Here is a 55,922-nt window from a genome sequence, read left to right on the forward strand (position 1 = left end):
AAGATGATCCCCTTCTTTTTGAGCTCAATATAAAACTCATTACCATAGATCGTCCGGGTTTTGGAGATTCTGATTCACTTCCCAATAGATCCATTTCTGAATTCAATACAGATGTAAAGGAATTGATAGATCAACTTGATCTGTCTGGATTTTCTCTATTCGGAATTTCAGGAGGAGGAGCTTATGCAGCGGCTTTCGCAGCTCAGGGGCATATCGGCCTTCAAAAAGTGGGTTTGGTCGCAAGTATAGGGCAGTTTAAAAGAGGCAAAGCCCCTAAAGAAATGTGCAGACCTAATAGAGTGGCATTTCGTTTGGCTCGAACATTCCCTTTCCTCATCCGCTTCATCTATCAACAACAAAAATCCCTGATAGACCATAAACCGGAGTCCTATAAAAAATCCTCCAGGCTAGGTATATCTCATCTATGCCCCTCAGATCAGGAAGTAATGCAAAAGACAGAAGTATTAGATGCGATGCTTTTGCAGATGAAAGAAGCCTTTAAGCAGGGGGTAAAGGAAGTTCCTATTGAGTTGAAACTCCTTGCCAGCCCCTGGGATTTTGAACTTCAGGAGATCAAAGTGCCTACTTTTATTTGGCACGGAACTGCGGATACCCTTTCTCCCATTTCATCAGCAATAGACCTGGCCCAAAAAATCCCCAATGCTCAAACTTTTTTTCAGGAAGGGAAAGGGCATTTTCTGGATGAAGATCCTAAGGTATGGAGACATATCCTTCAAAATCTTAGTGCCGGCTAAGATGCGAACCCATGGTCTGTTTTCCTTTCTGCTTATTTATCATTTTTCGCCCATTATAGTACAAACTGGGATAGAATATTATATTTTTTGGAGCACCCAGTAGTCTCTTTATGGGAAAGATTTAATGGAACTTTTGTAAGAAATGGATTGAAGTATAATTATTTGCATTTTTTCAACATTATTGCGAAATAGGGTATTTTGGTGCAGATTAACGTAAATCTGATAAGGCATGAATAAAGCCTGCCCGGTCCTGCTCCGGCATAAAGGGAAATACACGCAAATTCTTGCTTTCCGGCATCCGCGGGCTGGTATTCAATTGGTCAAGGGAAGCATTGAGGCCTGGGAAAACCTTCCCAGGGCCTGCGAACGCGAATTGTGGGAGGAATCTGGCATCAAGGCCGAAGCAAAAACCTTCCTGGGAGTTTGGGAGGCTGATTTTGAAGAACAAATCTGGGGCTTTTACCTGATGGATTATGAACGGGAAATTCCCGAGAGTTGGGAACACTATTGTGAAGATGGAGGAGGACATGTCTTTGAATTTTTCTGGCAGGATATCGGGGCTCCTTTGACAGGAGATTGGCATCCTTTGTTTCAGGGAGCCATAAGATTTTTGAGAAATAGGTGTTAAGCTTTTCCTATCTTGCTCCCGCAAAAGACTGAAGCGGTGAGAAAAACCATTGGACTAATTTCAGATACACATGGCTTGCTGAGACCCGAAGCAGTAGAGGCCCTGAAAGGCAGTGATATAATTATTCATGCAGGTGATATTGGGAAAGCTGAAATCCTGGAGGAATTGGCTAAAATAGCACCGGTATACAGTATCCGTGGAAATATCGATAAAGCCGATTGGTGTCAAGAATATCCGGAGACCGAAGTGGTCGAATACGAAGGCCTTTTCTGTTACGTGATCCATGACCTCAATGATTTAGACCTCGATCCCAAAGCTGCCGGTTTTCAAGTCGTTATCTCTGGTCATTCACACAAACCCAAAGAATTTATCAAGGAAGATGTCCTCTATATAAATCCCGGAAGCGCAGGCAAAAGGCGTTTCAAACTGCCCATTACCTGCGCTAAATTATATTGGGATGGAGAAGTGTTGGAAAGTGAAAGATTCGAATTAATTCAAATTCCTTCTTAGGCTTGCTCCGACTGAATTTCTTTCGCAATCTTCTGGCACTCATCTAGCACCCGCAATAGATTTCCACTCCATAATTGGGAAATTTCTTCTTCTGAATATCCTCGCCTTACCAGTTCCAGGGTAACATTAAAGGTCTCGCTGGCATCACTCCATCCGTCTATTCCACCGCCCCCGTCAAAATCCGAACTGATGCCTACATGGGCCAAGCCCATTTTCTTGACCAGATAATCAATATGATCCACAAAATCCTTGACATCTACCGGGTCGGCTTTGGCTTTTACTTCATCCATGCGAGGCTTGGCAAGCTCGCGGATTTTCATATACATCTCAAAGTATTTGCTTCTTTCCTCCGCATTCATCTTTCTGATCTCGCTTCTTTCTACCATCTCAAATCCTTGCTCCTCTGCAATCTCTTTATACAATTCATTGCGCTTTTCATTGAAAGCATTGTGTTTATCAGTATTGAGGTAGCTGCTGAAGGCAACGGTTTGAACTACTCCACCATTTTGCTTCAGTAGCTCCAATTGCTCATCATCCAGGTTTCGACTATGGTTGCAAAGTGCCCTTGCCGAACTATGAGAAGCAATGATAGGTGCTTTTGACAGTTCGATCATGTCTATCATGGACTTTTTAGAAGGATGAGAAACGTCTATCATCATCCCATATCTGTTCATCTCCTTGATGACTTCCTTCCCCAATTCACTAACTCCATTATGTAACCAAACACTATCGGCTTCTCCTGTATTGGAATCGCACAATTGACTATGTCCATTGTGAGAAAGAGACATGTATCGTGCACCGAGATCGTAAAACTTCTTCACATTTGAGATATCTGTTCCAATGGGATATCCATTTTCAATGCCGATCATGGCAACCTTTTTTCCAGCTTTGCTGATTCTCCTCACATCCTCCGAATTATAAGCCAATTCTATTCTGTCTGGAGCCATTTTTTCAGCCAACCAATGGATGGAGGTAAATTTATCCATGGCATTTTTGTAGGCTGCTGCGTATCCTTCTTCGTCCAACTCTCCCTGTCCGGTATAAACAATAAACCAGGCTACATCCAGCCCCCCTTCTTCCATTTTTGGAAGGGTTATCTGTGTGCTGAGGTCCTGGGTATAATTCTTTTCTTCGGTAAAATTGGAAACATTGATATCATCATGCGTATCCAGTGTGATCACTCTTTCGTGAACTCCCTGTGCATATGCGACCAATTCCTCTTCAGACATATCCGCGACATTGATCGCTTGCTCCTTTACGCCTCCCCCGCAGGAAGCCAGAAAAAGAAAGAGAGAGGATAGTAAAAAGTAAGTAAATAGTAAGCGTTTCATAATAGATCGAAATTTTGCGTGTAGAAACCCAAGTAAGTAAAATCAGGCTGCAATTCCGATCCATATCTGCAATATGATCGATTTAGGCGGCAATTCCTTTCTGATTTATTTTCTTTACCCATCAACTATCCTGAATTTAATCTGTCCTTCTTAAAAATAGCGAAGATGAAAAAACACTACTGCCTCATCCTATGCCTCATGATTCTTAGTTGTGAACCGACAGATATGATTCAGACCCTTACTAAACGGCAGCATAATTCCCGGGAACTTAGTTTGCAAATTCAAAAGATCCTGGAGAAGGCAGAGGTCGCAGGCCTTTCTGTTCAAATTTTCAATAATCATCAACGTGTCTATGAACAAGCCTTTGGTTTTGCAGATTTGGAAAAAGGGGATCGCCTGACTAATCAACATGGTTTTTATGGAGCTTCCTTCAGTAAGGCTGTTTTTGGATACATAGTGGCTGATTTGGTGGTGAATGGAGTTCTGGATTTGGACAAACCTTTACAATCCTATGTAGGACAGGCCTTTCCGGATATCCCTTTTGAGAAAGACTGGAAAGGATATGCAAACCTAAAAGGCGATTTGCGGTATGAAAAAATCACAGCCCGTATGTGCATGAATCACAGTACAGGTTTTCCCAATTGGAGATGGATTAGCAAGGAAGGAGAGTTTGACCGTGAAGGAAAAATTCAACTCCTTTTTGATCCCGGAAGCAGATATAGTTATTCGGGGGAAGGCATACATCTCCTGCAATTTGTGATCGAAAAGATTACAGGCAAAGGCTTGGAAGAAATTGCCCAGGAAAAGGTATTCAATCCCCTGAATATGAGCATGAGCAGTTATCTCTGGCAGGAGCGTTTTGAAGGGAAATTCTGCTTGGGGCATAAATCAGATGGCAGTACCTATCCCAAAGATAAAGAAGATGAAGCAGGGGCTGCAGGTTCTATGGAAACAACTCCTGAAGACTATGCCAAATTCTTTGAACATATCCTTCAATTGTACAAGGCAGATGATACTCGGGTAGAGCTCATGTTTACTCCAAGTATTAAAATTCACTCTGAGAAACAATTTGGTCCCCAATCCTGGATAGATTCAGGCAGGCATGATAATATTGAGCTGGGCTATGGAATCGGCTGGGGCCTTTTACAGAGCCCACATGGCATAGGAGCCTTTAAAGAAGGGCATAGCGATGGCTTTCAGCATTATAGCATTATGTTTCCGGAGAAGGGCATAGGGATTATACTCATGTCCAATAGCGATCGGGGAGAGAGTACATTTAAGGAATTGTTGGAACTGACGATAGGAGATACTTATACGCCATGGGAATGGGAATTTTACATTCCCTATGATCAGGAATAAGTGCAAATTCACGTATCAAGTTTGACTGCAAAGCCAGGACAAACGCATACTCAAACTGTCATCCCGGAATCTACCAGATGTCCGGGACCTCTAGCTACTTCCCCTTTACTAGAGATCCCGGCACTTTTAATAAGGCCGGGATGACATGCTTCTTTTAGGAAAACAATTAGAATTTGTATAGTTAGGAATCCTTACTATATTTGGTGCGTGCTTTCAAGAAGGAAGCATTTCTTTTAATCATTAAAAGTTAGGAATCCTAACATAAAATTTAAATCAAATGAAGAAATACTGTATTATCATTAGTTTATTTCTGGCCACTGCTTGCACGGCAGCAGCCTGTCCCGATTGCCCTGCGTATAAAAATGAGGATTTTCAGATCAGGTCCACCCGTATCATCCACAAAGCCGATTTGGGCTTGACAGTCTGGGAAATAGAGGTAGAAGGAAGGGCAGGGGAAACCACACCTACGCCAGTCGGGCAATTGGATGGAGCTCCTGTTTTAGGCTATGTTTTCCCCACTTCTTTGAAGTCTACGGATGTTGGATTTGGGGAAACGGAAGGAATAGTAGCATTGGCATTGACTTCACATCCTGATTTTGATGATACCCCATTATGGGATGAAAATGCGGATCGTGTTTTTGACAATGACGGCATTATCTGGCATCCACATTGGGTCGTGTTGACCCAGGATGATCGAGTAGCAGGCGGTCTCTCTGTCAAGCAATTTGACAAGGCCAATGATGCCGTTGTGCTGCCACCCACCAATCCAGGTATGCCTATGTACATGGATTCTCCTGGCTTTCCGGTACGGACTCAGGGCAATACCATACGAGTTGTAGTGCCTGAGTATCGAATGAATGGGAAAACAGATTTCAGCTTTGATGCGGTTAGTTGTTATATGCAAGTCAATACCAGTAAGGCAGATAAACCCATGTTGGGAGTTTATGAGGTATATGGAGTAGCGAGTGGTGATTTGTCTTTGCCTTATAAAGTCGAGAACCAAGAATAGGTTTTACCTCTACCGAAGGATGTGTAACTTGCCTGTCTGGATTTCCAGGCAGGCAATTCATGGATATGAGCAAAAGCAGTTTTGATATACGCTTTCAAGAGAAAAATACAGCAGCCAAGATTGTTGCTGGTTTGGAGAGAATTGCAGAAGCTTTTCGAGTTCTGATTTGGGAGCGGGCGAAAAAACTGGGACTTAGTCCTATACAAATACAGTTGTTGATATTTATCGCTCACCACGAACAGAAACTCTGTAATGTCAGCCACCTGGCACAGGAATTTAACCTGACCAAACCTACAATTAGTGATGCAATCCGGGTACTGGCTAAAAAAGGCCTGATTAAAAAAGAAGCATCAGCGGTAGATAAAAGAGCTTACTTCATTCTTTTAAGTGAGGAGGGGAAAAAAATTGTGGGTCAGACAGAAGGATTTGCACATTCAATCTATGAGGGAGTAGAAATGATGGAAGAAACGGTCCAGGAAAGCCTTTTTGGCCAAATCAGTGAGTTGATCCAAAAACTCAATCAACAAGGAATTCTCAGTGTACAGCGCAATTGCCAGAGTTGCAGGTTTTATAGCAAAAAAGCAGAAGGACATTATTGTCAATTGCTTAGCCTCGATTTGGCTGACACAGACCTTCGGATTGATTGTGCTGAACATGAATTATTTAAAGCAGAATAAATAAACAGACTAAATTTTCTTCTATGGGCGGAGATTGGAAAGAAATGTTGTTAGCAGCAGAAAAGGGCGATTTGGATCTGCTGACCTATCACATCAAAATGGGAGCCGATCCCAATTACCAGCATCCGGAGTTTTTGACTACTCCTTTGATTGAGAGCATCCGTTTTGGTCATCTGGATTGCGCCAAATATTTACTCGACAATGGAGCCGATCCCACGATTAAAGAGGCTTTTGGGCCACATACTCCCCTGGCACTTGCAAAATTTTTGAAAAATAAGGAAGCCGTCAAATTAGTTACTGACTATCTTCCTTAAACCTAATTCTCCTGGGATAGTTTGAAGTATAGTAGGGGATAAAATTTGGATGAATGAATGCGTCCAAAAATATTTATCTTTAATCCCCGGCATCTTTGAACACCTACAATATGAAAATACAATATTTGCTCTCCTGCTTCCTGGTCATTTGCCTGATGTTGGGTCTACTGTCTTGTGAAGAAGAGGTCCCCACAGCTGAAATCAGCTTTGACACATTACCAGCTATATTCGAAAACCTTGATGCCAACTATGCTGCGGATCTTTCCTACGGAGCTTTCCCTGAAAACACCTTCGACATTTTTTTGCCTAAGGTATCAGGACCTACTCCTCTGATCGTATTTATCCATGGAGGAGGCTTTACGGGAGGAGATAAAGATATCGTCTACAATGCAGCCTCTGCAAATGCAGCCAGAAATTTGCCTGAAGAAATCAGAAAGTACATTGATGCGGGTATCGCCTTTGCAACGATCAATTATCGATTGTTAGATGACAGAGATCAGGAGGGGGTCTTGAAACCCCTGGGGGATAGTCGAAGATGCCTTCAGTATATCAGATCGATTGCAGCTAGCCTCAATATTGACAAAGAAAAAATTGCCCTGACAGGGAATTCTGCGGGCGCAGGTACAGCTTTATGGCTTAGCTTTCATGATGACATGAAGGAAACAGGAAGCGATGATCCTGTTTTACGAGAATCTACTCGTGTTTTGGGAGCTGCTGTAACAGAAACCCAGGCAAGCTATGACCTCAAAAGCTGGGAAACCCATGTTTTTTCAGATTATGATCTGCAATTGGAGCCCCTCGTGAATTTCGACCAGGAATTGGAGCAAAGATTTAATTCTTTTTATGGGATTAGCGATTTCGCCGATTTTGAGTCTCCGGAAACCCAGGCTTACCGGGAAGAAGTAGATATGCTGGCTTGGATGACGGCAGATGATCCGGAATTTTGGGTGAGTAATACGCTACAGCCTCTGGATACACCCATAGATTTGGGACAGCTTCTTCATCATCCCTATCACGCTCGCGAACTCCTTCGCAAAGGCAATTCGATAGGCCTCCTAAGTTATGTTACCTACGGACCATTTGCTGATCCGGGAAGGGAATCCCTCTCTGATTACCTGATACGCATTTGCAGGGAGTAAAGTAATTTATGCTCATATATTCAGGTTAAGGGAATTATTCCTATCTTGAAAATATCATGGCAAAGAGCTTAGGCACAACTCAACCCGACGTTATCGTCGATGTCCTTTATGAAAAAGGCCTGCTTTACTTTGTCATTATCAATAACTCTGACCTGGTAGCGCGCAATGTCCGGGTTAAATTTGACAGGAAGATTGTTGGAGTGCAGGGGCGCGTCGTAATTTCAGACTTAAACATTTTTGATGCTTTGGATTTCCTTGCACCACGCAAGGAGATACGCGTATTTATTGATGTAGCTCATGGCTATTTTGCCCGTAAAGGAGCAGAGAAAATCAGGTTGGGCCTGGAATGGAGAAATGAAGGAAGAAAAAGATTTAGCAAGACGATATATCATAACCTTAGCATTTATAAGGATATGGGGTATCTGGGAAATATTGAATAATTTAATACTTAAGATATGGCACGTAATTATCCAATGGCAGGCTCGCACTTTCAAGTGGATTGGGGTGGAACATCGATTAGCTTTCAAAAAATATCTGGTTTGCGGATTACTCATGAAGTAGTTGAATATCGAGGGGGGGCAAGTCCTGAATACTCCAATATCAAAATGCCTATCGCTACAAAATATTCAGATATCACTCTGAAAAGAGGAATTTGTCAAGGAGATAATGAGTTTTTTGATTGGATGAATACCGTTGCTCTGAACACTATTGAAAGACGTGATATCACCATTAGTCTTTTAAATGAAAGTCACGTACCTGTGGTGGTATGGAAGGTGAAAAATGCATTTCCCAGGGAAGTTGCATATGGAGATCTTGATGCGATGAATGCCAACTTTGCTATAGAAGAATTGGTGATAAGCCATGAAGGGATGACTGTTCAGAATGATTAATTAAAAATGAAGCTTAGCTACACCCTTTCTGAAGAAGATTTTCTCCAACATCAATTATACCTCGCATCCAATTCCCAGCGCATCCGAAAAAAAGAACAGAGGGCCTGGAAGTTGATTTCTTTTATTTTTTCACTCATAGGAGTTATCCTTTATCTTACAGATACGGCCTTCCCCCTTGGCCCCTTTGCTATTTTATTTGGATTTATTACGGTCCTTTTCTACCCCCTTTATGTTAAAAAACACTATAAGGATCATTACAAAAACTTTATCCAGGAAAACTATCAAAATCGTATCGGATTCCCGACCGAGGTAGCTTTACATGAGGCCTTCCTTTTTATGAAAGATAAAAGCGGGGAAGGAAAAATCGACCTCTCTGAACTGGAATATCTGATCGAAATTCAACAAAACTTTTTCCTCAGATTAAAAAGCGGGCATTCCCTGATTTTCCCTAAAGCTCAAATACAGGATCTGCCGGCTTTTCGGAAAAGCTTTCAGGATATTGATGTACAAGTGGAGCCCGATTTAGATTGGGAAAGAAAGTTTTTGGGCCTCCCAAATTTATTCACCAAAGCCTCTCCAAAAATCCCGGTTTAGGTATTTATTCTCTGTTTGATCCACTATTCCTAAGGGGAGTTTTCCCTAATAATTTTTGCTTACTGTTGATTTGCCTTCATGATTCCCGACTAAGAGGATGTAGCAATTATATGGCTAGACGCGAAGCACAATGAAATAGATTATTATTCTTAGTATGAAAATGAATAATACCCAAAGCCCTGTTTTTTCTATGCACGTTCATCGCGATTGGAGGGAATTTATTCCTGCATCCTTATGCCGGAAAATAAAAACAGCACGAGATCATTTCGTATCAAAAAAATTGGCTAAGGTTCATCAATAGCATAATTTTAAGCTAATTGTTATTTCCCGGGATTCCCCTTTATGGGGAATCCTTTTCTTTTAACTTATCTCCTGAATTTTTGTATCTTTATTTCAGATCAGCGTAACCAGACACGACACCTCTTTTATACTCAACATTCATACATAATGCTGGTAAACCTAAATCAGGTCCTGCTTTGGGACCTGGAAAGCTATATGTTAGCATGAGAATCGTATCAAAATTTCATGACTATTATGACAGTGTCCAGGCAAGTGGTCAGGACCAAAGTTGTGTGTATGTAAGGAAGGAGGATAAAAGTCTGGTCCACAATACGGACACTCATTACCACAAAATATCCCAGTTGAAAAATCTGGGAGAAGCTGCATTGTTTAGTAAAGAAAGAGGTCCTGAGCATCAATCCATTCTTTTCTTTCGTGAATTAACCCTGGGCTATTGCGGGAAACTTTATCCCATATTTCAGTTTGTACATTTCGAAGGCAATAAGGCAAAGAAACTGCATCATTTCTATAAGCCTGAAGATGCGGAAGCCTATTTCCAGACGGTCATCGATGACTATCCCTATGATGGTCATTATTTGAATTATTGGGGGAATGGGAAGAAACTGGGACTTGATCATGCCTACAGCTATGAGAGTCGCTACGATATTGAAGTAGACGATCTCTTCCACTATTTCCAGGTTCCTCTTTTTATGTTACCTGATATGCCCTATGATTTTTCGGCTTTGGAGGAAGTTTGGGGCTATAATCACTTTCGCAGAGGGAAAGATGTAGTGAATATCCTGCTAAATCCTTGTTTACGCAGGCTTGAATTTTTTCGTATAAAAGATCCTTACAGCTGTTTTCAGGACATTTACCAATACATAAATGGGGTACTGGGAAATACAGAGAATATCGAAACCAAAATGAGCGATCAGGATAAAATTCAGCAACATGGCTTTGATCAGAAATACGGTTTCCGCAAAAGACCGGGTAATAAAAAACGCAGAAAAAATAAGAAATAAAGGCTAGGCTTTTTTACCCTTAATCTTATTCCTAACAGAACATGAATCTCAAACATATTTTTTCGAAAGGCCCTAAAAGCCCTGAAGATAAAGCAGAACGGTTTTGGAAATGGTTCGCAAAGAATCAGCAACAATTTCTCTTTATTACCTCAGTATCTGTAGAAGAAAAAGACCGTATGCTCAATGAGTTTCTGGAAGAACTTCACAAGTATGATGAGAATTTATACTTCGAAATGGGAGGGCATCCTGACGACCAAAAAGTAGAGCTTATTATTACGGCTGAAGGCAATATTGAGGCATTCCCTTCGGTAGAACTCCTGGTGGGAAAAGCGCCATCTTTTGAGTCCTGGGAAGTGATTGCATTTAAACCACCTATGGGTACAGGCTTTACTACCGAATATGGAGGCTACTCCTTTGATCCTGAAAAAATCCTGTTTATACCCTTGAAAAACCCTGATAATCCACAGGCCATAGGGCTAAAAGTGTGCTATCCGGATTACAGAGAAGAAGATAGAAATATCTTTATAAATGGAAGCTTTATCATGTTGGATGTGATATTGGGCGAAAAATCCTGTGTAGAGGATATCGACTATCTTGATGCTGCCCAAACACCTGAAAATATTGTTGATTACCCTTTTCGAAGCTTAAGTAACATCAAAAGCTACATTGACGAAGTGAAAGCTCGATAATCATCTGGTACATGTCTTTGAAGGGACAAGTAGGTTTTTAGGAATTCCTTTATTTTAGGCTCATCCTCAGAAGATATTGCGTTCTAAGTATTATGAAATGATTGCACCCACTATTCCGGATAATGAGGTTGACCGATTGGCTGCTCTTTATGCCCTAAATTTAAAAGAGCAGAGCAAAGAAGATCGTTTTGACAAAATGGTCAATCTGGCTTCAAGCTGTTTGAAAGTTCCTATAGCCTATGTCGCGACCGTTGATAAGAATCATCAATTGATCCATGCTTCCTGCGGATTGAATTTCGTTTCATCAGATCGAACGACTTCCTTCTGCGGCCATGCCATCCTTCAGGACGCCCCGCTCATCATTCCTGATACTCATGCAGACGATCGCTTTCATGACAATCCCCTGGTCGTCAATGATCCCTTTATTCGATTCTATGCAGGCTATCCCTTGACAAGTCCGGATGGATTTAAAATCGGAACCTTATGCATAGCAGATCATCAGCCTCGAGTTCTTACAAAAGCAGAACTGGAGATGTTCATGGATTTGGGCTTTATGCTAGAGCAGCAATTGCAATTGTTGCAATTAGGAGAAATCCAGCTACAATTGGTTCAGAGTCGAAATGAAACCTTGCGGATCAATAAGGAGCTTGACAATCACAATCAATTTTTTCAGCAAATCTTTGGGAGATATATGAGTCAGGAACTTCTTTCCTCGATTCTCAGCAATGAAAAAAACCTGGAACTAGGAGGGGAAGAGCGAGAAGCCACGGTAATGATGAGTGATTTGAGAGGATTTACCCCTATGGCTAAACGTTATGGCGCTCAACGGACCGTAGAAATCCTCAATATGTATTTGGAAGAAATGATTGATATTATCCAGCAACATGGAGGTTTTATCAATGAAATTTTGGGCGATGGGATATTGGTTGTCTTTGGAGTTCCACATTATAGAGATAATCCTTGTTACAGTGCCGTGATGTGTGCCAAAGCTATGCATGATGGCCTGGAGCGTGTAAATGAAAAATTGAAAGCCAAAGGTTACCAGCATTTGGAAATGGGAATAGGGATCAATTCTGGGAACTTAATAGCCGGCAATATTGGCTCCAGTCAACGGATGAAATATGGGGTAATCGGAGATACCGTGAATCTGGCTGCCAGAATAGAGTCCTTTACCGTAGGAGGGCAAACCCTTGTATCTGAACGAACCTATGAAAATGTGCAGGATAAGATAGAGGCAGAAGGAAATTTACGTGTCAAGATCAAAGGCTATAAGCAGGTCTTCAAAATCTTTGATCTGTCTAGTGCTAAATCAGCAACTCCCAGCAAGTAATTCTACAAGCTGAATTCGAAAAGAAAAATGAAGGTCTATACCTAACTTGCCTGCATGCAGGAAGAAATCTATGAACCTGGTTTCGTCGAGAAACTCTTTGACCAGATGAGCGATTCCTACGCTCGGATGAATTATATCACTTCTTTTGGTTTCAGTGAACGTTGGAGAAAGCAATGTGTAAAAGTCTTAGCCATAGAAAAGGGCGCCAAAGTTTATGACCTGATGACGGGTATGGGAGAATGTTGGAGTCAAATTCTGGAAAACACCGGAGCCGAAGGGGAATTGCATGCCCTGGATATCTCTACCAATATGCTGGCCAGAGCACACAAACGAAAACAAAAATTCAAGGATCATCAGATACGGATTTTAAAAGAAAATGTATTTGAAAACAGTTTTCCGGATGGGGAGGCAGATTTTATTGTATCAGGATTTGGAATAAAAACCTTTAATCCAGAACAGTTGGAAATTTTGGCGAAAGAGATGTTTCGACTCCTCAAGCCAGGAGGCAAACTTTCGCTGATAGAAGTGTCCATTCCACCCAATAGGCTCCTAAGGATATTTTATATGTTTTACCTCAAACAAATCATTCCTATTCTGGGCTGGATGTTTCTGGGGAGTCCGGAAACGTATAAAATGCTGGGTGTCTACACCGAGAAATTTGAAAATGCCAAAGACCTGGAACCTATTTTCAGGCAAGCAGGATTTCGCGTAACTTATGTAAGCTATTTCTTTGGCTGTGCAAGTGGGATTATTGCGGAGAAATCCTAAAGCGAAAGACTGTAAATGACCGAACTAGAAGCTTATATTCATTCCTATTTTGGAATTCAAGACACGCATATGACTGCTCTGGCAGAGTTGTTCAGGGAGACAGCTTTGAAAAAAGGGGAATATTTCACCCGAATTGATACGCAATGCCAGAAATTGAGTTTTATACGGTCGGGACATCTCCGTGTATTTGCCTATAAGGAGGATAAAGATATCACCCAATGGATTTCCTCTCAGGGGGAATTTGTTACGGATCTGGCAAGCATGGTCTTTAAGACACCTTCTCGTTGGAATATTCAGGCCCTTACGGATTGTGAACTCTATAGCATCAGTAAAGAAAAATACGATGAGATCGGCAAAATTATCCCTCAATGGGATCAATTGGAAAAGCTATTTCTCGCCAAGTGTTTCCTGACCCTGGAGGATCGTGTCTATTCTTTCCTCTCCATGAGCGCCGAGCAAAGATATCTCCAATTGTTCGAGAAGAAACAGGACCTTTTCAATGAAACCCCTTTGCACTATCTGGCCTCTATGTTGGGGATGACGCCCGAAACCCTGAGCCGAATCAGGAAGGCACAAAGCCTGGAGAAAAATTCTTGATATAGATCAAGACAAGGAATAGGAGTACTAACGAGATTTGTAAAAACAAGAAACATAGATGTTTAAACAACTCTCAATCCTTAGTATCATCACCTTAATTTCCTCAACTCTCATGGCACTTGAATTAAAAACCACCATCCGCATTGAAGCTTCTCCTGAAGTAGTATGGCAAATCCTGACAGACTTTGACGCCTATCCCGCGTGGAACCCTTTCATCAAAAAGCTTGAAGGAGAAGTATCGCTTGGTGAAAAAATCCGGGTCGAGATTACGGATATGAAATTCAAACCCAAAATTCTGGCCTTTGATCCCCGTAAAAAACTGGAGTGGATTGGTCGTTTTCTTATGCCCGGAATAGTAGATGGTCGGCACTACTTTATTCTGGAAGACAATGGGGATGGAAGTACCAGTTTTATACATGGAGAATATTTCAAAGGGCTTTTGGTACCTTTTCTCAAGAAGAAACTGATGGGAGAAACTCGCGCGGGTTTTGAAGCCATGAATCAGGCATTAAAGAAACGAGCAGAAGCCATGCTTTCTTCCTGAAAATTGCCTTCCCGACTTTCAGCAACTATTTTTAACAGATGAAATCGGCGATAAAGGAAAAGGTCCTGAAAATATTTCAGCAGCATAGACAGAATCCCAATCTGTCTTTTGAAGAGGAATATTTTCTGGACTTTCTTTTTGCCAAAAAGATCAAACAAGGAAGTATCAGAAACAGCTTTCGAGGCCTCGCGCTTTACAATCGCTTTATGGAGGCCATCCAATTGGAGTTTGGAGTCTGCTTCAGACTGGCGGATAAGCAGAAAAACTATAGCCTTGATGAATTGGTAGAACAAGTGGAGCAAAGTTTAGGGAATCCCAAATCTTCTAAAGCTGCCATGCGATACTTGCTTAGACAGCCTTTTGAATGGAAACTTATTCTGTTTCTAAATGTCTTTTTAGGCTTGATTACTGCTTCTTCTTATCGCCTGACTTTCGTATTTATCTTTTTTCTCATCTTATGGATAGGGGTGAATGGAATATTGATCAATATCTATTATCGAGATAAAGGCTTTGCAAAGAAATTGGCAGAGAAAGTTCTGGGAGAATAAATCTAACAAATACTGTCATTTTGAGCCCCAGCGAAGGACCTAAGCCTTCCCCTCATTTCTTTCTATATTTCTGATGGATGTTACAAGCACCTGATGGAGATTTCTCGACTCCGCTCTGAATGACACAGATAGCTTAACACCCAAACACCCAAACACCCAAACACCCAATCCCCAGATTTTCTCTATTTTTACTCCATGAACTCACTACTACAAAAGGCCTGGATTTGGGCGCTTTTATTTCTCTTCATTCTTGTATTGGAAAGCTTGCCCATTTGGCAAGACTGGAGCCTGGATCTGTCTTTTCTGGGATTTCCTCCCTGGCTGTGGTTTCTCATGGGCGTACACCTATTGCTCATCGCTTTCCTCTTTCTTTTTAGCAAGCACTACCTAAAGGATAATTCATGATCTATTTTATCCTGATCGCTTATATCGCGATTACCTTTTGGGGAAGTCTCATTGGGGTCGGCAAACAGGAGTCAACACCCGAGTCTTATTTCCTGGCAAACCGGAACCTCAAAACCCTGGGCTTATTTTTTACCATCCTGGCTACCAATTTCAGCGCCTTTTACTTTTTGGGTTTTGCTGCAGAAGGCTATAAGATTGGATATACCCATTATATTATTATGGCCACCGGAACGGCTTTGGCGGCTGTTCCTTTCCTCCTTATTGGTACCAAAGCCTGGAAACTGGGTAAAGAACATGGATACATAACCCCGGCAGAAATGATATACGGGCAAACGGGATCAAGGGCGCTGGCTATGCTCTTTTCAGGAGTCATGGTCGTATTTACCTTGCCTTATCTATCGCTGCAAATCGTTGGAGGAGGTTACATTCTGGAAAACCTGACAGGAGGAGAAATTTCTTATCAGCTTGCCATCATTCTCCTGACCATCCTGACTATTGTGTATGTAATCCTGGGAGGGATGCAAAGTGTCGCCAAAACAGATTTGAAACAGGGGCTGATAGTGATCCTCTTTATGAGTTTGGCAGTAATCCTGATCAGTCGAGAACTGGGGGGAATGACCAAAGCCAATGAAATGGCTTCAAGTTTGATACCTGACCTCTTCTCTCCTTCGGGTGCAAATGGACATTATACTTGGAAGAAGTGGATCAGTTTCCTGCTTTTTTGGCCCTTTTGTATTCCGATGTTCCCGCAATTATTCATGCGCTTTTATATCGCCAAAGACCTACCCACGCTCAAAACATCAGCGATCTTATATGCATTGATTCCGGTATTGATTTCAATTTTGCCGGTGATGATAGGGGTTTGGGGGCATGTTGACTTTCCGGGACTTGAAGGTAAGGCTGTAGATCAAATATTGCCGATGATGCTTAAGGAATATAGCAACGAATGGTTTGGAGCTCTGGTTATGACAGGAGCCGTGGCAGCCTTTATGTCAACCCTGGATTCGCAATTGTTGGCGATCAGTACGATGGTCACCCGAGATTTTTATCTCCCTTTCCGTAAAACTCCCTTGGACTTCAAACAAGAGGTCTTTACTGGAAGAGTTTTGGTGGGAATATTTGCCCTAATAGGCTTATTGATTGCTTTTAATCCCTTTGATACCATTTTCGATATGGGGAAGATGGCCTTTTCTGGTTTGGCTGTGTTATTTCCTACAGCCTTGTTCTGTAGTCGCTACCGGATTGAGAAACCCCTTTTTCCCATACTTGGAATTGCCATTGCATTGTCAGGACTCTTTGGCTTTTATTACTCCTGGATTCCTCATAGTTGGGCAGGAGGATTTGAGCCTTTCATGTTGTTGATTGTTGTTAGTTTTGGCATCAGCGCCCTTGGGGCTTCTTTTGGTAAAACCTAAGCTTAAAGGGAGGTCTTTATATGATTTGGGCTGTTTTTCTAGCATTTTTAGAAAAGCTGGAGTTAAATATCGTAGAGTCCAAAGTCAAGCGCAGCTGCCGGCACATGTTCCGATGGGCTCTTTAGGACCAGTGCATCAGGTTGTTTTCGATTTGGAGTGATCTATGCTAATAATGTACGACCTTAAAAATGATTGGCAGGACTATTACGATTTCGCCATTTTGGATGCCTGATGTTTCATTTTGTCAAAAAGAAGCCTAATTCCCGAATGAATAATAAGGATATTTAGTAGAATTATTCGGGTTTTAGGGTAGTAAAGCCTTTTATTTAAAAGCACTCAGAAATTGAGCTGCAAAATGCAATTGCATGAAAAAAACCATCATAGTTCTTTGTTTCTTCCTTCCTCTATGTTCAATGGCTAGCCTGATCAATATGGTAGCCCTGGAGAAATCCGCAATTCCGGATAAAGGGAAACTGGCACTCCTGCTACAGGAAGATTGGGGCCTTGAAATTGACAGTACGGATATTGAAGGTTCAGATAAAAGTCTGGCTTTTAATCTTCAGGGAGAAACCATTGGCTTTATGCTGATGGATTTTGCGATCCCCTGGCAGGAAATAGAAGGCCCTTGTCAATATTCTCCTACCTGGGACGAGGCAAGTGTCGAAATGAAGAAACATAAATCTCACCTGATCATTACCGTCATATCTCAAAAGAGTTCCCTGATTGAAAGAGAGTTATTGCTCAATAAACTGGTTGCCTCCAGTCTGAAACTCACCGAAGCCATCGGCGTGTATATTGCGCGAGCCCAATTGGTCCGTTCGAAAGGAGAATTCCTGAATGAATCCAATCGCATAAAAGCCCGCAGTTTGCCTGTGGGTAATTGGTTGTTTTTTGGGATCGCTGAGACCAAGAAGGGCAATGCCGGATTTACGGTAGGACTGGAAAATTTTGGCTATCGCGAAATGGAAATTCTGGAATCTGAGAAATCCCTGGGCGATATCTATGTTTTGTTCTACAATACCTCCCATTATGTGCTTACGGAAGAGGTTGTGTTTAGGAATAAAGCGACCCTTGGGTACACTAAAACACAAAAACTGCCCATTCGCATCAAGAAGTCTACAGTGGCAAAAGGAAAAAAGGTAGTTTTAATTGACTATTGACGAAAGCTCTTGATCCAAACATAAGGTTAACCATGAAATTATTACCCTTTCGGCAGTTTATCATGCTGAGCAATATGGATAAACGCGATGTGATTTCGCATTTGTCCCGAAACCTCCAATCCCGAGAAAAAGTAGAAATCGGTGATGTAGCCCCTCCGGGTAGAGAAAAGAAATACGAAGGCTTTATCCTGGGAGATACTTTCTCCATCAGCCCCATAGAATTGAAAGACAACTTCTTTAAGCCTGTCCTCGAAGGTTTTTTCTGGGGGAATAAGCGATATACAGAAATAGAGGTAAGTATGGTATTTCCATTGGGAATAGCCGCATGTATTTCACTTTTCGCTGCCTTGCTGGGCTTTTTTCTGATTTTCTTTTTATTGGAAGAAGGGCAAAGAGCCCAGATTGACTTCCTGGTCTTATTGATCCCTATACTTTCACTTGCCTGCTTATATTTAAGTTGTCTCCTGCATTTTAAACGCTATTCCAAAAAAATGAGAACCTTTTTTAAAGAGGTGTATGAGTTTGAAAAGCTATATGAACGGATATAATTCTGATATTTCTTATTTATCCTATCATAAATTTCAGTAGGTGATATGCAGCATTTTGAAGATAGACTGAAAGGCGGACATCCCAACTCTTTGGGAAATACACTTGAAGTAGTCGAAGAAGTTCTTGCAGAAGGAAGTCGGTTTGATGAACTCTTCAACTGCTATTTCAGCGAAGATGAAGTCGTAAGGCTTCGGGTTTCAAATGCCATGAAGCGAGTGGTCAAAGTAAGGAAGGATTTGTTGTTGCCTTATATCAATCGCTTTCTAAGTGAAATCGCTGAAATAGATCAGGCTTCCACCCAATGGACCCTGGCCAGCCTTTTCGATAGCCTTTCCCGGGATCTGAATGATGAGCAATACCTGATGGCTCAAAAAATCATGCAAAAGAATCTCGCCCATCATCAGGATTGGATTGTGCTGAATACAACAATGGCTACCCTCGCCAAATGGGCCAAAAAGGATGAAAGCTTACGAAAATGGATGATTCCTCATTTGGAAAGACTGGCTTTGGATGAAAGGAAATCAGTAAAAGGGCGTTCTCAAAAACTTCTCAAACAGCTCGTTTGATTTTGTGAAACAAACAATTGTGATATATTTGCGTATATTTAACACAAATAAAAATAATCACATTTCTTAATCACTAGTATGTTTGGAGCCATCGCAGGTGATGTTATCGGATCACGTTTCGAAAAGAACAACATCAAAACCAAAGACTTTCAGTTATTTCACAAGGATTGCAGTTTTACTGATGATACGGTTTTGACGGTAGCCATTGCCGATGCTATCCTTGGAGAAAAAGATTATGCGGAGAATATCCGTACATATGCCCTTAAGTATCCATTTGCGGGATATGGGGGAACCTTCAAGAAATGGATGGCAGGTATTATCAAAGGTCCTTACAATTCCTGGGGAAATGGTTCAGCTATGCGGGTGAGTCCCATCGCCTGGGCCTGGGACAATTGGAAGAAAGCCCTGGAAGAAGCAAAGAAAAGTGCAGCGGTTACTCATAATCATCCGGAAGGCATAAAAGGAGCTCAGGCGATTACCATGGCTATTGCGATGGCAAGGCAGGGGAGAACCAAAGCTCAAATCAAAAAGATCGTCAATCAATATTTTCCCTATGAGCTGGAGCGGAGCATAGAGAGCATTCGTCCTACTTATAGTTTTGATGTAAGTTGCCAGGGATCTGTACCTGAGGCAATCATTGCTTTTTCTGAATCCGAAAATTTTGAAGATGCTATACGAACAGCCATAAGTATTGGGGGAGACAGTGATACCATAGCCTGTATGGCAGCAGCTATAGCAGAGGCTCATTATGGGCTCCCCTCAGAAGAATTTCGGGAAAAAGTGTATGCCTACTTACCACAGTCTTTTATAGATACGATAAGAGCTTTTCACAAAGCCTATCCTGTAAGGAAGTAGGACCACTTCAGAAGAAGTGATCCTACATATTACATTAGCAACACAATAGATATTTTCAAGCATTGTTCACTTTACAGGAACTAATGCCAAAGATTGCATAGAGAGGACAGAAGCTCACCGCACTGGTAAGCAGGAATATACCGGCTACAACTCCCAAAATGATGGCGAGGGTTCCGCCGATTACATTTGTAAAGTACAGTCCCGCAACCGCCAGTACGATGAGTGAACGAATGATGCGGTCCATATTTCCCATGTTCTTTTTCATTTGCTTTTTCTTTAGGGTTAGATATGATTTAGTATCCCTAAATAAAGCAGTAGCCAGGAGCTTGTCAGTGATTATAGTCACACAACTCGATGCTTTTTCTCGATAAGATGATCTTTCCCTCCAATTCCAGCTTTTTGAGGATACGAGAGATCACCTCTCTGGCGGTGCCCATTTCATAGGCGATTTCCTGATGACTCAATTGAATCACAGGCTTCTCAGTACCTTTAACTTTTTTGGCTAAATAATGTAGAAGCCGTCCTTCCATATTGCCAAAGAGAATATGATCCAGGGACTCTAAGAGATCTGTATAGCGGAGGTTGTAAATATTGAACATATAGGCATTGATACTGGGATACTTGCGCATCCAGCTCTTCAATTTTTCAGTGGGAATCAACAATGCTTCCGTTTCTCCTTCTGAAACAGCATAAACCTGGCTATTTTTCTGAGATATGCAAGCCTGAAAAGACATGGCGCAACTTTCGCCAGATCGGATATAGTAGAGCAAAAGCTCTTTGTCTTCCTTTCTCCGAAACACCTTTATCCTACCCGAAACAACAATAGGAATACCCGCAACTCCTCCTCCTTCTGTCAGGATGGTTTGTCCATCAGTAAAAGTCGAAACCTTTAAAATATCCTCCCATTCCTCCAATAATTCGGCTTCTATAAAAGGAATATGGGCTTTTAGAAAGCTTTTCATGATTTTTAAGTTTGGGAAAATCTGTGAAATTATTGGTAACCCCAGTTACATTTTTAACAAATCTCCTTCTGGCCTAGCCCCAGATTCCGTATATTTGATAGGTATCCACAACCATAACAACACATAAAATGAGTGAGGAAGAAAAGAGTGAATCAGGGAGTCCCGTCTTTAGACACGAAGCCAAAGAAGAAGGCTTTGTTCCTGCCCATGGCGATGAGGCCAATATCCAGGCCATCAGTGATCATATAGAAAAGCATATCGGTCCCATAGAATCGGTCTTTCATGAGATTTTATCTCACCTGGTACATATTGATGTTCATTGGGTGAAAGCGACTAAGGAGAGACCCTATCATGCCTTTATAACTTCGGGTATGAGTGATATTCCCATGCACGTACCCGAAGGCCTGGAAGATCAGGCTTTTGCAGAGGTTTTGATTTTGCTTCCTGCAGATTGGGGAATTGAAGGAGGAGTAGGTAAAACGATGGATGAGGCCTTTGAAGATGAGTTGAATTACTGGCCTATCGGATGGTTAAAAAGTATCGCTCGCTTTCCGCATGAATATGAGACCTATATGGGCTGGGGACATTCAGTGCCCAATGGAGAGCATGCAGAAGCCTTTGCTCCTAATACTGAAATGGGATGTATGCTGCTACTCCCTGCTATAGACTTGCCCGTAGACTTTTTTGAGCTTAAGATTCATGAGGGAAAGACCATACGTTTTTATGGCTTGTATCCTATTTATAAAGAAGAAATGGAGTTTAAGTTGAAGAAAGGAACGGATGCCCTTGTGAGGAAGTTTGACAAATATGAGGTATCTGGGATTCTGAATCCTACTCGAGTAAATACCTGCAAAAAGAAAGGATTTCTGGGCCTCTGGTAATTCCAATGTTATGCAACATGATCAGGACGTGTACAATCAGGGATTTAGATCAAATAAAAGCTGAAATTGAAGATTTTTGGGGACATACCAGAACCCGGGAGATGCATCACCCTATTTTTGTTCATCAATTTGGGGATACCTCAGCAGTGATAGAAGAAAAAGAGAAAATTCTGGCCTATGCCCTGGGCTTCTATTCTCAGTTGGGAGAAGAATTGTATATTCATCTTGCAGCCGTAAGAGGAGCGCATCAAGCTCAGGGCTTGGGACAAAAATTGTACAATCATCTGATTGAAAAAGCCAGATTAGCCGGGAAAAAATCACTCAAGGCTATCACCTCAGCAGGCAATCGAGCATCGATTAAATTCCACACAGAAAAAATGGGGATGAAATGTCTGGGAGACCGAATGGAAAATGGAATTCTGGTATTTTCTGATTATTCGGGCGAAGGAATAGACCGTATCGTATTTGAAAAAGTCTTTTAGAAATAAAGCGATTATTTGACATACACTATGCACAGATCGATAAACACAATTTTTCTCTTGTTCCTGACCAGCCTTTTAATAGCTCAAAGTAAAAAAAACAGCTATGAGGAGATTTGGGCGGATATCAGCAAGAATAACTTTAAAAAAGCCCAGCTCAAAGTAGATCAACTCCTGGACAAAAACCCTAAAGATTTCCAGGCATATTTGCTGAAAGGGGAAATTTTCATAGGGCAATCAGACATAAGATCGGCAAGAGCCCATTACGAAGCAGGGCTTGCCAAATTTCCCCGAAACCCTGGTTTTTTTAATGAAAGAGCAAATTTCTATAAAAAAATCCTTGAATTTGATCATGCAATCCGGGACCTGGATCGAGCCATGGAACTGGCATCAACAGATACACTTCGGAACCATTACCTGACAAATCGAGGGGTAGCAAAAATAGAGAAACGGGACTTTCACGGAGCCTATGAAGATCTCATGATCTCCTATGCTTTTGATTCTACAAACATTGTAACTCTCACCAATCTCGGGGCACTTGTAGATGAAATTGGACGAGAAGACGAGACCTTTTTTTATCTGGAAAAAGTAATTGAAATCCGTCCTGATTTTGCTCCGGCTTATGGAAATATAGGATTTCGATATCAAACGATTGGGAAACATGAAGAGGCCATCAAGTACTTTGATAAAGTCCTGGAGCTTAAGCCCAATGATCCCCTGGGCTTTAATAACAGGAGTTATAGCAAAATGAAATTGGGGGATTTGAAAGGAGCGATGAGAGATGTCCAAAAATCTTTAGAGATTTATCCTGGCAATGCCTACGCCTATAGGAACCGGGCTTTGATCTATTTGGAATTGAAAAAGAAGGAAAAAGCTTGCGATGATTTGCACCGGGCGGAGCAGCTGGGCTTCACTACCAAGTATGGCGATGAACTCAAATTGTTGATTATTGTAAACTGTTTATAGAATTTTTTTTAAATAAAAGATAAATATGCACCGATTGATAAGCACAATACTTTTGCTCTTTTTCTCTCTTCTTTTATTTGGCCAGGAAGATACAGATACCTATGACAAAGTGGCTCTGGAATTAAGACAGAGGAATTTCAAAAAAGCCGATGAATTAATCAAAGACCTTATAGCGGAAGATCCGAATGACATACGCGCCTTTGGCTTTAGAACCCAGTATTTTATTTTGACTTCGGACATCACAGGAGCAGAAGAACATTTGGAAGATGGCCTCAGACGTTTTTCTAAAAACCCTTATTTCTATGAAAGTCGATCTTATTATTATTACTCCATATTGCAATTTGATCATGCTATCAGGGATTTAAGTAGAGCAATGAAATTGGCAGCTGATGCGGATAAAAAGAATTACTTTTTGATCAGTCGAGCCATAGCCAAATCAGGAAAAATGGATCATGAAGGGGCCTATGCAGATTATATGATTGCATATAAATTTGATTCGACCAATATTCATGTGCTGAACAATCTGGGCGCCATAGCAGATAATTTAGGCAAAGTCGATGATGCCCTGGAATACCTGCAAAGAGTAATTGACCTTCAACCGGATTTTGCTCCGGCTTATATCAACAAGGGATATCAACTTCAGAAGATGGAAAAACACGAGGAAGCCCTGACTTATTTCGATAAAGGAGTAGAACTATCTCCAGATAGTCCACTTGCCTATAGCAATCGGAGTTTTAGTCGGCTGAATACCGGAGACTTGAAAGGCGCGATGAAAGATGTTGAAAAGTCCCTTAAACTTTATCCTGGAAACTCCTATGCCTATCGAAACCGGGCACATATTTATCTGGAAATGGGTAAAAATGATAAAGCCTGCGAAGATTTGTATGAAGCCGAAAAGCAGGGCTTTAGTAAAATGTATGGGCAGGAGGTTCAAAGACTCATTATCATCAACTGCTATAATTACGAATCAAAGTAATCCTAGATTTCTCTATGAAGAAAGTCATTATCCAGGGGAGTTCCCGTTCAGGAGGAAATACGCATAGCCTTATAAAATTCCTGCAAAGTCGGGGAAAGTTTGATGTCATTGACCTCAAAAATTATGAGATTTCCCCCTATGATTATGAACATAAAAATCGGGAAGATGATTTTCTCCCCTTGATGAGGAAGCTACTAGGGTATGATCTCCTCGTATTCGCTACGCCTATATATTGGTATAGCATGAGTGGGATCATGAAAAACTTTGTAGACAGATTTACTGATTGTCTGAAGATAGAAAAAGAACTGGGACGAAAACTCAGGGGGAAATCAATGGCGGCCTTTTGTTGTGGATCTGATCCGGATGAAATAGAAAGTTTTTTTCTCCCATTTGAACTCACAGCTGGCTATCTAGGCATGCAATATCTGGGACAGCTTCATGCCTGGATAGAGGAGGAAGAGATAGAGGAGCTCGTAAAAGAAAAATTAATTCAATTTATGAATTCCTTTGAGGATGTATAATACTGTCAAACTTATAGTTTTTGCTTTGTTAATGGGTCCCATATTCTTGTTTGGACAAGAAGCCTTCTGGCTGAAGAAAAATCTGGGAAATGGGGAGGAGGTCTTTCAGTTTAGGCTCAAGGATAAACTCGATTTGGATCAATTGAAAACTCAATTTCCCATTCGTTTAGAAATCGAATGGAGCTTTATCCTTGATAATCATGCAGAAGGACTTAGCTCCTCTGAATTGAAAAAAATTGGCCAATTCGAAGAGCTCTTCCTGAAAGAATTAGCAGAGAGAAAACTGGGGATTTTTATTGGGGGATTTGATTCTACTAAAAGAAAAAGATGGATATGTTATGTGAAAGAGGAAGCAGCAAGCTATAAATTACTAACTGAACTCAAACAAAAATTGCCCAATGGAAAAATGCTGGAAGTTTTTGAAGAAGAGGATATAAATTGGAAAGAGTATAGACAACTAAAAGAACTTATCTTAGGAGTCTGAAGCGAAATATCAGAATTCTGATTTCCTATTCGTCTATAGCTACTTTACAGATTACCTATGAAAAAAACTGTATTCAGTCTGTTTTGTATCCTCTTGCTTTGTCTGGGGGTAAATGCGCAGCAAAGTTTTCCTGAAAGGTGCGAAGGCCTGTGGGAAGGAACTATGTATATCAGTTCTAAAGGACAACTTCGAGATAGTGTAGGAATCATTTTTACGGTGGAGAAAATGCAGGAGGAAAATGCATGGGTTTGGCGAACGAAATATATCTCTGAGAAGTTTCCCATGACCAAGGACTATATCCTCAGATTACAGGATGATAAGAACCAGGTATACCTGACAGATGAAGGAGATGGGATTGTCCTTTATGATTATCTTTTTGGCGATAAATTGTACAGTGTGTTTGAAACGGGCGGGATATTATTAACAGCTTCTTATGAGTTGAGAGGAGAAGAGCTGATTTTTGAAGTTACTTCGGGAAAAGTTCAGGAGGAAAAAGTAAAAGACATCAGCAATTACAGCGTCAATAATGTGCAAAGAGTGGTTTTGAGGCGGAAAGAGACCAAATAAGGAAAAGAAGAAGAATTGGCTAAGTGGAAAAGGAGAGCAAGCTCAGGACTTTTAAACCAGCTTCTTGGGGATTTCTACAAAAAATCGACTGCCCTCATTTTCCTGGCTTTTTACATAAATCCTTCCGTGGTGCTTTTCGAGGATTTTCTCACATAAACTCAGGCCAATTCCTGTACCCTCAAAGTCTTCTTTATTGTGAAGGCGTTTAAAGAGTTTGAAGATCGTCTGTTGATCTTCTTCCTTTATTCCAATTCCATTATCCTCTACGATAAAAAGATGTTTCTCTTCTTTGCTTTCATAGCTTATCTGAACCTCAGCTTGTTTTTCGGCAGGAACGAATTTGATCGCATTGGATAGAAGGTTCTGAAAGAGCAGTCGGAGCAGGCTGGCGTCTCCTTGAATACCCGCCGGCATAGACCCTATAGATATCTTCGCCTGCTTTTCTTCAATCTCTTTCTTAAGATCCATCTGAATATCTGAAAGTATCTGTTCGATATCCTGAGTCCTTATTAGCAGGTTTTCATTATTGATTCTCGAGAATTCCAGGAGATCATTGGTAGTATCTTTGAGCCGGATGGCTGATTCCAGGATAAATCCTAAATACTCTTTTTCCTTTTCATCTTCCCTTTCCTTGAACATCTTTTTGAGAACCTTGCTAAAGTTTATGATGTTTTGGGCTGGAGAGCGGAGATCATGAGCTGCGAGGTAGGCATAATCTTCCAGCATACGATTACTACTCAGCAATTCCCGATTTTTACTCCTCAATTCTGTATCTATTCGCTTAAATACATAGGTTATTTCATAGTAGATCAGAATTAATGACATACAGGCAAAAACAATCTCCATAATGATCACAAAATTTAGTTTGCGATCCGAAGATATTTGCAGACTTTGGACGGTTTTATCCATGTATTCGAGGAAAGAATCCTGGTTTGCCCTTAAGTCCAGAATAGGAGGAGAATTTCCTTTCTCAAGTTCAAGAATGTAGGCATTGACTTCTTTGAAAAATGGATTAAGAGAGGATAATTGTTGATATATTTTTCTATCGGTCCAGGTCCAGAATTGTTCTTTCTGGGTTTCGAGAAGGAATTGATGTGCACTATCCCATTCTATATAATAGGCGCGTATATTTATAGGACTTCTTGAATCTTTAAGCTGTAAAGCATAAGCCTCTGCAAGGATTCTTTGGCTTAACATTCTTTGCCTACCTGCCAAATTGATTATGCTGGCATCCTGCTGTTTTTGGAATAACCAATACTGGATAAAGACCTGATTCATAAGGATCAGGCCGATGGCGGCAAGGGTAGCAAAAAAATAGACTTTATTTCTTTGCATCCTGAAAAGCAATAAGTAATGCCTGAAGATTTTCTTTGCTCAAGGGTTTTTCTATGTAGGAATGTACCAAAGGGTGTGCATCACTTAAGGCTTTATCTTTATGATAATTAGAAGAACTCAGGATCACAATCCAGGGATATTTCTTCAACTCCATCTCTTCAAATCGATCCAAAAACTCCCAACCTGTCATTTGAGGCATATTTATGTCCAGGAAAATAATTTCAGGAAAGATCTCATTTTGATCCTCCAATTCCTGAAAGTATGCCAGGGCTTTTAGAGGTGACAGAAATGACTTGGCTTCTTTCCCCAGCCCGGACTCCTCCATTATGAGTTCATGGAAAACATTATTTGGACGATCATCGTCTATGAAAACCAATAGGTCAAACTTATGCATGTTTGATATTAAAAGGCATTACAGTACTCTATGAGGGCGTATTTAACCAGGACTATGCCCTAAATTAAGTCCGTCAGCTGTGCCTTCAAATTAAAATTTAGTTAATTTTTTACATTCTGGCTTGTTCAAAAAGGAGGAAAAAGCTCCTTCGCCAAAATTACGACTTGTGGTTTTTGGCAATTTGCCATTTTCGCTGCAACCTATCCAGAAAATATTTGTTCTTTTTTGGAAAAGGAGTATGCACAAAACATCTACCCTACTATTGATCATTCTGCTGTGCGTGTTTTGCTGTAAACACTTACAGGCTCAGCCAGCGGAACAAGCCCTTACGGATTTGCTGACTGCCCAGTTAAACATGAAGGGCAAGAGACCAGTTCCCAATTTTATGGTATATGCCTTGAATCGGAAAAAAGGGCTTGAAGTTCATCTCGGTCTTGGAATAAAAGGTCGAAATGAAGATGCTATAGAGAAAGATTATCAGTTTCGGATTGCAAGTATTACAAAAACCTTTGTTTCCACCATTATTCTTCAGTTGAAAGAGGAAGGTAAGCTTCGGTTGGAAGATAAAGTTTCGACCTATCTTTCGGCTGTTGATTCAATTCGATATGATGACTTTCATTTTTTCGAAGGAAGTCCCTATGCAGCGGATATAGATATAGAGATGTTATTGCAGCACCGATCTGGCATTGCCGATATTTTCACAGATGCAGAGACACGTTTCAATTTAAGTGTTCTCACACATAAAAAGCGGCACTTTAGCCCCAAAAAAGTGGTGGATTTATTCTTCAAGTATAAACTTCATAAAAAGGCACTCTTTAAGCCAGGTGAAGGCAATCACTACTCAGATATGAACTATATGCTTCTGGGCTTTATCATTGAGCAAATAGAAGGTATGCCCTTGCATGAGGCTTACCGCAAACGTATTCTTGATCCCCTGGCTATGAAGAATACTTACCATGAGTACCTGGAAGCTCCCCGGGGGACTTTGAAGCAGATTGATGCATATTTAAACCGAATAAATCTAACCCAAAAAGTAAATACCTCTTATGAATGGGCTGGGGGAGGGCTGATTTCAAGTACACGAGACTTGGGAATTTTTATCCAGGCAATTTTTGACCTGAAACTATTCAAGGAAAAATCTACCCTTATGGAAATGATCTCCTTGGAGAAGAATCAAAAGTTTGACAAAGAAGCGGGTATGGGGATCTTTCATTATGAACTGGGAGGCATGGATTTTTACGGACATGGAGGATACTATGGATCACTTCTGATTTTCAATCCCAAAGAAGAAATACTTTTGTCCATAAATGTTGGTCAGGCAAATGCCCCCTTCGATGCTGAACAGTTGGTAAGCAAGATGGTGGAAATCATGGCAGATCCGATTTCTGAGAAGAAGGATTAGGCTTTTATTCCGACAAATCTAAAGTACTTCCATAAGCCCAGATAAGCTCCTGATATTTCCTCAAATTCGGTTTGAAACAGCTCCTTCAATACGGGTACAATGTGAGCATCCATACGCACATGATTATTGCCCATATGACTTTTGAACCAGCCGAGAGGAGAATCATGGAAATCGACTACTGCAATGATTCCTCCAGGTCTTAGATCTTTATGAGCTTGCTCCAGAAGTTCTTTCCAGAAAGGATTGATCATAGAGAGGGAGTAGCTGAACAGAATCATATCCAGTTTGCCCGTCCAGCTAAAGTTTCCACGCTCATAGGCCTGTTCCTCCAAAACCAGCTGGGCCTGATAAGGTTCTGTATTCTCCCGAGCTTTTTCGAGCATTTGGGCAGATACATCCAGTCCGATAATTTTTGCTTTGGTGAAATGCTGGGCCAATAAAGAAAGATTGTGTCCTGTTCCACATCCGACTTCCAGAATCGAACGACATTCTGGATTAGCATCCAGGGCATGTTTGATAATAGCCTCTCTGCCAAACAGAAAGGACCAACGAGTCAAATCATAGATTTTCGCATGGAACTGATAGTATTTTTGCATTCTCTCCACTTGATGGAGGTCCTGAGGAATGCCAGCCTGCGCTTTTGCCATGGTAAAAAGTAAATTGAGCCTTGATTATTTAACCTGCGCCAGATAAGTACTGGCATAGGTGCCGACCCTATCCAGTTTGTGTTCCTGACTTGTTTTTTTTGCCTCAAAAACTATGCGATCTTTTACAAAGTCCGGGAAAAAATCTACTTCTTTTGCCGCTGATCTCAATAATATTTTGCTGCCGGCTCGGCTGTTTTCTAAAATAAGCCTCCATTCCTCTTCCAATGCCTCTTTATTATTTTCAGCCAACCAGTCCTGATGATCCAGTAAAACAAAATGAGAATATGCAGCGGGATTTTGAAGTAAAAACTCAGAAAGGGTGCTCGTATGGCTGATAATTCGGTCGCTTCTTTTCCGGATGATCTCATGCTTATCTTCCTTCAGGTATGCCGGACAACACGCTTTTGAATAGGCTCCTTCTATATAAACCCGATAGAAATAATTGTCTTGAATCGGCAATTGCGTAAACACATGTCTGAGCCTTTCCTGGATAAATCCCATTGCACCTCGACGGTATTCATGGATAAAGAGCTCCTGTTGGCTTCTCGGTACTCCCAGCAGGCACATGCTCAGATGTCGGTTTACCACAAACTCCATCAGACGATTCAGTATTTTGTCCTCAATCCGGAAATAAATCTCCTTTTGCTCCGACAAAGTTTTGGCATTTAACAATGCACTGAGTTCTGTCTTCAGTTTTTTCCGGGACTTCATATAAACAAAAAACAACCAAACCAGGGTACCCGCTGTTCCATAATGGTAGAAATTTTTCCGCAGCCCTTTTTCTGAAAAGTACTTGATATGCTTGTCCCAGAAAATCTGATCATCCCCAGATAAATCCTCTCGCAGGCTTTCTTTGTAGACCGTATCATACTGCGGATGCATTCCCTGACCAAAAAATTGGAATAAAGTCTCATGATTACAATTCCTGAAGAGTGCCAGCTTCAATTCCAATAAGGAATTTTGACGGGGATTCATGTCAATGCAATGAATAGCCTGAGGATCATCGAGCAAATACGCCAGGGCATTGCAGCCGGCACTGGTGATCATGACGATTTCACTATCTTCTTTGAACTCCATCAGGTTTCGATCACAGCGAGGATCTTCCCAGCAGGTATTGTAAACGAGATTATTGACATGAACTTTGTGGAATACCCAGTTTCGAATTCTGTCAGCTACTAGCATATTTTGTGTTTATATCAGCTTCCCAAGGTATTTATTTGCCAATACCTTAGGGTTATGCCGAGGTTAAAAATCATTGAAATAGAGGTTAAGGAAATGCTCCTTACTGGAACTGTACTGCCCATGCGCTACGGGGGTTCGTGCGGCTTTTTGTGAAAAAGGACTTTTTAGAAAGTAGATAATCAGCGGGTAATCAGTTTAGCTGATATAAGGATATTTAGGCTGTATCTGCCTAAATATGTCCATAGCTCGCAGATATGCTTAGGAGAGCCTGGAACTCCTTGAATACATCTTCGTAATTTATGAATGTAACGGCTTTCGGGAAAGGATATCCGAAAGCCTTTAGCTTTACACCATGTACGAACTATACATTGCAGGAATCTCTATTACGGTCTTTAGTTTACTCTTCATCTTAAAGAGGGAAAAAAAGAACCTGGCCCTATATTTTGCCTGCCTGATATTGGCAGTATGGGGATGCCGTTTTCTCCTCTACTTTATCAAAGGTCAAATCGATCTGATAAATGCACCTCTACTGATCGTTTTGGATCAAAATCTGTTTTTTCTGGATGGCCCATTATTGTATTTCTTAACTCGCTCAATCAATCAGGAGAAATTTATATGGCGAAAGGATGTATTTCATTTCTTCCCTTTTTTACTGGCACTTGGACATGCTATTAGTACTTATTACGCTATCCCTGCAGAAGAACTCATAAGGCATTATCAGGAAATTGCTAGAGAACAAGCAGAGAACAGTTTTTCTCCCCATTGGAAGGAGATAGTTTTCATATCAGCAATCCTGGTTCACAACCTGATCTATGTGATTCTGAGTTTCAAAAAGACCGATAGTTACAAAAAAGGCATTAGGTCTTTGTACTCTACCCTCGATAATATCGAGCTGGATTGGCTAGATCTCATTCTGAAAATCTGGTTAGGACTTATGTTCTTTCCCTTGTTTATCTTTTTCCTCAATTATACCATGGGCTTTATCAGGGCGGGGATTACAGAAATGATCTTTACCGCGTCTTTATTAGCCTGCATTGTTCTGTATTGCTATAACCTGCTTTCTCACAATTTTGCAGATGTTCCGGGTTTAGGTGCTGCTAAGGAGAAAAAGCCTAAACATAGCCCCGAAGAGGAGAAACAATTTGAAGGCTTACTTGCCTATATGGAACATGAGCAACCCTTTTTAGAGGTAGATTTAAGTTTGGCCTTATTAGCCAACCAAGTCGATATGCACCCCAATACCTTATCTCATCTCATCAATACCTATAGTGGAGGAAATTTTTTTGAGTTTGTGAATACCTATCGGGTGGAAGAAGTAAAAAAAGAACTGGAAGCCAGCCATGAGCACATCATGATCATTGCCTATAATAATGGCTTTAAATCCAAGTCCAGTTTCAATGATGTCTTTAAACGCAAGACAGGCCTGACCCCTAGTCAATACCGAAAAAAAATGAGGCATTAATTCGTCCGGATATGTAAATCCGTACGCCCGAGGAGCTGTTTTTCATGAAGTTAGGCTAACATTAAATTTTTATATCAATGAAAAAGATCCTTATCATTATGCTAAGTCTGGGGTGTGCAGGCCTGATTACTATGGCTTTCAACTCTCCTTTAGTCCTTATGCAAGAGTATTCACAGGTAGAGGCAGTAAGTATTCCTTTTAAAAGAGCTTCCGGATTGATCTTCGTGAAAGCTAAAATCAATGGGAAAAAGGAAAACTTTATCCTGGATACCGGTGCCCCTTCTCTGATCCTTAATTCGGCCTACTTTGAGGAAGGTGAAGAATCAGAATCCCTAAAAGGAGTTTCAGGCCATATTTCTACCTCAATGGTAGAGGTACAGAAATTTGACTGGGCGGGAATAGCAGCAAAAGATTTTGAGGTAATCAGCATGGACCTCAGCCATCTGGAAGATGCTACAGGTGAGAAATTTGCTGGGCTTATCGGCTATGACCTGGTCAAAGATTATGAACTTCTTATCGATTATGAACAATCTGAACTGATGCTATTCAAAGATGGGAAAAGCGAATACCATCAGGAAGTCCATCCCTATGATGAAATCTCATTTGAATATATGGCGCATATCCCGAGTCTGAAATGTAAAATTGGGACAAAGGATTTTGTGTTGGGATTGGATACAGGAGCTGCTAATAACCTAGTCAACCAACATAGTTATCCCAGAATCGAGGAATCCCAAATATCTATTTTAGGGAACGAGGAACTTAGGGGAGCGAATAAGGGCGTGGCAGAGGTTGTTTCCTTTTCCGTTTCAGATTTCAAAATCTCGGAGCAAAGCTATGAAGGAATGTCATTCGTCAAAGCAAATATCTCACATTTGCAAGGGGACAAAGAGCATATTGATGGCCTGATCGGATTTCCGGTGCTTTCCAGGCAAATCACCTCCATCAATTTCCCCAAGCGAAAGATGTACTTCTGGAATTAGTTACTTTAATGCATAGGTCACGCATTACGTAGGATCTAATCCCGGGATCTTCTCTTTTATAGATGAGATTTTCGGGATTTCCCTTTTTATATTTTTTGAGGAAAGAGGCAACCCTGAGGTTTTTATTTGCGTAATAAATACGTAAATAAAAACAGCACACTCATGAAGTATTCTCGTCAATGGCTTATCAATCAATTATCAGATGGGCAATCATTTAAATTTCTCTTTTTCTGGGGGCATCGTCCCACAAGAGATGGGAGCATCAGCCAAAGCGTTTTTAGCCAATGGTGGGAGGGCCATGCTTTTGAAGAAAATGGGAGTAGTTATGCAACTGCCGAGCATTATATGATGGCCGGAAAAGCCCGATTGTTTCAGGATGAAGAAATTCTGGAAAAAATTCTACAAATAGAGAGTCCGGCTGAAGCAAAAAAATTAGGCCGACAGGTCAGGAATTTTGATGCCAACTTATGGGATCGACATAGCCAGGATATTGTCGTTCAGGGAAATTATCTCAAATTTTCTCAGCATCCTGAATTGCAGGAATTTCTCTTGAATACCCAAAATCGTATTATCGTAGAAGCTAGCCCCAGAGATCGAATTTGGGGAATAGGCATGGGCAAAGACAATCCCGCAGCTTCTTATCCGGATCAATGGAGAGGAAGAAACTATCTGGGCTTTTGTCTCATGGAAGTACGAGATAAGTTGAGGGAAGACAAAGTGGGTTAGCAATGAAAATTTAAAAAAAAGACAGACTTGTCTGTTTTTAAATTTTTCCCTAGCTTTGAAACATGAAACATTCTTTGGTCCGTGAAACTATCGTCAAAACCGCTTCCCGTCTCTTTTATGAGCAGGGGTATAATTTGACGGGGATCAATGAGATCATCAAAGAAGCAGGTATAGCAAAAGCTACTCTTTATAGTCATTTTCGTTCGAAAGAAGACCTCTGTGTAGCTTATCTGAAATATCGCAATGAAACTTTTTTGGTCGATATAGAGAACTTTTGTCTGAAAGAGGCGAGGGGAGAGGCTCAGATGCTGGGCTTATTCGGTTTTTTAGAAGAGTTTTATGATGATAAGGGATTCAATGGCTGTTGGTGTATGAATACAGTCTCCGAATTGCCCCGAGATAATGGCAAAGTCCGACAGGAAATTCAGAAACAGAAAAATGACTTTCTGAAACTTATCCAAAAACTTTTGAGGGATAATTATCCTAAACTGGGAGAAAAGAAGCAGGATCTCCTGGCCAAACAAATTTACCTTATCTATGAAGGGGCAATTTCAGAAAGCCACTTACATCTAAGTTCCTGGCCAATCAAATCAGCCAAAGAACTTTGTCAACAAATTTTGGCGTAGATTTTTTTTACACATAAACAGACAGACCGGTCTGTATTTAATTTTGATATAATGAACGAATTCAACAAAAAAAGGGCCCTGATCATTGGAGGAACCAGTGGCATTGGCCGAGCGAGCAGTCAGGCTTTACTCGAGGCTGGAGCAGAGGTTCACATTGTCGGGAGAAATCCGGGCAAAGTAGCAGATCATGCTCGTCTTATCAAACATCAGGTGGATATCACCAGGAGGGCAGATATTGATAAATTGATCGCGAGTATTGAAGGTCTGGATTCCCTGGATTATCTCGTCAATTCTTCGGGTATTTTTGGTCCCAAACCTTTTCTGGATCATTCACAAGAAGATTACGATTCTTATCTGGACCTGAATAGAGGTTTTTTCTTCATCAGCCAGGCTGCTGCAAGGAAAATGAAAGAAAGTGGAGGAGGTTCTATTGTAAATGTTGGTTCAATGTGGGCGAAACAAGCGGTCAAGTCGACTCCTTCTTCAGCCTATTCTATGCAAAAGGCTGGCTTGCATTCTCTAACCCAGCATCTCGCTATGGAATTAGCAGATCATAATATCCGCGTCAATGCAGTTTCACCTGCTGTAGTTGATACCCCTGTGTATCATGGAGTTTTTGGTGGGGAAGCTGAAGCTGCAGAAGCATTAAAAGGATTTCACAACTTCCACCCCATCGGAAGAAATGGCCAGCCCCAGGAAATCGCACATGTAATTACTTTTTTGCTATCTGATAAAGCTTCCTGGGTAACCGGAGCCGTTTGGGATACCGATGGAGGAGTGAGAGCCGGGAGAAACTAGTCTTTGACAACATGTATCCAAGCCACAAACACCGACTATTGTCGGTGTTTTTCTTTTATGTTAATTTCCCTTTCAAAGCAGAAAATATGCTCAATCACTCCAGCCTTCATTACTACATCCTGAGCTACATCCTGGAAAAGGGACATGCTCCGGAATTGGATCAGCTATCCAGCCACTTTTCGGTAAGCGAAGATCAGATGACGGAGGCCCTTCATGCTTTAGAGGAATATCATGGAGTCGTCCTTCATCCCAATCAGCCGAAAGTATGGGTGATCCATCCTTTCTCTTTAGCTCCTACTAATTTTCTCCTAGCATCCGCTCGGGGAAGCTGGTGGGGAAATTGCGCCTGGTGTTCTTTGGGAGTAGCGGCCTTGTTGAAAGAGGATGTTGAGATCAAAACCTCCAGTGGAGCATATGGTGAGCCCCTTAGCCTGCATATTCAAAATGGAAAGCTTGTGGAAAAAGACCTTTGGGTACATTTTCCTATCCCTATGCGCAAAGCCTGGGACAATGTAATATATACCTGTAGCACCATGCTTCTTTTCCGAGACAAAGATGAAATCGATCATTGGTCCCAAAGACATAATATTTCTAAAGGAGATGTTCAGCCGGCAGAGAAGATTTGGGAGTTTTCGAAAAAGTGGTATGGAAACCACCTCAATCCCGCATGGGAAAAGTGGACGGGAGCAGAAGCAAAATCTTTATTTGAGGAATTTGAATTGAACCATCCCGTCTGGGATTTGGAAGGAGGCAAAGAGCGCTTTTAAAGTAATTCCAGTACTTCCTTTTCACAGTATTCCATTTTTCAGGAACAGTTACAAAAATTTTCGACACACATACCAATTTCCCCTAATCCTGCGAAATTCCCTGCCTATATTTGGGTGCTGATTGTTCGTAAAGAGACTTGAGATTACCTTTTATCATCCTTAACATACCAAAGGGAACACAATTTCTTATGCTAAAATCAAGTCACTATCTCTCCTTACTCATCTTTTCTTTATTTTTTTCATCTTCTTTATTCGCACAGATCCCCAAAATTGAGTGGGGATCAAGCACAAATATTTCTAATGACCCTCGAATTTTCTCTCTCATAGGAAACGATAATCTGGGCTACTTTGCTCTGGAGTATTTCCCCAATGAAATGAAGGCAAATATTCTGGGTGGAATGGCCTCCAAGAATCCTTATTTGAATAAGAATACCTTGTCGATGAACCTCATTCATTATGGCAAGGATCTTCAGCAGATAAATAGTAAAACCCTTGATTTAGGGGGAAAAGGAAAAAAGAGAATGCTGAAACGTATGCTCTTATCTCAAGGGAAGCTTTTTGTTTTCTCCTCACTTTTGGATGTGAAGGCAAGAAAACATGGCCTTTATCTACAGGAAATTGATCCCTCAAGTCTGGAAAATAAACGTCCTGCTCGTCTGATCAGCGAAATATCTTTCCCCACTACCAAGCCGACAGTTATGGGGGGATTTTCCTACAAATTGAAACCCTCCCAATCGCTTATTGGCAGCTTTGATATTAGTTGGAATAATGATTCGAGCAAAGTGCTGGTCTCTGCCTTTCCTGCAGCCAAGGATAAACAAGCCAAAACCTATCGATATGGAGATGGCGAATTCATTTTATTAGACGGGCAAATGGAGGAAGTTTGGAGGGATGAAATGAGTATTTTCCCGGAAAAGGCCTATGCTTCTATTCCTCGTCCCCTGGTCGATTCGGAGGGCAATCTATATTTATTCTCCAATAATATGACCCAGGAAGAATACCAGACCTTCCGAAAGCAGAAAGAGAAAAGCTATTCCTATAGATTTTTTGCTTACAAACAGCAGAAAAAGCAAATGCAGCTTCTGGGAAAGGTATTTGAGACAGGAAATAAAGGAATTCAGGATCGCAGCCTCACGCTAAATTCAAAAGGAGAACTCATCTGTACAGGTGTATATAGTTGCCAAAAATATGAATCGGGCTTTAGCAATGCTTTTGGAGGTACTTTTTTCCTCAGATTGGACCCTAATTCCGGCAACATACTTTCAGAATCATTTGAGGAGTTTGACCTGGATTTTATTGCTAAAGGAACGGGATGGTCAAAGAAGGATTTATTGAAGGAGAAAAGTAAAGGGAAAGTGGTTGAACTGGATGAACATACCTATTCTCTAAGTGCAATCATCAACAGGAAAGATGGGGGAATTACCCAGATATATGAATCCAATTCTGTAGGACCAAGTTCCAGTGGAGGATATACCGTTTTCCGCTCCAATAATATCATGCTTATATCGATCAATCCTGAGGGCAAATTGGTGTGGACAAAGTTTATCAATAAATACCAGCGCATGCCGGAGGGGATGGAAATCTATAATTCCCACCTGTTATTTCTGCAAGGAAGCCAGTTATGCTTTCTCTTCAATGACAGCGAAAAAAATAGTTCCCTGAAGAATATTCAATATCCGGATACCTTCAAAAATCCCAAGAAATCTCGATTGGTTCTTGTTAAAATAAATGAGGATGGTACCTTCAAAAAACAATTATTAAATAAATTTGAAGACTCTCAAGTGGCTTTAATGCCTGCTTCTCTCATCCAAAATCATGCGGGAGGAGTGCTATTTCTGGGCCAGTTTTCAAAGAAAAGAAGGCTGGGAAGAATAGAGCTCAAGTAATCAAGGCAAAGGGGAAATTGGGTAAACTGAAAGCCCCCTGAGTTTGCTCTTTCCCAAAAAAAGCGTTTCCAGAAAATTGTTTAAAGAGAAAGAAGGCTTAATTTTGTACTTTCACAATCATAAGAAACACTAATAAAATGAACAAAATCAAGTACTTAGCCTTCCTTCTCTTTTTCGCTTTCCAAAATTTGCAGGGACAAGATGCAGGAAATTATCAGCTGATCATCGATGGAGATACCCTGAATATAAACCTGGACGAAGCGATTGAATATAAAGGAGCCAAAGGGAAAAAAATGAACATCCTGCTACGGGAGTCAGACATCAAAACCTATATAGATGATATGGTCTCCTTTCAATACGAAAAGGGAAATGGAGTTTCCAATACAGTTATAGAGGAGGGCATCGAACAATGTATGATCATGAAATCCACGGGAAGTGGCTTTATGGTTCAGAAATACCAGACCTTTGATCCCAGTGCTTTAACTCGTTTTATGTTAAGCGAGATCACCAAGGAGAGTGTTAGCTATGGGTATGAGAAGACAGAAGAAGATTTTAAACACACCCTGAAGAGTGGAGAAACCCTTACTGGAGTGACAGCAACCCTCACCTACAAAGGGGAGAAAGAAATCTATACCGTAGCCTCTTATGGAGAAAAAGACAGGGGCATAATGGTTGTTACTATGTTATTGGTAGATGATTTCGCAGAAAGTGATAAACCTATGCTTGATCTCTTTCTAAAAACGCTTCGGATTTTGTAGGAAAATAGAACTCAAATTTAGTGGTTTTGTCATAAAAATGGCAAAATGATTGGATTGCAATTTGGAATTTGCGATATTTATTAAGGCTCAGGCTATTCTATTTGCCTATTTCTTGCTTTAATACCCAAATTTATGCCCTATCATCCAGACCATGAGCTCTGTTTGGTCATTTTTGACCAACAAGAAGAAGTGCCCAGATACAAAAAAGGAGGATTCTGGGATGAATTATTCAAAAAAGGTGAAAGGCTAATTTCCTGGGAAAACTATAAAGAAGTTGTCCATAGAAATGAGATTCGCCTTTATGAAGCAAGAACGGCAGTTGGTCAGGCAAAAGCGGAAAGGTATATGCCTGTCTATAGTATTTTTCAAAAAGGAGAATACACCATTCTGGCAATAAGAGGAGGAAAAAGTTCCTGGAGGAGATTTGCCGCTGAGAAAGTTGCCCAGGGACCCTATACCGATAAGATCCGGGCTGCTGTATCCAATGTGGTTGGGAAGAAAAATAACCCCAAAGAAATCACTTCCTGGCGGGCGGTTTTAAAACTTGCCAGTGAAGCCAAAACAGGAAATCAACAGAGAAATCAACAGAGAAATCAACAGAGAAATCGACAAGGAAACCGTCAGGGGAATCGAAATTCCTATAATACCAGAAGAAATCAGGAGAGAAATGCCTCAGCTGAGCAAGGAGAACAAAAGCCTGAAGAGCAAGAAAAAAAAGGATGATGAATTCTTGGGATAGAATATGAGGAAATGGAATAGAGGAGATTTGGGATATTTTGTATAAACCTAAAGTTAATTTTTTCGTATAAAACACTTTACTTAGCCTTATTCGCACATAAACCATGATCGGTACTTACATCCCCCAGGACCTTCCGGGTAGGCATTTTGTCGTATCTGACATACATGGCTGCCTCCGAACTTTCAAATCGCTCTTATTTGAGAAAATACAATTGAAAAAAGAGGATCAACTCTTTTTATTGGGTGACTATGTTCATCGCGGACCTGACTCCAAAGGAGTCCTTGATCTTATTATGGATCTTCAGAAAAAAGGGTATGCTGTATATCCCCTTAAAGGAAATCATGAACTCATGTACTTGAATGAAAAAGCCGCCTGGCTTCCTCAGAAGTACATCGACTTTATTAACGACTTACCCTATTTTATCGAAACGAGAGATTTTTACTTTGTCCACGCCGGCTTCAATTTTGCGGCTCCCAATCCTCTGGAAGACACACGATCCATGATTTGGGGTCCTTATTTTCGTTCAGAACCCGATATGCATCTGCTAAGACATAAGAAAGTCATTCATGGCCATACCAAACATAGCCTGAGTGATATCTTTCATGCAGTTGTCAATAAGGAAACCATTATTCCTCTTGATAATGGTTGTTATGAAGGGCAAAGAGGGGAGATGATGGAAAGAGGGAATCTCTGTGCCATAGACCTTGATAAATTTGAAGTTATTGTTCAGGAGAATATAGATGTAAAGGTCTTGAAATAAAGCTTTCCATTTCCCGGAGTATAAAAAGTAGGTAGATAAGATGTTGATTCATTCTATCCGCAACTTTGCATATTTATAGCTTCAGGAAACACAAAAAATGCCGTTTGAACGTTTATTACCTTCCCTGAAATCTTAACAATTGAGAAAGAAAAAAGGAAAGATCAAACACCTGAAATGTCCTAGCTGTAAAGCTGAAATTTCTGCAAAAGCAGCAAAAGCCTGTTTGGAGAAAGATATCCCTTATGGAAATATCTTTTATCGCATTTCCGGTCCCTCTCTCCAAAACCACAAACGTCCCATATGGGCCTGTGATGAATGCTTGCAAGTAGGGAAAGCTATAATTGCAGATATTTCAAAACAAGTCTACCTGGATTATGATCCTTATGTGGCTTACGTAGATCGTTCTAAAATCTGCAAGACATGTGGAGATCATTTTGTTTTTAGCAAAACCGAGCAAAAATTCTGGTATGAAGACCTCCAATTCTGGGTACAGGTTCAGCCCAATAATTGCCTTCCTTGTAGGAAGGAAATTCGTCATCAAAAAAATCTGAATTCGGAACTCTCCTTTCTCCTGAAAGAAAAAGACGATTGGATACTGGCAGAATTGGAGCGGATCGTCGAGATTTATATAGAACTTGAGAAGTTTGAGAAAGCTAAATTCTATCAGAGTAAGATTGATAAAGTGGAGCGGAGAAAAAGGAAATAAAGAGTATTTCTGCTTTCGAACCTTTTTTGAGCATTAAGGTCTTTAGCATATAATGTTCTTCAATTTCAGCTTGAATGAATAAGGCAGATAGCTATGAGTAGTATTGATTTAGGCTTACAAATTTTTTCCTGGATATTTTTCTTTCTTATTCTGGCCTATGTGATATACAAACATTACTGGACGAGAAAACTATTTGGGGATCTGGACGGGATTCCGCTAAAACAACTTCCTCTGTCAATAGAAATTCAGAAAGCGGGTTCAAAAACTGAAGTACGAACGAAAGTTGACTATTCCGGTGAACTGTATGAGATAGACAGGAATGCGTATAGTCGCTTTATTATCCTTAAGAAATCAACTTTATCATTTCTTACACACAAATTGGAGGCGCATGCTGAGCTCACGGGTACAGATGAAATGGAGGAGCACATATTTCTGATGGCTGAAAGGAGAGAATTGCAAATTCTCAAGCTAGCTGATACCCTTTCTTTAAACAGGTACCATGACTTTGCCTCCTGGTTTATGTTTGCTGAAAATAAGGAGGATATACCTGAAATTTGCGTAGGTATTGCCTTTCATTTCTCAGACAGGAGTTTGGATTATTGCTTTTGGAAAGATTTGAATAAGCCTTCCGCTGATACCTTGATTGGGAGATTTCGAAATGGGAATTCTTTTTTTATTTATTTGCCTGAAGAGGATCAGGGTAAAGGGACAATAAGACTCCAGGAAGACTTGAATCCCGAAATCCAAACCTATGAACAAGAACTTGCCTACTTCAAGTTTGATAAAGCTAAATTGGATTCCCTGGATTATAAGCGAAGTAATATTATGATGAACCCATACTAAACTTTCCCTCAAATACGCATAGGTTTATTCAAAAAAATGGAGGAATCATACATTATCAGTTTTATCCTCTGAATAAGCAGCTTTAGCTTTTGAAATTTGGACCCTTTTCTTCATCTGGAGTCTTTAGTATATTAAATGAAGACACATGAAAAAGTATATTTCTATCCTTTTGCTCAGCCTGCTTTTTTATTCCTGCGAAAGTTTTTTGGTAGAAACCACCTATTGGCCTAATGGAAACATAGAGTCAAAAAGCAGCTATTTGGAGGAGGAAGAGCATGGGAAAAAACTCTATGCGTATCAAAGATATTATGAAAATGGAGCCATTCAAGCGGAGGGATTCCTGCTTGGAAAAGTATACCATGGAGAATGGAAAGAGTATTACCTCAATGGACAGCTGCTGAGAAATGGCCACTATCATGAAGGCCTAGCTCGAGCAAACTTTACAGAATACCATGCGAATGGTCAATTGAGAGCTAAATACCGATACAATAAGGCTTCTCAATTGCAAGGAAAATATCAGGTCTTTGATCTGAAAGGGGATGCACTTATTGACGGCCAGTATCATGAAGGAGAAAAGCATGGAAAATGGATGTATCAGTATAATAAATGGGAACTCATCAAGATGGGAGAAGAGGATAGCTCAGAAGGATTAGGACTCACTTCTTTACATAGAACTCCTGATCCCATTGAAAAGAAATTGGTCTCTTATTGGTCTTACTATATAGGTGAGCAGGGGTATATCGGAATTGTAAATTCAAAGCCCCCACAGATACCTGCGCATCTGGATCATAAAGCCTTGGCCCATAAGTTCAATAAAAACCGCTTGAAGAAAGGCCCGGAGTTCTTAGGGCCTGTCAAAAAAGAAACGGACTTGCAAAGCTCAAAGAAGATTGTTGAATACGGAGACTTGGGAGCGCAATTACATGCTTATTGGGAAAATGGTGAAGAGATTATAAAAGAGGGGAGTGGAGTCATTAGGCGAAAGGCCCTCCTTGAGAGTGGGCCGTATCATGTTTTGCGTGAAATTTCCTATGATTATATAGGAGGATATCCACTGGGTAGCAGATATCATGATCTTGAGTATTATTCTCAATAAAACAAAGGTCTATAGCTAGGCAGAAAGAATAGCTTCTTTTTTATCTCTTTGTTCTTCATTTGATCTGTAGGAATGTTTCCCCTTAAGGAATTCCCCAAAGCGTTCCTTTCCAAAGGTCGGAGTGAATCTGCCCCGTTCCCAGGCCAGCTTTCCATTGATCATCACATATTCTACTACCTCATCATTTCGATTGACAAGCCGATCACATCCCTCCAGGAAAGGAGCATTGTGGTACTCATGTACTCTATCGTCTAACTTCTCTGGATCAATGATCGTAATATCTGCTCGTTTCCCTTCAGCCAAATGGCCAGCATCCAAATTGAAGAAATCTGCATTCTCCTTGGTTAACCGCCAAATGGTTTTTTCATAGGACATCAAAGGATCGCCTGCTTCATGCGAAGCTTTTACATATTGAAGAACCCGAAGGGGATTATTGTAGAAAGCCATATTGTTGATATGGGCACCTGAATCAGCAAAGCCGAGTACCCCATTTTCATCATTGTAAAGCTTTTTGTAGCGACTGGGATCATGATTTCCCAGGGTCGTTTCCCAAAGGATATCTTTGTCCATTTCGACAACCAGATCCAGAAAAGCATCCACGGGATCTTGCCCTCTTTCCTCTGCTATATCTACAAAGGATTTTCCGATCATGCTTTTATCTGGCGATTCGAGTACATAAGCATCCCCGAAATCCTTTTGCCAAACTTTAGGCTTGAGTTTATCCCGATAGTTCTTTTTGAAGAGCTTGCGATAAGCTGGATCATTGAGAGTCGTATTCCTTTTCTGGAGGTCTTTGGATAAATGTCGGGCCAATTCGCCCGCTGGAAACTCCTCAAATATGACCAGCTCCATTCCTTCCGCCAGAACGCGAAATGGAACAGGAAAAGTCTGCATGCGAAAATCTGCTCCCAACACTTTATTGAAAAAGGAACATAGGCCACTCAGAATCGGACGAATGAAAGGATCACCTTTCAGGTCCATCATGGCGACCATGGAAGTTCGTAATTTCTTTCGCCAAAGAAAGCCTGCACTCAAAGCCATATACCAAAGTGCGCCTACTCGATTTACCAGATTGGGAACCCCCTGCAGATGGGCTCCTCTTCGTCGGACTATTTTGGTGAGCTCATGCCGCTCTGAGGCCTTTGCATAAGCGGCAGGAAGCAATTTCGACCAATGCCTTCCGTCCATTTTGTCCCAGGGATTGTGTTGCATAGAAATACCCACAAAACCTTCATCCAAAGCTTCTTCCAGCATATCGCTCATTTCCTCGATTTGGGCTTTAGTAGGCCTTTTTCCTTCAGTCAATGAATCATCTATGCCCATGACTGCCGCTCGTATATCCGAATGCCCGATAAAGGAAGCCAGATTAGGTCCTACCGGCAAACTATTGATATGATCTATCCATTCTTTGGGACTAGACCAGGACTTTTCATCTCTGAGTATGGGAAAAAGAATTTCTCGGGGAAAAGCCTCTACGCGGGTAAACATATCACAGCAATCTTCCACATCAGCATAAATGAAAGAAAGCGAACAGCCTCCCAGCATCACGGTCGTGACTCCATGTCGTACCGATTCGCCCAAACCTGGAGATACCAAAACTTCTCCGTCATAATGGGTATGATTATCAATAAAACCCGGCATGACCCACTTTGCCTGTGCATCAATTACTTGATCGGCAGCAAACTCAATTTCTGATTCGCTGATCTTTTTTATGATGCCATTCTGGACGAGAATGTGTGCGATTTTGGAAGGATTTTGGGTTCCGTCAAATACACGGCCGTTTTTTATTAGCGTAGTAGTCATGATGGATGAAGCTGGAATTATTTACAATCAAGTGGCAAGTTTAAGTGAAGACTTTGTCTCCCTGGGATTTGATCTTTCTTTCATCTAAATCGCCTGTTTTATAAATTACTGGTATATTTTCTTAACTCAAAGCACTGATGTATTTAGTAAACTGGTTTAATTCCTTCCCTGTTTACCCTCTTTTGATTTCCCTCTTATTTCTTTTCTCCTGTACTGTAGAAAATACTAATCGGGAAGAAAGCGATTCATTTGAAAAGATTATTGAAAGGGTCGATGGTCCGGCAAATTTTCGAGATAAGGTCAACGGAAAACTTCTTTTTGAATTTTACGATGGTGTGGAGGTTCAGGCAACGAAATTTAGGGCTGATTGGTGTGAGGCAGCGACCTATGTGACCTTAACCAAAGAAGAGTATGATAAGGAGACGATCCTTTCAGGAAGTAAAATCCTTGGTCCTGATGGGCAGGAAATTGGGCAGGCAAAAACAGATATTCTCGTAGACTTGCTAGAGGAAAATGGAGGAAAGTATAGCGGTTTTCTTTACGGCTATACCCATAAAAACAACATCAAACCAGAGTCATTGATAGAGAATAAACTGCTAAATGTCCTGGAATCCAATGAACACAAACTGGAAGCGCATTTGGCGTTTATAAAGAAGCACAGATTTGAGCCCTTTTCAGAATTTGAGGGGATCGAAGGATATTTCGTATACGAAAATTGGATTACGGATCCTTCGCCCGGTTTTCGCTTGCTTTTGTGCTACAAAGAAGGACTTTTGTTTTCAATTGTACATAGTCGACCTCTTCCCTTCGAGGATTTTTTTCACAGCGGAACCCAAACCGGTTACACAATAAGTTTTACAAAAAACTTTCCCAATACTGAGTGGAAAGACTTCCTCAAAGAATTTGATGAAAAATTAGGGATGGCAGATTAGCTAAGTATTCCCTTTGCATTTCAACAAGCTTTAGCTGCAATTCAAAAATTTTCTTTTGATTTCGGTAGGCATTCCTTCCATCTTGAAGAAAATGGAATACTATGAAGTCCCTTCGCTACTTTTTTCTGATTGTTGACATCGGTTTTATTCTATATTGGCTCATTACTGCCTTTTCTCTGATTCCTCCCGAGTATCTATTCAATGATTATCAAAATGAGATCCTGCTAAATTGGAATTGGTCCTTCTTGCCACTTGATCTTTTTGTTTCAGCCAGTGGTTTGTACAGCCTCTATCTCTTTAGGCGAAAGGATGAAAGATGGTCTTTGTATGCCCTGATATCTCTGGTCCTGACCAGTGCATCAGGATTACAAGCTATCTCTTATTGGGTCCTGGCAGAAGACTACAATATATCCTGGTGGATACCCAATCTCTTTTTATTGATATATCCTTTCTTTTTTCTTCCTAACTTTCTGAAAGCAAGAAAGCCTTATGAACTCAAAAATTCTTAAAACGATTGGCTGGATCATTTTTGCCATCTTTCCCCTATTTATCGGTTTATATCCTTTGAGGTATCTTTTGGCGGATGGGGTAGTAGGATTATTGAATACCAAAAATCCGGAGCTGCTTTCAAACCTGGTTTGGAAGGTCTCTTTCAATGTTCATATCCTTTTTGGAGGCATTGCCCTGATGATTGGTTGGATACAATTTCATAAAGGCTTTCGGACGAAACGGATGAAGATTCATCGAGGGATAGGCAAGGTCTATGTGATTGCGGGCCTCTTGAGTGCCCTGGGGGGAGTCTGGGCTGGATATTATGCCACAGGCGGACCTATTGCTCAGATTGGGTTTATGTGTTTGGGAGTTGGATGGTTTGGGACGACCTTAAAAGCCTATTTAGACATTCGCCAAAGAAAACTACAGGATCATCAGCAGATGATGATTTATAGTTATTCGCTTTGCTTCGCTGCTGTGACTCTCCGTTTATGGTTAACTCCCCTTCAGAGTATGACGGGTGATTTTATCAGCGCCTATCAAATCGTAGCCTGGTTGTGTTGGGTGCCGAATCTTTTGGTGGCATTCATCATTATCCGAAGGACAAATAGGAAAGTTTCAAAGCCACAATTAGCTTAACTGAAATGTGTAAATTGTTGCCATGAAGACCGCAACAATTCGAGAAATTAAAACTGAACTAGGCTTTAAAGACGAACAGGAACTGATTGAACTTTGTCTGTCTCTCGCAAAATTTAAAAAAGAGAATAAAGAATTGCTGAGCTATCTTTTATATGAAGCCTCAGATGAAGATCGTTTTATTGAGGGTGTGAATGAGGAGGTATCAGAACTTTTTTCCGAAATCAATCGCTCCAGTTTTTATTTCGTTAAGAAAAGCCTCCGCAAAATCCTGCGTTTGGTCAAAAAATACATACGCTATTCCAAAAAGAAAGAAACAGAAGTTCGTCTACTCATTCATTTCTGTAGAGAATTCAAAAAAGTCCTCAATATCTTCAGCCGGAGTCCTATGATGATCGGTCTATACCAAAGGCAATTAAAAGCGATCAGCAAAGCCATGTCCTATCTTCATGAAGATCTACAATTTGATTATAAACAGGATTTGGAGGAATTGGCCATAGAAACCGATGGCTATTGGTACGATATAAATTGATCCTAAATAGCCTAAGATCCCATGCTCGCCTGATAATATATATTGGCAGCATGAAGGGCGTATAAAACCAGCTCCTCAAGCTCAACCCCGGGCATCCCTATAGCCAATTTTTCTACTTTGAATTGATGTTTACTCTGATACCATTTGCTGGTCCTTCTGAGACGAAAAAGCTCTTTATCCAAATCCAGGCTATGAAAAATAAAGATATTGGAATTCCAGGTTTTGGCCTTTAGCTGGTAGCTGCGCAAACGGTTCATGGCATCTTTCACATGAACTTCCAGGCTTCCATTCCATTTCCACTTAATCCAGCCAACTTCTTTACCGTCCTTCAAGATTTCGTGACGGCTTTTGTACCATTTTCTGGGCTTCATTTGGATATGTTGATCCTGAAAACTGGCCGTAGCATGATAATTCCATTTTCCGTATTCCAGATGAAATACAGACTTTCCCTCCTTATGCAACTGAAATTTTTTGTTCCAATCTTTAGATGTGATTTGCATAGCTTATTCCTTTAGGTTTCCTACTAAAGTCTTCCTCTAAAAGAGACAAATAAGCTGAAAAGGTTGGAATCATAGACTTATTAGCAAATTGTATTGCAGCGGGGTTTTAATAGCCAGGTGCTTCTTCCTCTGGGGCATTTTCGTCCCTGCCAATACCGTATTTCTCTTTGGCTGCTTCCAGCATAGCAACGGTTGCAGTAGCTCCTACGCGTGTTACGCCCAAGGCTTTCACTGCCAATAAATCTTCTAGTGTACGAACTCCGCCAGCAGCTTTGACCTGAACTTCGTCAGCTGCATGTTTGCGCATCAATTTGAGGTCAGGATGGGTAGCTCCCTGATATCCGTATTTTCCATCGGCTCCTTTGACCATGCCATAGCCAGTTGAAGTTTTGACGAAATCAACTTTCAGTTCAGAGCAGATTTCGCAAAGCTTGATTTTGTATTTGTCTTCGGGGAGAAAATCATTCTCAAAAATCACTTTGAGAATGGCTCCATGATCATGAGTCGCTTTGCAGATGGCATTTATTTCTTCTTTGATATAGTACCAGTCTTCCTGTAATACCTTCCCAATATTGACCACCATATCAATCTCAGTAGCTCCATCTTTACAAGCCTGAATACATTCAGCTACTTTGATGTCTATTCGAGAATTGCCTTGCGGAAAGCCAATTACCGTTCCCACCAGCACATCAGAACCCTGGAGTTCTTCTACTGCCAGTTTGATCGCATAGGGCTTGATACAAACGGAAGCAACATCATAGACTTTGGCTATCGCACATCCTTTTCTCAAATCCTCATCAGTCATCGTAGGGTGAAGCAGAGAGTGGTCGATCATTTTGGCAAGTTCCTGGATGGGGTTCATAGTTCGGGTCTTATAGTGTTAGGGTGGTGTCATGTTATAGCTGTGCTATGTAGCGGTAGAACTTTTGTACTAAATCACTACCGAACTACAACACTTCTTATCCCCCAAAATATCCCAATAATTCCAAGGATTGCCAAGAACCAGAGCCAGCTATTTGAAGATTTTTCGGGTAAAGGTTGCATATCCCCACTGGCCAGGAAAGCCGCCCAGAAATAAGGTTGAGATTCCAACTGATCGCTTTTCTCAATATAGGCCAGTTTTGCTTTTCGTAAAGCAGTAGATTTCTGATCGCCTTCAGCCAAATGCTTGTAAAAGCTGGTCATGATTTCGGCCGTGCTTTCATCATTTACTTCCCAAAGTGACATGATCAGACTTCTGGCTCCTGCATAGGTAAAAGCCCGACCTAAACTCAGGACACCTTCTCCTTCTGCCAATTCTCCTAAAGCGGTTTCACAGGCACTTAGTACGACCATTTCTGCTTTGAGTCTCTGGGTATAAAGTTCTTCTATCATAAGAGAATCATCATATTCCCCGTTTTCCGATTGACTCAAAGCAATGAAGGCATCTCTTTGCTTTTTTTCAGGAACCATGGCGTGACTGCTGATGTGGATGATGGGATATTCATGGGCCATTTCGTAGAAATTGGCTTCATTGGCCTGACTGCCGGAAAGGATCTCCCCTGCATAGAAATCGCTGATCCCCTTCACTTCTGCCTCACTAAATTTCAAAGGTCCAAAACCGGCTCTTCTTTCTGCGAATAATCCTTCTTCCATCTCTGTATTGGGATAGCTGGGTTGAAAGGCCAAAAGCCTGGGTTCAGGTCTTTTAATTGGACGAGTTTCTTCCAGATACATCCATAGCCCCATAGAATAGAGATAGGAAAATTCATAGTCGCGGATGGCCCAGGGATAGCTTCTGATTTTGCCGATATCAGGAGGCATTTTACTTAGAAGCAAATCCATACTTAGCATACTCAATACTCCATCGGGAATGATTTTTAGGGTTTCGATTCCTGAAAAGTCTTCTTTGGCAGGAAGCAATAACTCATATAGCCTATGTGCCTCTGTTACAAATTTGCCCTGCATTTCCACAAAATCATCATCCGTTTTTGAAGATAATGGGGCATAAATCAATTGCCGAAAATCTCTAATACGACCTGAAAAATCTTCATTGAGCTCTTTTCTTGTGAAATCCACCTTATCCTTCCGAATGTCAAATCTATACACAAAGGCATCATCCAGAAAATAGACAAGCGCAGCCTCCTTTTCTTGAAGAAGTTGATTTTGAATTTCACTCAATTGAGGAATATGGGGATCGTATTTAATTCGGAAATATTGAGGATAATTGAGTTCTAATTCTTCAATCAAAGAATCCCGACTTGCGTTGAGTGCGAAGAGAATTTTTGATATACTATCCGTTTCTGCAAGTTGATCACGCGTATATCTGCTTTTAAGGCTTTTGGTACTCATGATCTTTCGCTCAAGTTCCTGCTCTTTTTCCAAAACGGACTCAGGAATCTCCGAGCTTTGCAAGGCTTGCACATGCTTGAGACTCAACAAAAGGAGAAGGGCTTTACTTTTTTCACTTAGACGAAAGGCATTGTTGAGATACATCTGATCACCACTCTCCTGATATAATTCAAAAGCCAGTTCAATTCCCAATTCATAGAGTTTTCGAGAATTACTGGCCAGTTCAAGTTTACTGGATTCAGTTAGATATTCACTCCGAGTCGAATCGACAAGCATTTCGGCTGCCAAAATCAATTCAAAAGCTTTCTTGCGGTCTTGTTTTTTACTTTCCGCCTGAAGACAAAGACTGTAGCCATGACAAATCCCAAGCATAACGGTGGGTTGTTCACGGCTAAGCTGATTGAGCGGATATTGGTTTCCCTGAGTCCAACCTTCCAGATCCATGGAAGTGATTGCCTGTTCGTAAAACTCCAATGCTTTTTGAGGATTTTTAAGGTAGTTGAAATAAACAGCTCCCTGTTTTGATTTGAAGTGAGCAATTCGACTGGATTTAGGTCCACTTCTGGCAGCTTCTACCTGAGCGGCTTTTTCCCAGTACTCCAGAGATTTTTGATAGGCTTTTTTCTCTTCATAGAGTTTTGCATAGGCCGTAAAACGCGTAACCATACTGGGATGCGTCTCAGGAAATTTTTCGAGCGCGAGCTTCATCGATTTGTCGAGATAGCTCTGAGCATTTTCAAGATCCCTTTTATCAAAATAGGTCATCCCAATGTTTGCATAAAGTTGATCCATAAAGGGATGTTGATTGGGAAGACTTTCGAAGAAATCCACTGCTTTTTGATTGGCTTCCAATGATCGGTCAAAATCATTGATGCCTTTATAAGCAGCTCCAAGACTCATATAGAAGTTTGCTTTTCGGGGACTCATTTGAGGGCCAGAATGGATGTCATCTATTCGAATAGCTTCCTGAAAAGCTGCAAGACCTTTTTCGGCCTCCTGCATATTATTATAAATCCCTCCGAGGTAGTAATAAATGATCGCGAGTTCTGGATGATCAGGAGGAAAGAACTTCTGTTGCAATCGCAGCGCTTCTTCGCAATATTTTCTGCCGGAATACAGTTTCCCAATTACTCCACTGATATATCCCAAATAAGAAAGGCCATTGATCATATCTGGATGTTCATCTGTGCCATAATGCTCCTCAAATATATTCATGGCGGTTTCTAAAGAAGCATGAGCTTCCGGATGTCTTCGCATGAAAATGAGGCTGATGCCATAATCATTGTGTGTGCGGGCCAATAGGTGTTTGCTGATTTCTTCTTTCCGATCAATGAGAGACTCAAAGATTTGAATTGCGCCGGGGAAATTCCCTTTTTTCATAAACAGATTCGCCTTGAGGTGCTGTGTTTTTCCTAGCATTTCAGGATCATGGATTTCCCGAATCTTCCGTGATTCTTCCAAATAGATTTCAATTTGTGGATTTCCAGGATTTTGGCTGATACTGCTAAAGGCCAGATCATACATTAGGCTTGCATACAAGGGCAGTTGATTCAGGGAATCTTTTTTTAACAGCTGCCTGGCTTCCTGCAAATACTGAACGGAACTATCCTTCTGACCAATTTTGGTTAAGAGATAGGCTCTTTGTTTAATCAATTTGACCCGATCCAGGGTATCCAGTATTGGAAAATTCTGTTCAATCTTTCGATTTGATTTCAGGCTCTCTTCATAATTTCCGCTTTCCAATAAAGCATCAGAATCTTTCAGGGCTTTGGAGAAAGAAGTATTCTGGCTATAGAGAGGAAGAGACTCAAATAATAGGAAAAGAAAGAGGAAAAAGTAAAAGCAAGGAGATTTCACTAACAGCATTCTTGGCATGGTGTAATTGTAGCTCAGATCCTAAAGCACACAATAAATCTACTAAATAATTGACAATATTGCGGCCCTATGTTTTCGAAACAGGACTTTGATAAAGGATTGAAAATATGGAGAATGGATTATGCGCCTAATTGAATTAGTCTGGTTCATTTAGGAAAAATCTTGCCCCAATTGACTGAATTTTAGTATATTAGATTTAGCGATACACATTTACTCTAAAACTACTACTATGAAAAATCTTTTGATTGCATCTGCTGTTGGCTCTGTAATTATCTTTATGTGGCAGTTCCTGTCATGGGCTCCTTTAGGGATACATGAGGGTCAAATGGCACATACTGATAAGCAAGATGCCGTTTTGCAAGCGTTGGCAGATAGTGATTTGGCAGAAGGTGCATATTTCCTTCCGCGTCTTCCTGCCACTGCATCTAATGATGAAATGACGGCTTTTCAGAACGAAATGACGGGAAAACCCTGGGCAAGGGTTAGTTATCACAAATCCTTCAACTCAAACATGGGTTTGAATATGTTCAGAGGATGGTTGATCAGTTTCGTTTCTGTATTCCTCCTTTCCTGGCTGCTTTCGAAAATGGCGGGTCTAAGTATGCAAACGGCCATTATCTCAGCACTTTCTGTGGGATTGATAGGCTGGATGACAGTCACCTACCAGGAGAGTATATGGTTTGAAACCGATTCCTTACCACAACTGCTGGATGTAGTTGTACAATGGGGCTTGACTGGAGCCTGGTTGGGATGGTTCCTGCCAAGCCGAATCAATAGCTAGTCCTGCTCTAATTAAATACAAATCGTCGGTTGCTCAAAAGAGTAGCCGGCGATTTTTTTAAATGACCGATGAGGATTGCTTCTCATTGACTATATTGCCGGCCAAATAATAATACTACTAAGTGTAGCTTAACATGCGTTTCAATAATTGGGTACAAAAACTAGCTTACCTTTCAATTCTTTCCGTATTCATGACTGTTTCCTGCAAAGAACCTACTCCAAAAGATTTGGGAAATGAAGCTTTGATTCCTAAACCAGTAAGTCTTCAGGCAACGGGCAGTTCTTTTGCGATTGAAAAGAACACCCGCATTTATGTCCAGGGAAATGATGAGGATTTGATGAAAACCGCCAATTATCTGGCGGAGGTTCTAAGACCTGCAACTGGATATCCGCTGGAAGTAAGTGCTACTGATGCCTGGCCTTCAGCTGGCAACATTTTCTTAAGTCTGGAGACTTCGGATGCTGAACTTGGCAGAGAAGGCTATCAATTGGACATTACAGAAGATTTGGTTGTGTTTAAAGCCAATGCAGCCAGCGGAGTTTTCCGAGGAATTCAAACCCTGAGACAATTACTTCCTGCAAGTATCGAAGCCAAAGATAAACAATCAGGTCCCTGGGAAATTGGAACAGGTACGATCAAAGACTATCCTCGATTTGGATATAGAGGGGCTATGTTGGATGTAGCCAGACACTTCTTTACAGTAGATGAGGTAAAGACGTTTATTGATTATATCGCATCCTATAAACTAAATACCCTGCATCTTCACCTTTCTGATGATCAGGGCTGGCGAATTGAGATTAAGTCCTGGCCAAAATTGACGGAAATAGGCGGAAGTTCAGAAGTAGGTGGAGGAGAAGGAGGATTCTTTACTCAGGAAGAATATAAGGATATCGTAGCCTATGCTGCCGATCGTTTCATAACGGTAATCCCTGAGATCGATATGCCCGGCCACACCAATGCGATTTTGGCTTCTTACCCGGAATTGTATTGCACTGGAAAGAAACCCGAAATATATACGGGAATTGAAGTAGGCTTTTCAACCCTGTGTACGTCAAATGAAGAAACTTACGTATTCATTGAAGATGTGATCCGTGAACTCGTAGCCATTACACCTGGAGAGTATATCCATATTGGGGGAGATGAAACCCATGCCACTAAACTGAAAGATTACATACCCTTTGTAAATCGTGTACAGGATATCGTTCATAAGCATGGCAAATTGGTGATGGGCTGGGATGAGATTGCTCAGGCAACTTTGAAGAAGAATACCATCGCTCAGTATTGGGATAGTGCGGAAAATGCTGAGAAGGCCCTCAAGCAAAATGCAAAGATCCTGGCCTCTCCTGCAAAGAAAACCTATCTGGATATGTCCTATGATACTACCAGTAAATATGGTTTGCATTGGGCAGCTTATATTGAAATTGACAGTAGTTATCAGTGGGATCCCGAAGAATTGGTAGAGGGAATGACTGCTGAGAATATCCTGGGAGTTGAGTCGCCACTTTGGTCAGAAACCGTAAGCAATATTACAGAAGCAGAATGGCTGATCTTTCCTCGCCTACCTGGACATGCCGAAATTGGTTGGTCACCGAGAGATAATAGAAGTTGGGATGAATACAGGATCAGGTTAGGAAGGCAGAAAGCTCGCTTCGATGTGCTGGGTATAAATTATTATCCCTCCAAGCAAGTGCCCTGGGCGGAATAAATATAGAACCCCATGAAAAGCTTAATTTCCCCAGATGGCCATATCCTGATTTGGTCAGTACTACTCGCCGTATCCCTCTTAGGGATGTATGGGGAACGTGTAGGTTGGTTCAGTAAAATATCTGGTGCGCTTGTGACCATTCTGGCAGCCGCTATTCTGACGACTGTAGGTATATTACCTCCGGCAGCCGATCCTGAGCTTTCTGTTGAAATCTACGGCTGGGTCTTTACTTATTTTATTCCTTTTGCTATCCCGCTTCTTCTATTCAATGTACAGTTGAAAAGAATCCTCAATGATACAGGACGCCTGTTATTGCCCTTTTTGATTGGTGCAGCAGGGGTAGCTATTGGGGCTATAGTTGCAGGATCTTTTTTAGAATTTGGGGAGGAAACCCACAAAGTAATGGGAGCCTTTATAGGGACTTATACGGGAGGGAGTGTCAATTTTATGGCGGTATCAACGGCTTTAGACTTCCTTGAAAGTGACTACTTCGTTTCCACTATTACCGTAGACAATGTCTTCACCAATGTATACATTGTATTGATCTTTTTGCTACCAGGTATAAAATGGGTGGCGGATTATTTTGCCCCTTATGTGGCGGATGAAAGTAAAGAGCTGGAGGAAAGTAAGGCTTCCTTTGAATTTGGCGTCTTGATGGAACATATTACCCTTTGCCTTTTCATCAGTGCGGGGATCTTTGTCTGTGCGGAATTTCTGGCACCACTTTTAGCTTCTTTATTAGGGACAGAAATAGACCTGGAGGTCCTGATCATCACAACTGCCATTATAGCCCTGGTAAATATTTTTCCGAAATTCTTTCTTAAATATCAGGAAGTAGCCTTCAATATCGGGATGTTTCTGATGTATGTTTTCCTTGCAGTTATTGGTGCCTCCTCCAATCTGAATCAACTGTGGAACTCCATTCCCGGCATCATTCTATTCGCAACGATTATCCTTGTCGTTCATTTGATTGTCGTTCTCGTAGCAGGTAAACTTTTGAAAGTAAGTCTGAAAGAAATTATGATTGCCTCTGCGGCAAATATCGCCGGACCTTCAGTAGCAGCACCTATGGCGGTATCCTTTGGGATGCCAAAGGCCATAACCCCGGGTATCCTGATTGGACTTCTGGGATATGTTATTGGAACTTTTCTGGGAATTGGAGTCGGAGCGGCTATGGGTTAGATTTTGCCCGAACAGCAGCTACTTCTTCTGGACTGATAGTGCTTGCATCATTCCCAAAATTCTTTCTGATATAACTTAAGACTGTTGCCAGTTTATCATCAGTTAGGAAACTGTGTTGAGGCATGACATTATTATAGTTTTGCCCATTCACCATCATAGGCCCTTCCCGCCCATTCATGACGATGTCAATCAGTCTTTCTTTATTCCCCGTTACCCAATCTGTACCAGCAAGGGGAGGAAAACGTTCTCCGGAACCCTTTCCATTAGACTGATGACA

General features: G+C 41.1%; 64 protein-coding genes (2 of these 64 cut by a window edge). 52 read left to right on the plus strand and 12 right to left on the minus strand.

The annotated features are described in order from the left end of the window. The 3 genes from R8P61_05915 to R8P61_05925 all read left to right on the plus strand — a co-directional run. Positions 1-755, plus strand: partial view of an alpha/beta hydrolase gene (locus R8P61_05915; GenBank protein ID MDW3646573.1) — the 3' portion only. 115 nt of this gene lie to the left of the window's left edge; the window shows 755 of its 870 coding nt (coding positions 116-870); the start codon falls outside the window, past its left edge; it ends in the stop codon at positions 753-755. A 229-nt stretch (positions 756-984) separates the two neighbouring features. Continuing rightward, complete coding sequence (locus tag R8P61_05920) at positions 985-1,383, plus strand: NUDIX domain-containing protein (protein ID MDW3646574.1); 399 nt, start codon at positions 985-987, stop codon at positions 1,381-1,383. A 36-nt stretch (positions 1,384-1,419) separates the two neighbouring features. Further along, positions 1,420-1,893, plus strand: a complete 474-nt coding sequence (locus tag R8P61_05925; GenBank protein ID MDW3646575.1) for a metallophosphoesterase family protein — start codon at positions 1,420-1,422, stop codon at positions 1,891-1,893. Here R8P61_05925 and R8P61_05930 read toward each other — a convergent pair. Further along, a complete protein-coding gene (locus R8P61_05930) occupies positions 1,890-3,224 on the minus strand; it encodes a dipeptidase (GenBank protein MDW3646576.1) in 1,335 nt (444 codons plus the stop codon). The two genes, R8P61_05925 and R8P61_05930, sit on opposite strands and share 4 nt — an antisense overlap. A 165-nt stretch (positions 3,225-3,389) precedes the next feature. Between R8P61_05930 and R8P61_05935 the strand changes: the two genes are divergently transcribed. The 21 genes from R8P61_05935 to R8P61_06035 all read left to right on the plus strand — a co-directional run bounded on the left by R8P61_05935 (position 3,390) and on the right by R8P61_06035 (position 19,933). Continuing rightward, positions 3,390-4,583 (plus strand): serine hydrolase domain-containing protein, encoded by a 1,194-nt coding sequence (locus tag R8P61_05935; GenBank protein MDW3646577.1) that lies wholly within the window; start codon positions 3,390-3,392, stop codon positions 4,581-4,583. Positions 4,584-4,860: 277 nt separating this feature from the next. Beyond that, a complete protein-coding gene (locus tag R8P61_05940; protein MDW3646578.1) occupies positions 4,861-5,592 on the plus strand; it encodes a hypothetical protein in 732 nt (243 codons plus the stop codon). Positions 5,593-5,657: 65 nt separating this feature from the next. Further along, the gene (locus R8P61_05945; GenBank protein MDW3646579.1) at positions 5,658-6,269 is read left to right on the plus strand and encodes a MarR family transcriptional regulator; all 612 of its coding nucleotides are present in this window, start codon (positions 5,658-5,660) and stop codon (positions 6,267-6,269) included. A 23-nt stretch (positions 6,270-6,292) separates the two neighbouring features. Further along, on the plus strand, positions 6,293-6,583 hold the full coding sequence (locus R8P61_05950) for an ankyrin repeat domain-containing protein (protein MDW3646580.1): 291 nt from the start codon (positions 6,293-6,295) through the stop codon (positions 6,581-6,583). A gap of 110 nt (positions 6,584-6,693) precedes the next feature. After that, on the plus strand, positions 6,694-7,722 hold the full coding sequence (locus tag R8P61_05955) for an alpha/beta hydrolase (GenBank protein MDW3646581.1): 1,029 nt from the start codon (positions 6,694-6,696) through the stop codon (positions 7,720-7,722). 56 nt (positions 7,723-7,778) lie between these two features. Continuing rightward, on the plus strand, positions 7,779-8,162 hold the full coding sequence (locus R8P61_05960) for a hypothetical protein (GenBank protein MDW3646582.1): 384 nt from the start codon (positions 7,779-7,781) through the stop codon (positions 8,160-8,162). 15 nt (positions 8,163-8,177) lie between these two features. Then, positions 8,178-8,612 (plus strand): phage tail protein, encoded by a 435-nt coding sequence (locus R8P61_05965; protein ID MDW3646583.1) that lies wholly within the window; start codon positions 8,178-8,180, stop codon positions 8,610-8,612. A 6-nt stretch (positions 8,613-8,618) separates the two neighbouring features. Continuing rightward, a complete protein-coding gene (locus R8P61_05970) occupies positions 8,619-9,206 on the plus strand; it encodes a hypothetical protein (protein ID MDW3646584.1) in 588 nt (195 codons plus the stop codon). A gap of 503 nt (positions 9,207-9,709) precedes the next feature. Continuing rightward, on the plus strand, positions 9,710-10,507 hold the full coding sequence (locus tag R8P61_05975; GenBank protein ID MDW3646585.1) for a hypothetical protein: 798 nt from the start codon (positions 9,710-9,712) through the stop codon (positions 10,505-10,507). 41 nt (positions 10,508-10,548) lie between these two features. After that, a complete protein-coding gene (locus R8P61_05980; GenBank protein ID MDW3646586.1) occupies positions 10,549-11,196 on the plus strand; it encodes a hypothetical protein in 648 nt (215 codons plus the stop codon). Positions 11,197-11,293: 97 nt separating this feature from the next. Continuing rightward, positions 11,294-12,526, plus strand: coding sequence for an adenylate/guanylate cyclase domain-containing protein (locus tag R8P61_05985; protein ID MDW3646587.1), 1,233 nt, complete (start codon positions 11,294-11,296; stop codon positions 12,524-12,526). Positions 12,527-12,580: 54 nt separating this feature from the next. Continuing rightward, positions 12,581-13,294 (plus strand): class I SAM-dependent methyltransferase, encoded by a 714-nt coding sequence (locus R8P61_05990; protein MDW3646588.1) that lies wholly within the window; start codon positions 12,581-12,583, stop codon positions 13,292-13,294. Positions 13,295-13,309: 15 nt separating this feature from the next. Then, positions 13,310-13,891, plus strand: coding sequence for a Crp/Fnr family transcriptional regulator (locus R8P61_05995; GenBank protein MDW3646589.1), 582 nt, complete (start codon positions 13,310-13,312; stop codon positions 13,889-13,891). Positions 13,892-13,949: 58 nt separating this feature from the next. Then, positions 13,950-14,435 (plus strand): SRPBCC domain-containing protein, encoded by a 486-nt coding sequence (locus R8P61_06000; GenBank protein ID MDW3646590.1) that lies wholly within the window; start codon positions 13,950-13,952, stop codon positions 14,433-14,435. A gap of 38 nt (positions 14,436-14,473) precedes the next feature. After that, on the plus strand, positions 14,474-14,983 hold the full coding sequence (locus R8P61_06005; protein MDW3646591.1) for a hypothetical protein: 510 nt from the start codon (positions 14,474-14,476) through the stop codon (positions 14,981-14,983). Positions 14,984-15,178: 195 nt separating this feature from the next. Then, on the plus strand, positions 15,179-15,388 hold the full coding sequence (locus R8P61_06010) for a hypothetical protein (protein MDW3646592.1): 210 nt from the start codon (positions 15,179-15,181) through the stop codon (positions 15,386-15,388). Beyond that, complete coding sequence (locus R8P61_06015) at positions 15,385-16,803, plus strand: sodium:solute symporter family protein (protein ID MDW3646593.1); 1,419 nt, start codon at positions 15,385-15,387, stop codon at positions 16,801-16,803. The genes R8P61_06010 and R8P61_06015 overlap by 4 nt, the downstream gene beginning before the upstream one ends. A 365-nt stretch (positions 16,804-17,168) precedes the next feature. Beyond that, entirely contained in the window at positions 17,169-17,963 is a 795-nt protein-coding gene (locus tag R8P61_06020) for a DUF4261 domain-containing protein (protein ID MDW3646594.1), read from the plus strand. 32 nt (positions 17,964-17,995) lie between these two features. Next, positions 17,996-18,511 (plus strand): hypothetical protein, encoded by a 516-nt coding sequence (locus R8P61_06025; GenBank protein ID MDW3646595.1) that lies wholly within the window; start codon positions 17,996-17,998, stop codon positions 18,509-18,511. A 45-nt stretch (positions 18,512-18,556) separates the two neighbouring features. Next, a complete protein-coding gene (locus tag R8P61_06030; protein MDW3646596.1) occupies positions 18,557-19,078 on the plus strand; it encodes a hypothetical protein in 522 nt (173 codons plus the stop codon). Between the two features lie 78 nt (positions 19,079-19,156). Continuing rightward, positions 19,157-19,933, plus strand: a complete 777-nt coding sequence (locus tag R8P61_06035; GenBank protein ID MDW3646597.1) for an ADP-ribosylglycohydrolase family protein — start codon at positions 19,157-19,159, stop codon at positions 19,931-19,933. Between the two features lie 55 nt (positions 19,934-19,988). Here R8P61_06035 and R8P61_06040 read toward each other — a convergent pair whose 3' ends face one another. Together R8P61_06040 and R8P61_06045 are read right to left on the minus strand one after the other, a co-directional pair. Then, entirely contained in the window at positions 19,989-20,198 is a 210-nt protein-coding gene (locus tag R8P61_06040) for a DUF2892 domain-containing protein (protein ID MDW3646598.1), read from the minus strand. Between the two features lie 64 nt (positions 20,199-20,262). Continuing rightward, positions 20,263-20,895: a Crp/Fnr family transcriptional regulator gene (locus R8P61_06045; GenBank protein ID MDW3646599.1), complete on the minus strand. Its 633-nt coding sequence runs from the start codon at positions 20,893-20,895 to the stop codon at positions 20,263-20,265. A gap of 128 nt (positions 20,896-21,023) precedes the next feature. Here R8P61_06045 and R8P61_06050 point away from each other — a divergent pair, with 128 nt between their 5' ends. Genes R8P61_06050 through R8P61_06080 form a run of 7 tightly spaced genes read left to right on the plus strand, consistent with a single transcriptional unit; the run spans position 21,024 to position 25,769 of the window. Further along, positions 21,024-21,776, plus strand: coding sequence for a suppressor of fused domain protein (locus tag R8P61_06050; protein MDW3646600.1), 753 nt, complete (start codon positions 21,024-21,026; stop codon positions 21,774-21,776). Between the two features lie 17 nt (positions 21,777-21,793). Next, positions 21,794-22,258 carry a GNAT family N-acetyltransferase gene (locus R8P61_06055; GenBank protein ID MDW3646601.1) on the plus strand — a complete coding sequence of 155 codons (465 nt, stop codon included), beginning with the start codon at positions 21,794-21,796 and terminating at the stop codon, positions 22,256-22,258. A 27-nt stretch (positions 22,259-22,285) separates the two neighbouring features. After that, positions 22,286-23,221, plus strand: coding sequence for a tetratricopeptide repeat protein (locus R8P61_06060; protein MDW3646602.1), 936 nt, complete (start codon positions 22,286-22,288; stop codon positions 23,219-23,221). A gap of 25 nt (positions 23,222-23,246) precedes the next feature. Continuing rightward, positions 23,247-24,197, plus strand: coding sequence for a tetratricopeptide repeat protein (locus tag R8P61_06065; GenBank protein MDW3646603.1), 951 nt, complete (start codon positions 23,247-23,249; stop codon positions 24,195-24,197). Between the two features lie 14 nt (positions 24,198-24,211). Then, positions 24,212-24,718 (plus strand): NAD(P)H-dependent oxidoreductase, encoded by a 507-nt coding sequence (locus tag R8P61_06070; GenBank protein ID MDW3646604.1) that lies wholly within the window; start codon positions 24,212-24,214, stop codon positions 24,716-24,718. Then, positions 24,711-25,202 carry a DUF695 domain-containing protein gene (locus R8P61_06075; GenBank protein ID MDW3646605.1) on the plus strand — a complete coding sequence of 164 codons (492 nt, stop codon included), beginning with the start codon at positions 24,711-24,713 and terminating at the stop codon, positions 25,200-25,202. Before R8P61_06070 ends, R8P61_06075 begins: the two co-directional genes overlap by 8 nt. Positions 25,203-25,259: 57 nt before the next feature. Further along, positions 25,260-25,769, plus strand: a complete 510-nt coding sequence (locus R8P61_06080) for a hypothetical protein (GenBank protein MDW3646606.1) — start codon at positions 25,260-25,262, stop codon at positions 25,767-25,769. A gap of 51 nt (positions 25,770-25,820) precedes the next feature. Here the strand turns inward: R8P61_06080 and R8P61_06085 are convergent, their stop codons facing one another. After that, positions 25,821-27,104, minus strand: a complete 1,284-nt coding sequence (locus tag R8P61_06085) for an ATP-binding protein (protein MDW3646607.1) — start codon at positions 27,102-27,104, stop codon at positions 25,821-25,823. Beyond that, positions 27,091-27,498: a response regulator gene (locus R8P61_06090; GenBank protein ID MDW3646608.1), complete on the minus strand. Its 408-nt coding sequence runs from the start codon at positions 27,496-27,498 to the stop codon at positions 27,091-27,093. The genes R8P61_06085 and R8P61_06090 overlap by 14 nt, the downstream gene beginning before the upstream one ends. Positions 27,499-27,736: 238 nt before the next feature. Here R8P61_06090 and R8P61_06095 point away from each other — a divergent pair, with 238 nt between their 5' ends. Next, complete coding sequence (locus R8P61_06095; GenBank protein MDW3646609.1) at positions 27,737-28,900, plus strand: serine hydrolase domain-containing protein; 1,164 nt, start codon at positions 27,737-27,739, stop codon at positions 28,898-28,900. Here R8P61_06095 and R8P61_06100 read toward each other — a convergent pair. Together R8P61_06100 and R8P61_06105 are read right to left on the minus strand one after the other, a co-directional pair. Beyond that, positions 28,897-29,547: a methyltransferase domain-containing protein gene (locus tag R8P61_06100; GenBank protein MDW3646610.1), complete on the minus strand. Its 651-nt coding sequence runs from the start codon at positions 29,545-29,547 to the stop codon at positions 28,897-28,899. The two genes, R8P61_06095 and R8P61_06100, sit on opposite strands and share 4 nt — an antisense overlap. Positions 29,548-29,571: 24 nt before the next feature. After that, positions 29,572-30,729, minus strand: coding sequence for a BtaA family protein (locus R8P61_06105; GenBank protein MDW3646611.1), 1,158 nt, complete (start codon positions 30,727-30,729; stop codon positions 29,572-29,574). A gap of 352 nt (positions 30,730-31,081) precedes the next feature. Here R8P61_06105 and R8P61_06110 point away from each other — a divergent pair, with 352 nt between their 5' ends. From R8P61_06110 to R8P61_06170, 13 genes are all read left to right on the plus strand, one after another. Beyond that, positions 31,082-32,191, plus strand: a complete 1,110-nt coding sequence (locus tag R8P61_06110) for an AraC family transcriptional regulator (GenBank protein ID MDW3646612.1) — start codon at positions 31,082-31,084, stop codon at positions 32,189-32,191. Between the two features lie 77 nt (positions 32,192-32,268). After that, the gene (locus tag R8P61_06115; GenBank protein MDW3646613.1) at positions 32,269-33,171 is read left to right on the plus strand and encodes a retropepsin-like aspartic protease; all 903 of its coding nucleotides are present in this window, start codon (positions 32,269-32,271) and stop codon (positions 33,169-33,171) included. A 162-nt stretch (positions 33,172-33,333) separates the two neighbouring features. After that, the gene (locus tag R8P61_06120; GenBank protein MDW3646614.1) at positions 33,334-33,897 is read left to right on the plus strand and encodes an NADAR family protein; all 564 of its coding nucleotides are present in this window, start codon (positions 33,334-33,336) and stop codon (positions 33,895-33,897) included. A gap of 62 nt (positions 33,898-33,959) precedes the next feature. Beyond that, positions 33,960-34,523, plus strand: coding sequence for a TetR/AcrR family transcriptional regulator (locus R8P61_06125; GenBank protein ID MDW3646615.1), 564 nt, complete (start codon positions 33,960-33,962; stop codon positions 34,521-34,523). A 51-nt stretch (positions 34,524-34,574) separates the two neighbouring features. Next, positions 34,575-35,321: an SDR family oxidoreductase gene (locus R8P61_06130; GenBank protein ID MDW3646616.1), complete on the plus strand. Its 747-nt coding sequence runs from the start codon at positions 34,575-34,577 to the stop codon at positions 35,319-35,321. 86 nt (positions 35,322-35,407) lie between these two features. Then, positions 35,408-36,088 carry an alkylmercury lyase family protein gene (locus R8P61_06135; protein ID MDW3646617.1) on the plus strand — a complete coding sequence of 227 codons (681 nt, stop codon included), beginning with the start codon at positions 35,408-35,410 and terminating at the stop codon, positions 36,086-36,088. Between the two features lie 188 nt (positions 36,089-36,276). Continuing rightward, the gene (locus R8P61_06140) at positions 36,277-37,974 is read left to right on the plus strand and encodes a hypothetical protein (protein MDW3646618.1); all 1,698 of its coding nucleotides are present in this window, start codon (positions 36,277-36,279) and stop codon (positions 37,972-37,974) included. 137 nt (positions 37,975-38,111) lie between these two features. Further along, positions 38,112-38,732, plus strand: a complete 621-nt coding sequence (locus tag R8P61_06145) for a hypothetical protein (protein MDW3646619.1) — start codon at positions 38,112-38,114, stop codon at positions 38,730-38,732. Positions 38,733-38,864: 132 nt separating this feature from the next. After that, positions 38,865-39,455: a hypothetical protein gene (locus R8P61_06150; protein ID MDW3646620.1), complete on the plus strand. Its 591-nt coding sequence runs from the start codon at positions 38,865-38,867 to the stop codon at positions 39,453-39,455. A 119-nt stretch (positions 39,456-39,574) separates the two neighbouring features. Next, positions 39,575-40,231: a metallophosphoesterase gene (locus R8P61_06155; GenBank protein MDW3646621.1), complete on the plus strand. Its 657-nt coding sequence runs from the start codon at positions 39,575-39,577 to the stop codon at positions 40,229-40,231. Between the two features lie 139 nt (positions 40,232-40,370). Beyond that, complete coding sequence (locus tag R8P61_06160) at positions 40,371-40,937, plus strand: zinc-ribbon domain containing protein (protein MDW3646622.1); 567 nt, start codon at positions 40,371-40,373, stop codon at positions 40,935-40,937. Positions 40,938-41,030: 93 nt separating this feature from the next. Beyond that, positions 41,031-41,780 (plus strand): hypothetical protein, encoded by a 750-nt coding sequence (locus tag R8P61_06165; GenBank protein MDW3646623.1) that lies wholly within the window; start codon positions 41,031-41,033, stop codon positions 41,778-41,780. Between the two features lie 145 nt (positions 41,781-41,925). Continuing rightward, a complete protein-coding gene (locus R8P61_06170; protein MDW3646624.1) occupies positions 41,926-42,876 on the plus strand; it encodes a hypothetical protein in 951 nt (316 codons plus the stop codon). 15 nt (positions 42,877-42,891) lie between these two features. Here the strand turns inward: R8P61_06170 and R8P61_06175 are convergent, their stop codons facing one another. Next, positions 42,892-44,679 carry an N-acyl-D-glutamate amidohydrolase gene (locus R8P61_06175; GenBank protein ID MDW3646625.1) on the minus strand — a complete coding sequence of 596 codons (1,788 nt, stop codon included), beginning with the start codon at positions 44,677-44,679 and terminating at the stop codon, positions 42,892-42,894. 137 nt (positions 44,680-44,816) lie between these two features. Here R8P61_06175 and R8P61_06180 point away from each other — a divergent pair, with 137 nt between their 5' ends. The 4 genes from R8P61_06180 (at position 44,817) to R8P61_06195 (ending at position 47,271) form a co-directional block, all read left to right on the plus strand. Then, the gene (locus R8P61_06180; protein ID MDW3646626.1) at positions 44,817-45,611 is read left to right on the plus strand and encodes a hypothetical protein; all 795 of its coding nucleotides are present in this window, start codon (positions 44,817-44,819) and stop codon (positions 45,609-45,611) included. 101 nt (positions 45,612-45,712) lie between these two features. Further along, complete coding sequence (locus tag R8P61_06185; GenBank protein MDW3646627.1) at positions 45,713-46,120, plus strand: DUF5360 family protein; 408 nt, start codon at positions 45,713-45,715, stop codon at positions 46,118-46,120. Then, positions 46,101-46,742, plus strand: coding sequence for a DUF2306 domain-containing protein (locus tag R8P61_06190; GenBank protein ID MDW3646628.1), 642 nt, complete (start codon positions 46,101-46,103; stop codon positions 46,740-46,742). The genes R8P61_06185 and R8P61_06190 overlap by 20 nt, the downstream gene beginning before the upstream one ends. Before the next feature lie 22 nt (positions 46,743-46,764). Then, positions 46,765-47,271 carry a hypothetical protein gene (locus R8P61_06195; GenBank protein MDW3646629.1) on the plus strand — a complete coding sequence of 169 codons (507 nt, stop codon included), beginning with the start codon at positions 46,765-46,767 and terminating at the stop codon, positions 47,269-47,271. Between the two features lie 11 nt (positions 47,272-47,282). On the opposite strand, the gene R8P61_06200 is transcribed toward R8P61_06195, so the two are convergent. The 3 genes from R8P61_06200 to R8P61_06210 all read right to left on the minus strand — a co-directional run bounded on the left by R8P61_06200 (position 47,283) and on the right by R8P61_06210 (position 51,977). Continuing rightward, positions 47,283-47,771: a hypothetical protein gene (locus R8P61_06200; protein ID MDW3646630.1), complete on the minus strand. Its 489-nt coding sequence runs from the start codon at positions 47,769-47,771 to the stop codon at positions 47,283-47,285. Positions 47,772-47,877: 106 nt separating this feature from the next. Further along, positions 47,878-48,633 carry a deoxyribose-phosphate aldolase gene (deoC, locus tag R8P61_06205; protein MDW3646631.1) on the minus strand — a complete coding sequence of 252 codons (756 nt, stop codon included), beginning with the start codon at positions 48,631-48,633 and terminating at the stop codon, positions 47,878-47,880. A 77-nt stretch (positions 48,634-48,710) separates the two neighbouring features. Then, positions 48,711-51,977: a CHAT domain-containing tetratricopeptide repeat protein gene (locus tag R8P61_06210; GenBank protein ID MDW3646632.1), complete on the minus strand. Its 3,267-nt coding sequence runs from the start codon at positions 51,975-51,977 to the stop codon at positions 48,711-48,713. A gap of 229 nt (positions 51,978-52,206) precedes the next feature. Between R8P61_06210 and R8P61_06215 the strand changes: the two genes are divergently transcribed. The 3 genes from R8P61_06215 (at position 52,207) to R8P61_06225 (ending at position 55,645) form a co-directional block, all read left to right on the plus strand. Next, on the plus strand, positions 52,207-52,758 hold the full coding sequence (locus R8P61_06215; protein MDW3646633.1) for a hypothetical protein: 552 nt from the start codon (positions 52,207-52,209) through the stop codon (positions 52,756-52,758). A gap of 133 nt (positions 52,759-52,891) precedes the next feature. Next, on the plus strand, positions 52,892-54,463 hold the full coding sequence (locus tag R8P61_06220) for a beta-N-acetylhexosaminidase (protein ID MDW3646634.1): 1,572 nt from the start codon (positions 52,892-52,894) through the stop codon (positions 54,461-54,463). A gap of 12 nt (positions 54,464-54,475) precedes the next feature. Next, complete coding sequence (locus tag R8P61_06225) at positions 54,476-55,645, plus strand: DUF819 family protein (protein MDW3646635.1); 1,170 nt, start codon at positions 54,476-54,478, stop codon at positions 55,643-55,645. Here the strand turns inward: R8P61_06225 and R8P61_06230 are convergent. Continuing rightward, positions 55,635-55,922: the final stretch of a PQQ-dependent sugar dehydrogenase gene (locus R8P61_06230; GenBank protein ID MDW3646636.1), read on the minus strand. Its footprint extends 1,452 nt past the window's final position; the window shows 288 of its 1,740 coding nt (coding positions 1,453-1,740); the start codon falls outside the window, past its right edge; its stop codon occupies positions 55,635-55,637. The two genes, R8P61_06225 and R8P61_06230, sit on opposite strands and share 11 nt — an antisense overlap.

Source organism: Bacteroidia bacterium (assembly GCA_033391075.1).
In the GTDB taxonomy this organism is placed as follows: Bacteria; Bacteroidota; Bacteroidia; order J057; family J057; genus JAWPMV01.

What these genes read in the sequence shown, in the direction of transcription:
- R8P61_06170 (MDW3646624.1), top strand. Translation starts at nt 41,926, where the DNA reads ATGAAAAAGTATATTTCTATCCTTTTGCTCAGCCTGCTTTTTTATTCC.
- R8P61_06200 (MDW3646630.1), bottom strand. Translation starts at nt 47,771, where the DNA reads ATGCAAATCACATCTAAAGATTGGAACAAAAAATTTCAGTTGCATAAG.
- R8P61_05945 (MDW3646579.1), top strand. Translation starts at nt 5,658, where the DNA reads ATGAGCAAAAGCAGTTTTGATATACGCTTTCAAGAGAAAAATACAGCA.
- R8P61_05960 (MDW3646582.1), top strand. Translation starts at nt 7,779, where the DNA reads ATGGCAAAGAGCTTAGGCACAACTCAACCCGACGTTATCGTCGATGTC.
- R8P61_05955 (MDW3646581.1), top strand. Translation starts at nt 6,694, where the DNA reads ATGAAAATACAATATTTGCTCTCCTGCTTCCTGGTCATTTGCCTGATG.
- R8P61_06145 (MDW3646619.1), top strand. Translation starts at nt 38,112, where the DNA reads ATGAACAAAATCAAGTACTTAGCCTTCCTTCTCTTTTTCGCTTTCCAA.
- R8P61_06220 (MDW3646634.1), top strand. Translation starts at nt 52,892, where the DNA reads ATGCGTTTCAATAATTGGGTACAAAAACTAGCTTACCTTTCAATTCTT.
- R8P61_06165 (MDW3646623.1), top strand. Translation starts at nt 41,031, where the DNA reads ATGAGTAGTATTGATTTAGGCTTACAAATTTTTTCCTGGATATTTTTC.
- R8P61_05930 (MDW3646576.1), bottom strand. Translation starts at nt 3,224, where the DNA reads ATGAAACGCTTACTATTTACTTACTTTTTACTATCCTCTCTCTTTCTT.
- R8P61_06180 (MDW3646626.1), top strand. Translation starts at nt 44,817, where the DNA reads ATGTATTTAGTAAACTGGTTTAATTCCTTCCCTGTTTACCCTCTTTTG.
- R8P61_06070 (MDW3646604.1), top strand. Translation starts at nt 24,212, where the DNA reads ATGAAGAAAGTCATTATCCAGGGGAGTTCCCGTTCAGGAGGAAATACG.
- R8P61_06185 (MDW3646627.1), top strand. Translation starts at nt 45,713, where the DNA reads ATGAAGTCCCTTCGCTACTTTTTTCTGATTGTTGACATCGGTTTTATT.
- R8P61_06075 (MDW3646605.1), top strand. Translation starts at nt 24,711, where the DNA reads ATGTATAATACTGTCAAACTTATAGTTTTTGCTTTGTTAATGGGTCCC.
- R8P61_06100 (MDW3646610.1), bottom strand. Translation starts at nt 29,547, where the DNA reads ATGGCAAAAGCGCAGGCTGGCATTCCTCAGGACCTCCATCAAGTGGAG.
- R8P61_06215 (MDW3646633.1), top strand. Translation starts at nt 52,207, where the DNA reads ATGAAAAATCTTTTGATTGCATCTGCTGTTGGCTCTGTAATTATCTTT.
- R8P61_06090 (MDW3646608.1), bottom strand. Translation starts at nt 27,498, where the DNA reads ATGCATAAGTTTGACCTATTGGTTTTCATAGACGATGATCGTCCAAAT.
- R8P61_05995 (MDW3646589.1), top strand. Translation starts at nt 13,310, where the DNA reads ATGACCGAACTAGAAGCTTATATTCATTCCTATTTTGGAATTCAAGAC.
- R8P61_05965 (MDW3646583.1), top strand. Translation starts at nt 8,178, where the DNA reads ATGGCACGTAATTATCCAATGGCAGGCTCGCACTTTCAAGTGGATTGG.
- R8P61_06035 (MDW3646597.1), top strand. Translation starts at nt 19,157, where the DNA reads ATGTTTGGAGCCATCGCAGGTGATGTTATCGGATCACGTTTCGAAAAG.
- R8P61_06020 (MDW3646594.1), top strand. Translation starts at nt 17,169, where the DNA reads ATGAAAAAAACCATCATAGTTCTTTGTTTCTTCCTTCCTCTATGTTCA.
- R8P61_05920 (MDW3646574.1), top strand. Translation starts at nt 985, where the DNA reads ATGAATAAAGCCTGCCCGGTCCTGCTCCGGCATAAAGGGAAATACACG.
- R8P61_06080 (MDW3646606.1), top strand. Translation starts at nt 25,260, where the DNA reads ATGAAAAAAACTGTATTCAGTCTGTTTTGTATCCTCTTGCTTTGTCTG.
- R8P61_06025 (MDW3646595.1), top strand. Translation starts at nt 17,996, where the DNA reads ATGAAATTATTACCCTTTCGGCAGTTTATCATGCTGAGCAATATGGAT.
- R8P61_06155 (MDW3646621.1), top strand. Translation starts at nt 39,575, where the DNA reads ATGATCGGTACTTACATCCCCCAGGACCTTCCGGGTAGGCATTTTGTC.
- R8P61_06175 (MDW3646625.1), bottom strand. Translation starts at nt 44,679, where the DNA reads ATGACTACTACGCTAATAAAAAACGGCCGTGTATTTGACGGAACCCAA.
- R8P61_05990 (MDW3646588.1), top strand. Translation starts at nt 12,581, where the DNA reads ATGCAGGAAGAAATCTATGAACCTGGTTTCGTCGAGAAACTCTTTGAC.
- R8P61_05975 (MDW3646585.1), top strand. Translation starts at nt 9,710, where the DNA reads ATGAGAATCGTATCAAAATTTCATGACTATTATGACAGTGTCCAGGCA.
- R8P61_05935 (MDW3646577.1), top strand. Translation starts at nt 3,390, where the DNA reads ATGAAAAAACACTACTGCCTCATCCTATGCCTCATGATTCTTAGTTGT.
- R8P61_06140 (MDW3646618.1), top strand. Translation starts at nt 36,277, where the DNA reads ATGCTAAAATCAAGTCACTATCTCTCCTTACTCATCTTTTCTTTATTT.
- R8P61_06030 (MDW3646596.1), top strand. Translation starts at nt 18,557, where the DNA reads ATGCAGCATTTTGAAGATAGACTGAAAGGCGGACATCCCAACTCTTTG.
- R8P61_06120 (MDW3646614.1), top strand. Translation starts at nt 33,334, where the DNA reads ATGAAGTATTCTCGTCAATGGCTTATCAATCAATTATCAGATGGGCAA.
- R8P61_05940 (MDW3646578.1), top strand. Translation starts at nt 4,861, where the DNA reads ATGAAGAAATACTGTATTATCATTAGTTTATTTCTGGCCACTGCTTGC.
- R8P61_06125 (MDW3646615.1), top strand. Translation starts at nt 33,960, where the DNA reads ATGAAACATTCTTTGGTCCGTGAAACTATCGTCAAAACCGCTTCCCGT.
- R8P61_06085 (MDW3646607.1), bottom strand. Translation starts at nt 27,104, where the DNA reads ATGCAAAGAAATAAAGTCTATTTTTTTGCTACCCTTGCCGCCATCGGC.
- R8P61_05980 (MDW3646586.1), top strand. Translation starts at nt 10,549, where the DNA reads ATGAATCTCAAACATATTTTTTCGAAAGGCCCTAAAAGCCCTGAAGAT.
- R8P61_05985 (MDW3646587.1), top strand. Translation starts at nt 11,294, where the DNA reads ATGATTGCACCCACTATTCCGGATAATGAGGTTGACCGATTGGCTGCT.
- R8P61_06065 (MDW3646603.1), top strand. Translation starts at nt 23,247, where the DNA reads ATGCACCGATTGATAAGCACAATACTTTTGCTCTTTTTCTCTCTTCTT.
- R8P61_05970 (MDW3646584.1), top strand. Translation starts at nt 8,619, where the DNA reads ATGAAGCTTAGCTACACCCTTTCTGAAGAAGATTTTCTCCAACATCAA.
- R8P61_06210 (MDW3646632.1), bottom strand. Translation starts at nt 51,977, where the DNA reads ATGCCAAGAATGCTGTTAGTGAAATCTCCTTGCTTTTACTTTTTCCTC.
- R8P61_06110 (MDW3646612.1), top strand. Translation starts at nt 31,082, where the DNA reads ATGTACGAACTATACATTGCAGGAATCTCTATTACGGTCTTTAGTTTA.
- R8P61_05950 (MDW3646580.1), top strand. Translation starts at nt 6,293, where the DNA reads ATGGGCGGAGATTGGAAAGAAATGTTGTTAGCAGCAGAAAAGGGCGAT.
- R8P61_06130 (MDW3646616.1), top strand. Translation starts at nt 34,575, where the DNA reads ATGAACGAATTCAACAAAAAAAGGGCCCTGATCATTGGAGGAACCAGT.
- R8P61_06040 (MDW3646598.1), bottom strand. Translation starts at nt 20,198, where the DNA reads ATGAAAAAGAACATGGGAAATATGGACCGCATCATTCGTTCACTCATC.
- R8P61_06115 (MDW3646613.1), top strand. Translation starts at nt 32,269, where the DNA reads ATGAAAAAGATCCTTATCATTATGCTAAGTCTGGGGTGTGCAGGCCTG.
- R8P61_06105 (MDW3646611.1), bottom strand. Translation starts at nt 30,729, where the DNA reads ATGCTAGTAGCTGACAGAATTCGAAACTGGGTATTCCACAAAGTTCAT.
- R8P61_06190 (MDW3646628.1), top strand. Translation starts at nt 46,101, where the DNA reads ATGAACTCAAAAATTCTTAAAACGATTGGCTGGATCATTTTTGCCATC.
- R8P61_06050 (MDW3646600.1), top strand. Translation starts at nt 21,024, where the DNA reads ATGAGTGAGGAAGAAAAGAGTGAATCAGGGAGTCCCGTCTTTAGACAC.
- R8P61_06135 (MDW3646617.1), top strand. Translation starts at nt 35,408, where the DNA reads ATGCTCAATCACTCCAGCCTTCATTACTACATCCTGAGCTACATCCTG.
- R8P61_06195 (MDW3646629.1), top strand. Translation starts at nt 46,765, where the DNA reads ATGAAGACCGCAACAATTCGAGAAATTAAAACTGAACTAGGCTTTAAA.
- R8P61_06015 (MDW3646593.1), top strand. Translation starts at nt 15,385, where the DNA reads ATGATCTATTTTATCCTGATCGCTTATATCGCGATTACCTTTTGGGGA.
- R8P61_06095 (MDW3646609.1), top strand. Translation starts at nt 27,737, where the DNA reads ATGCACAAAACATCTACCCTACTATTGATCATTCTGCTGTGCGTGTTT.
- R8P61_06225 (MDW3646635.1), top strand. Translation starts at nt 54,476, where the DNA reads ATGAAAAGCTTAATTTCCCCAGATGGCCATATCCTGATTTGGTCAGTA.
- R8P61_06010 (MDW3646592.1), top strand. Translation starts at nt 15,179, where the DNA reads ATGAACTCACTACTACAAAAGGCCTGGATTTGGGCGCTTTTATTTCTC.
- R8P61_06045 (MDW3646599.1), bottom strand. Translation starts at nt 20,895, where the DNA reads ATGAAAAGCTTTCTAAAAGCCCATATTCCTTTTATAGAAGCCGAATTA.
- R8P61_06000 (MDW3646590.1), top strand. Translation starts at nt 13,950, where the DNA reads ATGTTTAAACAACTCTCAATCCTTAGTATCATCACCTTAATTTCCTCA.
- R8P61_06150 (MDW3646620.1), top strand. Translation starts at nt 38,865, where the DNA reads ATGCCCTATCATCCAGACCATGAGCTCTGTTTGGTCATTTTTGACCAA.
- deoC (MDW3646631.1), bottom strand. Translation starts at nt 48,633, where the DNA reads ATGAACCCCATCCAGGAACTTGCCAAAATGATCGACCACTCTCTGCTT.
- R8P61_06005 (MDW3646591.1), top strand. Translation starts at nt 14,474, where the DNA reads ATGAAATCGGCGATAAAGGAAAAGGTCCTGAAAATATTTCAGCAGCAT.
- R8P61_06055 (MDW3646601.1), top strand. Translation starts at nt 21,794, where the DNA reads ATGATCAGGACGTGTACAATCAGGGATTTAGATCAAATAAAAGCTGAA.
- R8P61_06060 (MDW3646602.1), top strand. Translation starts at nt 22,286, where the DNA reads ATGCACAGATCGATAAACACAATTTTTCTCTTGTTCCTGACCAGCCTT.